The organism is Paraburkholderia sp. BR10937 (assembly GCF_040965695.1).
Classification (GTDB): Bacteria; Pseudomonadota; Gammaproteobacteria; order Burkholderiales; family Burkholderiaceae; genus Paraburkholderia.
In genome coordinates this window covers 1-50,313 of record NZ_JBFRCL010000067.1, presented here as the reverse complement: position 1 = coordinate 50,313, position 50,313 = coordinate 1, and the positions used below count along the sequence as shown (strand labels likewise).

The following is a 50,313-nucleotide window of genomic DNA, read 5'->3' as shown; positions in this document are numbered from 1 at the left end:
ACCAGGGCGCCGACTACAGTTCGATTCTGGTGGGCATCCAGGTGCCCGCGGCCGAAGACGCGGAGTTCCGCCGCTTCCTCGCCACGCTCGGTTATCCGCACTGGGAAGAGACGAGCAACCCGGCGTACCGGTTGTTCCTCGCGTAACGAGCGGCCATCGTGTCCGTTTCGCTTTCCGACAAGCTCGTCGTCGCCATTTCGTCGCGTGCGCTCTTCGATTTCGAGGAGGAAAACCGCGTGTTCGAGGCCGGCGACCTGCAAGCCTACGAGGCGCTCCAGCGCGAGCGCCTGAACGTGCCCGCGCGGCCAGGCGTGGCGTTCGCGCTGATCCGCAAGCTGCTCGCGCTCAACGACGGCGCGCATCACGTGGAAGTCGTGATCCTCTCGCGCAGCGATCCCATCAGTGGTCTGCGCGCGTTCAGCTCGTGCCGCGAGCACGGGCTCGACATTCAGCGCGGCGTGTTCACGCGCGGACGCGAGCCCTGGCATTACCTCAAGCCGCTCAACGCGTCGCTGTTTCTCTCCGCGAATCCGGCTGATGTGAAAAGCGCGCTCGACGCCGGATTCCCCGCCGCACGCGTCTTTCCGGAATCGGCGACAATGGCGGAACGCAACGCGCACGAGATTCGCATTGCGTTCGACGGCGATGCGGTGCTGTTTTCCGACGAAGCCGAGCAGATTTTCCAGAGCAAGGGGCTTTCCGCCTTTGTGAGCCACGAGCGCGACAACCGCGAACTGCCGCTCGCGCAAGGCCCGCTGCAGCCGCTGCTGGCCGCGCTCAACCGTCTGCAGAAGCTCGCCGACGCGAACGCGCAAATGCGCATCCGCACTGCCCTCGTCACCGCGCGATCGGCGCCGGCGCACGAGCGCGCGATCCGTACGCTGATGGCCTGGAACATCGAGATCGACGAAGCGATGTTCCTCGGCGGACTCGACAAAGGCCCGTTCCTGCGCGAGTTCAAACCCGATTTTTTCTTCGACGACCAGATCCGCACTTGCGAATCCGCGCGCTCGGTCACGGCCACCGGGCACGTGGCAAGCGGCGTGACCAATCTCGCAACCGAAGCCAACGCATCATGACTCCCGACCAATCTCCGCTCGGCAAGGCCTCCACCTACACCGAGCAATACGACGCTTCGCTCCTGTTCCCGATCCCGCGCGCGGGCGCGCGCGAGCAGATCGGCATTGGCGCGCAGCTGCCCTTCTTCGGCAGCGATATCTGGAACGCCTACGAGCTTTCGTGGCTCAACGCGCGCGGCAAGCCGCAGATCGCGATTGCCACGTTCTTCATTCCCGCCGACTCGCCGAACATCATCGAATCGAAGTCGTTCAAGCTCTATCTGGGCTCGTTCGCGCAAACGCCGTTCGAATCCGCCGAGGTGGTGCGCGACACGATCAGGCGCGATGTGACGGCGGCTTGCGGCGCATCGGTATCGGTGCGGCTCGAGCAGCCTGGCGCGTTCGGCAAGATCCCGTTCGAGGAATTCGACGGACTCTCGCTCGATCGCCTCGATCTCGACACGGAGATCTATCATCCAGAGCCGACGCTGCTGAAGGCGGCCTTCGACGAAGCCCCGGTAGAAGAAACGCTGATCTCGAACCTGCTCAAGTCGAACTGCCCGGTGACGGGCCAGCCCGACTGGGGCAGCGTGCAGATCCACTACGTCGGGCCGCAGATCGATCAGGCGGGCCTGTTGCGCTACATCATCTCGTACCGCAATCACACGGGCTTTCACGAGCAGTGCGCCGAGCGCATCTTCATGGACATCCTGCGCGAATGCAAACCGGACCGGCTCGCCGTCTACGCGCGCTACACGCGGCGCGGCGGCCTCGACATCAATCCGTTTCGCACCAACTTCAACATGCCGATGCCGGATAACGCGCGGCTCGCGCGCCAGTGAGCGCAAGAAACGCAGGCAATCAAAAGCAAAACGCGCCGCAAAAAACGGCGCGTTTTTCATTGGCGTGGCGATTCGACTGCGCGTCAATGCGGCAGCTCGGCCGCCCCCATGCGCCGCGCAATCACGGCGGAGCGCTGCGCGAGATACGCCGAGTTGCGATGCTCGTCGAAGTACTTGGGACGCGGCAGCATCACCGCGAGCCGCGCCGACTGCCACGGCGTGAGCTTCGCGGCGCTCGTGCGGTAGTAGTAGCGCGCGGCGGCTTGCGCGCCGTACACGGCGTTGCCCCACTCCACTGAATTCAGATAGATCTCGAAGATGCGCTCCTTGTCGAGCAGCGTCTGCAGCATCCACGTGATGATGAACTCCTGGCCCTTGCGGATGTAGCTCTGCTCGCGCGAGAGGAACAGGTTGCGCGCGAGCTGCTGCGTGATGGTCGAGCCGCCGCGCACGATATGGCCGCGCTGCTTGTTCCTTTCCCACGCCTGGAGGATGGCGTCGGTTTCGTAGCCGTTGTTGTTGACGAAGTTCGCGTCCTCGGACGCGATGATCGCGCGCTTCAGGTTGCGCGAGATCTGCTCGTACGGCACCCATTCGTGCTGGATCGAGAGACCGGGGCGCTCGGCGGAAAGACGCGCGGCGTCGGTGCGCATGTACGCCGTGGTTTGCGGATCGACGAAGTTCCACAGCGCGATTTGCGCGAAGTAGAAGAGTTGCGTGGCGATCCACGCCATCGCGAACACCGAGACGACCCAGGTCAGCCAGCGCAGCATGCCAGGACGTTTGCGCGACTGCGCGCGCCGCCCGCTGCCGCTCGCGACCGCCGCGGCCTGCGCACCGATGGCTTGCCTGCGCATGGCGTCGTCTCCGTTTCGTGCGAGAGGTGCGGGGCGTTACGCGGCCTGCGCGGCGAGCTGCGCGCGCAATGCCGTCAGCACCGGCGCGCCCTCGGGCCGCACACCGCGCCACACGAAGAACGACTCGGCGGCCTGCTCGACCAGCATGCCAAGGCCGTCGGCCGCGCGCGCGCCGAGTGCCTGCGCGTGGCGCATGAACACGGTGGGCTGCGCGCCGTACATCATGTCGTAGGCGAGCGTACCGGTGCCGAACGCGCGCTCGTCGCACTCGGGCAAGGCCGCATCGAGGCTGCCCGCCGTCGCGTTCACGATCACGTCGTAGGGCTTGGGATCGAGTGCATGAGGGCCACCGCCGTTGAGCATGCAGCCGAACTCGCCCGCCGCGCCTGCGAACTGCTCGATGAGCGCGTGCGCCTTGGGCGCCGTGCGGTTCACGATGGTGATCTCGCGCGGCCGGCGCTCGAGCATCGGCAGCACGACGCCGCGCGCTGCGCCGCCCGCGCCGAGCAGCAGCACGCGCGCCCCTTCGAGCGCAACCCCGAGGTTCACCTCGATGTCGCGCACGAGGCCGAAGCCGTCGGTGTTGTCGCCGAAGATGCCGTTTGCGTCGAAGCGCAGCGTGTTCACCGCGCCCGCCGCCGCCGCACGCGGCGAGAGCTTGTGTGCAAGCGCATGCGCTTCCAGCTTGAACGGCACGGTCACGTTCAGGCCGCGGCCGCCCGCCGCGTGAAAGGCCTGCACATGTTCGACGAAACCGTCGAGCGGCGCGAGCAGCCGGTCGTATTCGACGCGCTCGCCCGTTTGCAGCGCGAACTGCGCGTGGATGTATGGCGACTTGCTGTGCGCCACCGGGTTGCCGACGACGGCGTAGCGGTCGGCGCTCACAACCGGCTTCGACTCGCTGGCACTCATTCGCGCGGCTCCGTGGCGTGCTGTTCGCTCGATTGCTCTTCTGCGGCGGGCGCATCGCTTGCCGCCTCGCCTTCGGCGTCGCCTGCTTCCGCGACGGCTTCCGCTTCGCTTTGCGCGGACTCGTCGGCGGCCTCGATCAGCTCTTCGTCTTCGCCCGTATCCTCTTCGGCCTGCTCGCCGCTCGTCACGACAGGCGCGTCGAGCACGCGCAGCATCCGCACCGAAGCCTCGATGGTCAGCTCGTCGATCGACAGCACTTCCATCATCAGACGCGTGCCGCGCGCGTGCACGCCGAGTGCGGGCACGTGCATGAGCAGCGGCACTTCCTCGAAGCGCACCAGGTCGTCCTTCACCACGCTCGCCGGGAATTCGCGGCGCGGCTCGCGCCCCGCTTCGCCGCGCATTTCCTGCTGCAGCCAGCGCAGGCACCAGAAGTACTCCATGCGGCGCTGATGGTCGGCGTAGGCGGTGTAAGTCTCGTCGAAGCCCTGCACGACGGCGAACAGATCGGCGTCCTTGGGCTTGAACGGCGCGACGAGCTTGGCGGCCACGCCGTGCTCCACGCAGGCGAGCAGCTGCCACTGGTTCACGAGGTCCACGTAGCGGCGCAGCGGCGAAGTGCTCCACGCATACTGCGCGACGCCGAGGCCTTCGTGCGGCGCGGCGTTGGTCTGCATGCGCGTGCGCTTGGGACCGGTCGGCGCGCCGAACGCGCGCTGCGAGCGATAGATGCCCGGCACGCCATGATCGTGCAAGAACGCGCCCCACGTGGAGTTTGCGAGAATCGCCAGCTCCGCGACGATCAGGTCGAGCGGCGAGCCGCGGCGGCGCGGCGAGATGGTGACATGCTCGCCTTCCACGTAGAAGTTGAAGTCGGTGTTGCGCTGGACCTCGCGGCGCAGGCCGTAACCGGCGCGCGCCTGCTGGCGCTTCTCGAACAGCGCCTGCGCGAACGGCCACAGCACGGCGATGTCGTCCTTGTGCGGATACTCGCCCGTTCCCGCTGCGAGCGTCTCTTCGGTGACGACTTCGTCGAGCGTGTTGTGACGCAGATTGTTCTTCACGAACACGCGCTCGGCGCGCGTTTCGGTCGCGACGATCTCCTGTGTCTCGCGGTTCACGATGCAGTAGAGCGACAGCGCCGGACGCAGACCGCCTTCCTTGAGCGTGAACGCGTCGACGAAATCGTCGGGCAGCATCGTGATCTTGTCGCCGGGCATGTAGACCGTCGAAAGACGCGTGCGCGCGATCGTATCCGCCGTGTCGCCGCGCTGGATGCCGAGCGCGGGCGCCGCAATGTGAATACCGATGCGCACGCGGCCGTCGGCCAGATGCTCGATCGAGAAGGCGTCGTCGATTTCGGTCGTGGTGACGTCGTCGATCGAAAACGCCTGCACGTGCTCGGCGGCGTCGGGCAGATCCTCGGGCAGCGTGCCCACTTCGACGGGCGGAAAACCCGTGCCGTGCGGGAAGAAGTCCGCGAGGAAGCGTGCCTCGTGCAGCGCGCGCGGCGAAGCGATGCCGCCGTTCTCGAGCATGAGGCGCGGCATCGAAATGCCACGCGCGGCGGCTGCCGCTTCGAGCGCCTTGTATTCGATCGAGTTCTTGTCCGGCTTCGTAAGGAGCCCGAGCGCCTTGCCCTTGAACGCCTCGGGCAGTCCGCCCGCCTTCAGCTCCTCTTCGTAGCCGGCCTGCACCAGCGCCTGCTGACGCTTGCGCTCGAGCGAGGCAAGCGCCATCTTGAGCTGCTCTTCGGGCGCGCGCTGATACTGGCCGCGCCCCTTGCGGCGAAAGTACACGGGCGAGCCGTGCAGGCGCAGCACGAGCGCGGCGCGCTCGACCGGGCCGTAGGTTTCGCCGAAGTACTCGCTCGCGAGCGCCGTGTAGGCGAATTCCTCGGCGGGCGCGCACTCCCACAGGAAGTCGAGATCGATCTCCTGGGCGGCGGCGTCCGCCTGCTCCAGCAGTTCGCTCGCAGCCGGCTTCTCGAACTCGATCAGCACGTCTTTCGCGCGCACCTTGGCGCGCCGCCCGCCGGGCAGCTCGACCTGGAACGCATCGCCCTGGCGCGACAGCACGCTGCCGGCCTTGAAACTGCCCGATTCCTCAAAGAAAACGTTCACTCAATACTCTCGTTCAGACTTGCTTCGACCGCCGGCGCGGCGCGCGGGCGGTGCTGTATACATATAGGCGTTCGCACGCATCAGGCGGCATCGCAGAAACGGATCACTTCGTCGACGTAATCTGCGAATTCGCTGATGCCATGATCGCTGCCTTCGATCAGGTGTGTGGGCACACCCGGATAGTGCGCGAGCATCTCGCGGTAATCGAGCACTTCGTCACCGGTCGCGGCGACCAGATAGTAGCGCGCGGGTTGCGTCACCTTCGTCACGGCCAGCGCGCGCAACTCTTCCAGGTGACGCGGTTCGACGACGATGCTGCCGCCGCCGTGCCAGAGCGGCTGCTCGCCGAGATACTTCGACAGATCGCGGTCAGGCACCACGGCGGGGTTCAGCAGCGCGGCGCGCCAGTCGTGCTTTTCCGCGAGATGCGTGGCGAAGTAACCGCCGAGCGAACTGCCGATGAGCGTGACGCGCTCGCCCGGCTTCCATTGCGCGCCGATCTCCTGCTCGGCGAGCGCAATGGCGTCGCGCGGCGAAACCGGCAGCGTCGGGCACAGCCACTCGCCGCTGCGTCCCAGTTCGGCCATGCGCGCTGCCAGGAGGCGCGCCTTGAACGACTGGGGCGACGAGCGAAAGCCGTGCAGATAGACGATCACGCCGCGCTCCGTGCCGAGAGCGCATCGAGCAACTTTTGATGCACGCCGCCGAAGCCGCCGTTGCTCATCACGAGCACCTGGTCGCCGGGGCGTGCGGCTGCGACGACCGCCTTCACGAGCGCGTCGAGATCGTGGAAGGCGCGGGCCTTCTCGCCGAGCGGCGCGAGCGCTCCGGCGAGATCCCAGCCGAGCGCGTCCTTGCCGCTCGCTGCGCCGTAGCCGAACACGAGGTCGGCGTCGGCGAGACTGGCGGGCAGTTGCGCCTTCATCACGCCCAGCTTCATCGTGTTCGAGCGCGGCTCGAGCACGGCGAGGATGCGCGTGTTTTCGTGGCCCACGCGAGTGCGCAGGCCGGCGATCGTCGTTTCGATGGCCGTGGGATGGTGCGCGAAGTCGTCGTAGACGGTCACGCCGTCGACGCTGCCGCGCGCTTCCATGCGGCGCTTCACGTTGCGGAACGCGGCGAGCGAGGCGGCGGCCTGCGCGGGCGGCACGCCCACGCTGCGCGCGGCGGCAATCGCCGCGAGCGCGTTCAGGCGGTTGTGTTCGCCCTGGATCTGCCAGTCCACCACGCCTGCACGTTCACTTTTGTGATAGACGGCGAAGCGCTCGTCCACGGCCACGCCGTCTTCCGCCGGCAGCGCCTGCCAGCCGCCATCCACGCCGAAGCGCTCCACGTCGCTCCATACGCCGCGCGTGAGCACGCGTTCGAGCGCGTCCGAGCGGCCGTTCGTGACGATGCGGCCCACGCCCGGAATCGTGCGCACGAGGTGATGGAACTGCGTTTCGATCGCCGCGAGATCGGGGAAGATGTCGGCGTGATCGAATTCGAGGTTGTTGAGCAGCGCCGTGCGCGGACGGTAATGAACGAACTTCGAGCGCTTGTCGAAGAACGCCGTGTCGTACTCGTCGGCTTCGATCACGAAGAAGCTCGAATCGGTCAGGCGCGCCGACACGCCGAAATTCAGCGGCACGCCGCCGATCAGGAAGCCGGGATTGAGGCCCGCGTCTTCGAGCAGCCACGTGAGCATCGAACTCGTGGTGGTCTTGCCGTGCGTGCCCGCCACCGCGAGCACCCACTTGTCGCGCAGCACGTGTTCGCCGAGCCACTGCGGACCCGACGTGTACGGCAAGCCGCGATTGAGGATCTCCTCCATCAGCGGGTTGCCGCGCGTGACCACGTTGCCGATCACGTAGAGATCGGGCTTGAGTTCGGTCTGGCTCGCGTCGTAACCCTCGATGAGGCGGATGCCCTGCGCTTCGAGCTGGGTGCTCATCGGCGGGTACACGCCGGCGTCGCAGCCGGTCACCGTGTGGCCCGCGCTGCGCGCGAGCACCGCGAGTCCGCCCATGAACGTGCCGCAGATGCCGAGGATATGGATGTGCATAAGCCTGTCGCGCCGCGCGGGCGTCGTGAACGCGTTGATCGGTTTGATCGGGTTGAAAAGGACGGAGAAGCTGGAACGACGGCAGCCCTGCGCCGCCGCAGCAAAGAACGGGTATTGTACCCGAGGCCCTGAGCCCTATTGGCTCGACCTCGGCCCCTGCAGCGACGGAAAATCCCTGGGCACCCCGGCAGCCGCTGCGGCGCAGTGGCCGCCTGCAGGAGCCCAGGGCGATCTCTAGTATGATTGAAGGATGGTTCGCAGATCACATTTCGATCCCCAGCGCGTGCGCGAGGAAATCGCCATCGCGGCAGCAAGGATGATCGCCGAGGACGGCCTCGACTATGCCACCGCCAAACGCAAGGCAGCCCGGCAGGTGGTCGGGGAAACGCGTATCGAAGGCACCTGGCTGCCCGACAACGATCAGATCGAGGAAGAGATCCGCGAATATCAGGCCCTCTTTCAGAGCGACAGCCAGCCGGTGGTGCTCCGCCGCCTGCGCGAGATCGCGCTCGAATGGATGCAGCGGCTCGAGGCGTTCAATCCGTTCCTGACCGGCGCGGTGCTCAACGGCACAGCGGGCGAGCACTCCGACATCCATCTGCAGATTTTTTGTGACAACGCGAAGGATGTCGCGATCTGGCTCCTGAACGCGAACGTGCAGTACGACGTGTCGGAAACGCGCCATTTCGCGGCGCGCGGCTTTGTGGAGACACTCAGCTTCATGTGGCGTCCGTCACGCGCGGGGGAGCCGGTGGGCATACACGTTGCGCTCTACAATACGGACGACTTGCGCGGCGCCGTGCGCGCCGACGCGCGTGGCAGGCTGCCGCGCGCCAACGCGCAGGCCCTCCAGGCGCTGATCGACGAGAGCGGCGCCACTTCTTCCACAACCTGATAACGGCAGCGATGAATACGAAGCGGATTCTGGCCGGCGTGGCAGTGGCGGCAATCGCCGCAGGCGGCGGCATACTGGCTGGGCACTGGGCAACGAGCGGCAGCGCCGGCGTGGCCGACGCGGCCTCGGTAAGCGCGGCGCCGGCGAGCGGCAAGCAGAATGCGGTCGGCCAGCTCTGGTCGGCGGCGGTCACGAACCCGGACGGCAAGCCGCAATCGCTTGCCATCTACAAGGGCCGACCGATCGTGGTCAACTTCTGGGCCTCCTGGTGCGGTCCGTGTGTCGAGGAAATGCCGGAGCTTTCCGCGCTCCAGCGCGAGTACGCGAAGAAGGGGATTCAATTCGTCGGCGTCGGCGTGGATTCGGCCGCGAACATCAAGACGTTCCTCAAGAAGGTGCCCGTCGATTACCCGATCTACATCGCCGGCTTCGGCGGCGCGGACGTCGCGCGCGCATTCGGCAACAACGCGGGCGGCTTACCTTACACGGTGGTAATCGACGCGAACGGCGCCGTTCGTGCGACAAAATTAGGGCAAATCAAGCCGGACGAGCTTCGGCGCACGCTGGACGCGCTTTGACGCAGCGGAATGTTTGACGCAATCTTAAGCGCCATAACGTAGCTTTTGCCGTGAGAATCCTGTCATTTGACTGAAGATCGGCCCAGACCCTCGCCGCAAGGCGTAGTCAGGGCCATATCCCTTTATCGGAAAACTAGACAAATTTCTCTAATCGGCGCTAAAGTTCGCGCAATTCCACGGAAAAAGAAGCGACCATGACGCGACTGCTGGTTCTGCACGGCCCCAACCTCAATCTTCTCGGCACCCGGGAACCGGAGGTGTATGGGCGCGTGACGCTGCCGCAGATCGATCAGGCGCTCTCGGACCGTGCCGCGGACGCCGGCGTCGAGCTCGCGACCTTCCAGAGCAATCACGAAGGCGCGCTGGTCGACCGCATCCAGTCGGCCCGCACCGAGCAGACCGACTTCGTCCTGATCAACCCGGCCGCGTACACGCATACGAGCGTGGCGATCCGGGATGCGCTGGCAGGCGTCGGCATCCCGTTCGTCGAGATTCACCTGTCGAACGTGCATCGCCGCGAGTCCTTCCGGCACCATTCGTATTTTTCCGACCAGGCCGAAGGCGTGATTTGCGGCCTCGGCTGGAAGGGTTATCTCTACGCGCTCGAATACGCGCTCGACCGGCTCGCTGCCCGGTCGGCGGCCTGATTCCCGCGCCGGATGACCGTCAATACCTGAACAACAACCCGTGCCGGGACGCGCGCGCCCCGGCACTTCACGTATTCAAAGTAAAAGGGGCTGCACCATGGATCTACGTAAGCTGAAGACTCTGATCGACCTCGTCTCCGAATCGGGCATCTCGGAGCTCGAAGTGACCGAGGGTGAAGGCAAGGTGCGCATCGTCAAGAACGCGCCGCCCGTTTACGTGCAGCCGGGTCCCGCGCAATACGCGGCGCCGGCCATGGGTGCTCCGCTCGCAGCGCCCGCCCATGTCGGCGAAGCCGCCGCTGCGGCTCCCGCCGCGCCCGCCGTGCCGCAAGGCCACGTCGTGACCTCGCCGATGGTGGGCACGTTCTACCGCGCGCCGTCGCCGGGCGCCGACCCGTTCGTCCAGGTTGGCGACACGGTCAAGGAAGGCCAGACGCTTTGCATCATCGAAGCGATGAAACTGCTCAACGAGATCGAGTCGGACACGGCCGGCGTGGTCAAGGAAATCCTCGTCGAGAACGGCCAGGCAGTCGAATACGGCCAGCCGCTCTACGTGATCGCCTAAGCTTTTCTGCGCGCGGCGGCGGCCTTCCTTTTTGGCCGCGCCGCGGTTGTCGCGTTTGGCGCCCCATGACGGCGACGCACGCGACCGATCCTCTGCGTTTTACATGGGATCGCAGTAACCGCTAAAGCGCTAACTCCGATCGACAGGCGTACGCACATACGACTTGCGACGCCCATTGATGAGTCGAATACCCACCATGTTTGAAAAAATCCTCATTGCCAATCGTGGCGAAATCGCGCTCCGCATCCAGCGCGCGTGCCGCGAGCTTGGCGTCAAGACGGTCGTCGTCTACTCGGAAGCCGACAAGGAAGCCAAGTACGTGAAGCTCGCCGACGAGGCGGTCTGTATCGGCCCGGCGCCTTCGAACCTCTCCTACCTGAACATGCCGGCGCTCATCAGCGCGGCCGAAGTCACCGACGCAGAAGCGATCCACCCCGGTTACGGCTTCCTCTCCGAGAACGCCGATTTCGCCGAGCGTGTGGAGCAGTCGGGCTTCACGTTCATCGGCCCGCGCCCGGAAACGATCCGCATGATGGGCGACAAGGTCACGGCGAAGCAGACCATGATCAAGACTGGCGTGCCCTGCGTGCCGGGCTCGGAAGGCGCACTGCCCGACGATCCGAAGGAAATCGTGAAGATCGCGCGCGCGATCGGCTACCCCGTCATCATCAAGGCGGCGGGCGGTGGCGGCGGGCGCGGCATGCGCGTCGTGCACACGGAAGCGGCGCTCGTGAACGCGGTCAACATGACCCGCGAGGAAGCCGGCCGTGCGTTCGGCAACCCGCAGGTCTACATGGAGAAGTATCTCGAGAACCCGCGTCACATCGAGATCCAGATTCTCTCGGACTCGTTCAAGAACGCCGTGTGGCTCGGCGAGCGCGACTGCTCCATGCAGCGCCGCCACCAGAAGGTGATCGAGGAAGCGCCGGCGCCGGGCATCGCGCGCCGCCTGCTCGATCGCATCGGCGATCGTTGCGCCGACGCGTGCAAGAAGATGGGCTACCTCGGCGCGGGCACGTTCGAGTTCCTGTATGAAAACGGCGAGTTCTACTTCATCGAAATGAACACGCGCGTGCAGGTCGAGCACCCGGTCACCGAGCTGATCACGGGCATCGACATCGTGCAGGAGCAGATCCGCATCGCCGCGGGCGAGAAGCTCTCGTTCCGCCAGCGCGACATCCAGTTGAAGGGCCACGCGATCGAGTGCCGTATCAACGCGGAAGATCCGTTCAAGTTCACGCCGTCGCCGGGCCGGCTCACGTCGTGGCACATGCCGGGCGGTCCTGGCGTGCGCGTCGACTCGCATGCCTACAATGGCTATTTCGTGCCGCCGAACTATGATTCGATGATCGGCAAGCTGATCACCTACGGCGCCACGCGCGAGCAGGCCATTCAGCGCATGCGCATCGCGCTCTCGGAAATGGTGGTCGAAGGCATCCAGACCAACATCCCGCTGCACCGCGAACTGATGCTCGACGCGAAGTTCGTCGAGGGCGGCACGAGCATTCACTACCTCGAAAGCCGTCTGGCCGAACGTCAGGCAGTGAAGAAGGACGAAGCGTAATTCATGAGCTACCGGGAACTGATCGTCGAGCTCGAACGTGACCGCGCGGAAGAACTTTCCGACGCGTTGATCGAGCTTGGCGCCCTCTCGGTGTCGGTGGAAGACGCCGACGCCGACACGCCCGACGAGCAGCCGCTCTTCGGCGAGCCGGGCCTCACACCCGAGCGCACCGCGTGGCAGCATTCGCGCGTGATTGCGCTGATCGGCGCCGATCAGGATCCCGCCGTGCTGCTCATGGCCGCTTCGAACGAGCTGGGTCTCACGCAAACGCCGAAGTTCTCGCTGCGCGAAGTCGAGGAGCAGGACTGGGTGCGTCTGACGCAATCGCAGTTCGACCCGATCCAGATCGGCGAGCGCATCTGGGTCGTGCCGTCGTGGCACGATGCCCCGGACCCGAACGCGCTCGTGCTCGAACTCGACCCGGGCCTCGCGTTCGGCACGGGCAGCCATCCCACCACGCGTTTGTGCATGGAATGGCTCGAACAGCACGTGCAGCCCGGCAATTCGCTGCTCGACTACGGCTGCGGCTCGGGCATCCTCGCGATCCTCGCGAAGAAGTGCGGAGCGAATCCGGTGATCGGCATCGACATCGACCCGCAGGCGGTCGACTCGGCGCGCCACAACAGCGAGCGCAATCGCGCGGAGGTCACCTACGGCCTGCCCGACGATTGCCCCGCCGGCGAGTTCGACATCGTCGTCGCCAACATTCTGTCGAATCCGCTCAAGCTGATGGCCTCGATGCTCTCCTCGCGCGTAAAGCCGGGCGGACGCATCGCACTTTCGGGCATCCTCGCGCGCCAGGCCGAGGAAGTCGCGCAGGTGTACGCGCAGTGGATCGACATCTCGGTCTGGCGCGAACACGAAGGCTGGGTCTGCCTCGCGGGCACGCGGCGCGCGTAATCCCTGTGCGTTCCGATCGGGCTCGCACGAGCCTGATCGCGCCCCAAGCGGCAAGACCGAAGTCGTAGACTGCGGTGGATTGCCAGTAGAATGCGGGTATCACCAATCCTCCGGTCTACCCAGATCCTCGGCCCACATGCTTCTGGCAACGCGCTGCCCCTTCTGTGAAACCGTATTCCGCATCCAGCCCACGCAGCTTGCCGTGCGGCGAGGCCTCGTGCGTTGCGGACATTGCCAGGAAGCGTTCGACGCCTCGGGCAGTTTGTACGAGATGCCCGAAGGTGGCGACTTCACGCGCGCGGTGCCCGTTGCTGCCGAAATCGCGGCCAGCCTGACCTCGCCGCCATCGGAGCCCGCTTCACGCTTTGCTGCGCAGCCCGCTGCCGGACTCGCTTCACAGTTCGCATCGCAGTCACAGTCCACTTCACAGCAGCCCGATGTTCAGCCTGATCAGCCCGCCGCAGCGCCATCGCAAGAGCCGCCCCCCACGCTGGGCGCCACACCCAATTTCACGAATCGCACGTGGGACCCGTGGGCACCGCCGCAGGACAGCCAGCGCGATCCGGGCCTGAAATACGACGCCGACAAACTGCCAGGGGCAAGCGTTGCCCGTGGCGCCTCGCCAGGGGTTGTGCCCGGAGCCGAGTCGCGCGTCGCCTTCGACGACGAACCGACGCGCGGGCGCTCACCGCGACAAGATGCGCCGCACGCGCCGGCGGCACCCGCAGCAGCACCGGTACCGCCGCCCCAGCAGCCCGCAGCCGCCGAACCCTTCCCGCCCGCCGCGCGCTGGACGCGCAGCGAGCCGAACCTGGGCACGGGCGGCCCGACCGAGCCGACCTTTTCGGCCAACGAAGCATCGACCGCGGCTCGCATGAACGACCCGGAGCCCGCACTCGGCCCCCGCACCCGCGAAGCCGCACCGGAGCCCGCGTTCAGCGCGCTCTCGCCCAACGACGGCGCCTCACCGTTCGCCGTCACCCGCGAAGCGCCCGCCCGCCCGCGCGGCTCGCGCGGCCTCGTCTGGCGCATTCTCGGCACGCTCATCGCCATCCTGCTGCTCGCGCTGCTCGTCGTGCAGCTCGCGTGGTGGCAGCGCGAAACGGTCATGGTCTACTGGCCCGACTCGCAGTCGCTCTATCAGCAGGCGTGCGAGCAGCTCGGCTGCCGCGTGCTGCCGCCGCGCGACATCGACGGCCTGCTGGTCGAGCCGTCCGATCTGCGCCAGGTCGACAACGAGCCGCATCACCTCGAACTGAAAGTGCCGCTGCGCAACCGCTTCAACGTGGCGCTCGCGTACCCCGCGATCGAGCTGTCGCTGCTCGACCGGCAGAACAACATCGTCGTGCGGCGCGTGCTGTGGCCGCAGGACTACGTCACGCCCGGCACGTCCATCGAAGCCGGTCTGCCCGCACGCACCACGCAGACCATGATCGTGCGGCTCGACACGGGCGACGTGGTGGCGTCGAACTTCCGCATCGAGATTTTCTACCCCTGATTTCCGTCTGTGCGCGGGTGCACTGGCGTGCCCCGCGCGTTTCCCGGCGTCCCGCGTCGCGCGGGTGCGCCATTCACCACAACATGCATTCCCGGAGAGCACATCATGAGTCAAGTCACGCTAGGCGGTAACCCGATCGACGTCGCCGGCACCTTCCCGAGCGTCGGCCAGAAGGCCCCGGCGTTCTCGCTCGTCGGCAAGGATCTGAAGCCTGTCTCGCTCGCCGATTTCGCCGGCAAGCGCAAGGTGCTGAACATCGTGCCGAGCCTCGACACGCCGACCTGCGCCACCTCCACGCGCAAGTTCAACGAAGCCGCCGCCGGCCTGAACAACACGGCTGTCGTCGTGATCTCGGGCGACCTGCCGTTCGCCGCTGCGCGCTTCTGCACGACCGAAGGCATCGCCAACGTCGTCACCGCCTCGACCTTCCGCGGCCATGAATTCGCGCAAGCCTATGGCGTGGACGTGACGAGCGGCCCGCTCACCGGCCTGACCGCGCGCGCCGTCGTCGTGCTCGACGAAAACGACAACGTCCTGCACGCCGAGCGCGTCGGCGAAATCAAGAACGAACCGAACTACGACGCCGCACTCGCCGCGCTGAAGTAATCCGGCGGCGGCGCACACTCGCTCAGAGCCTGCTTGCTGATGCCAATGCGCAGGCCGGTGCGCCGCCCCTTCCCCTACCACGCCCTACAGGAATTTCCGCCTTGGCTACGCTGATCTGCGGCTCTCTCGCCTACGACAACATCATGACCTTCGAGGGTCGCTTTCGGGAGCACATCCTGCCCGAGCAGGTGCACATCCTGAACGTGAGCTTTCTGGTGCCGACGATGCGCCGCGAGTTCGGCGGCTGTGCCGGCAACATCGCGTACGCGCTGCATCTGCTCGGCGGCGACGCCCGCATCATGGCGACGCTCGGAGCCGCCGACGCACGCCCGTACCTCGAACGCCTCGACACGCTCGGCCTCTCGAAGGCGCACGTGCGCGTGCTGGAAGATACGTGGTCCGCGCAGGCGATGATCACGACCGACCTCGAGAACAACCAGATCACCGCGTTCCACCCGGGCGCGATGATGCAATCGCATTTGAACCGCGCCGACGAAGCGCCCGGCATCAAGCTCGGCATCGTCGCCCCGGACGGTTTTGACGGCATGGTCCAGCACGTCGAGCAGTTCGCGAAGGCCGGCGTCCCGTTTATCTTTGATCCGGGCCAGGGTCTGCCGCTCTTCGACGGCGCCTCTTTGCGCCGCGCGATTGAACTTGCGACCTACGTAGCGGTCAACGACTACGAAGCCAATCTTGTCAGCCATCGCACCGGCTGGTCGTACGACGAAATCGCCAGCCATGTCGACGCGCTGATCATCACGCGCGGCGAGCACGGCTCGCAGATCTACCACAGCGGCAAGATCGAGGAAATTCCTCCGGTCAAGGCCGCTCAGGTGCTCGATCCGACCGGCTGCGGCGACGCTTTCCGCGGCGGCCTGCTCTACGGCATCGAGAACGGCCTCGACTGGGCAACCACGGGGCGTCTCGCGAGCCTGATGGGCGCGCTCAAGATCGAGCATCTCGGTCCGCAAAACTATGCGCCCACGCGAGCGCAGATCAACGAACGGTTCAAGGAGGCATTCGGCTACGAACTGCCGAACTGAACGCGGGAGCCGCACACGAACGGCGCCCATTGGAGCTACGGGAATGAAAATAACAAGTCGTCTGATTGTTGCAGCCGTGCTCGCGGGGTCGCTCGCGATGTCGGGCTGCGCCTATAACAGCAGTTCCGCCGATGTCTACACGGCCTCGCAGGCGCAGCGCGAGCAATCGGTGCGCATGGCCACGGTCGAAAGCGTGCGCGCGGTAAAGATCAGCTCGAACAACGGCCAGCCTAGCGGCCTTGGCGCGATCGGTGGCGGGGCGCTCGGCGCGGTGGCCGGCAGCCAGATCGGCGGCGGCACGGGCTCGATCGTCACCGGCATCATCGGCGGCATTGCGGGCGCCGTGGCCGGCAACGCGGTCGAGAACGGGGTCGCCATGCGCGACGGCCTCGAGATCACGGTGCGCCTCGACAACGGCGACTACCGCGCCATCACGCAATCCGCGACCGGCGAAGTCTTCAACGCGGGCGACCGCGTGCGGCTGCTCTCGAGCGGCGGCGTGACGCGCGTCACGCACTAACGGTTTCCCCTGTACCGCAGCGGCGCCTCGCGCCGGATGCGGAACCTCAGGCGCATGTGCTCCCCTGTGCATGCGCCTTTTTTCACGCCCGCGCGCGGCATGAGCGTGACCTCGGCCCAACTATTACGAACTCCAGACGAAAAAAATCCCGCCGCGGACAACCCAGCGACGGGATCGGGATCGAGCCTGGCGCTCTATGCCGCCCGGCCCGGCCAACGAAGCGCGCGTACGACGTACCCTGCGCGCTTCGTCTCGGACTGCTTACGGACGGCTGCCGGTCGGGAACGGCCATGCTGCGGCCGGATTCAGGGCAGTCTTGACCGTTGCTGCGGGCGCGGACGGTTGCGCAGCAGGGGCAGCAGGTGCGGCAGCGGCCTTCGCAGGCGCCTTCTTGGCAGCCTTCTTGGCGGCAGCCTTCTTCGCAGGCGCAGCCTTCTTGGCGGCGGCTTTCTTCGCCGGCGCCTTCTTGGCTGCAACCTTCTTCGCAGCAACCTTCTTGGCCGCGGCCTTCTTCGCCGGCGCTGCCTTCTTCGCAGCATCCTTCTTCACGGCGACTTTCTTGGCTGCAACCTTCTTCGCTGCGGCCTTCTTCGCCGGCGCTGCCTTCTTCGCAGCAACCTTCTTCACGGCGACTTTCTTGGCTGCAACCTTCTTCGCTGCGGCCTTCTTCGCCGGTGCTGCCTTCTTCGCAGCAACCTTCTTCACGGCGACTTTCTTGGCTGCGACCTTCTTGACCGCGACCTTCTTCGCTGCGGCCTTCTTCGCCGGAGCTGCCTTCTTCGCTGCAACCTTCTTCACTGCGGCCTTCTTAGCCGCCGGTTTCTTCTTGGCAGTAGCCATTTTTTTCTCCTTCAGGTTCAGATGAGAGTCAGTTCAAACTACACCCTTCGTCAAAACCCGCTTCCCGCGAACGCTTCTCACGGCGCACGCTGCGAAGCGGGCTATTCATCGGCGTACGCTGATCCCGCGCGCTTACGCTAATGAATGCGGTAAGGCGCGCCGTGCCACGAGGCACAGCGCGCCAGGTCATTCCGGCGTCGGCTACCGACACCGGGCAACGTTCGTTGAAAGCGGCGGCCTCACGACACGCGAAGCCTGCGCGCTTTTCCGGGGGGAAGTTTGCCCATCCCTCTGAAGGGTTCGCAAAGTGCCTGTCACGTCGGTGAGCCAACCTGGCTCCGGGCATGCTTTGCATCAGGCGTTCCTGCTCCTAATCATCATGCCGGCCGAGGCGCCTGCACGGCGCCTCGCGGCAACCCCAAAAGACTTGCACCGCAGTGCGCCCGGGTTATTCCCAGGACAGCGCACCGCCCGTCTGATATTCGATCACGCGCGTCTCGAAGAAGTTGCGTTCCTTCTTCAAGTCGATCATCTCGCTCATCCACGGGAACGGATTCTCTTCGTTCGGGAACAGCTGATCGAGACCGATCTGCTGGCAACGGCGGTTGCAGATGAAGCGCAGATAGCTCTTGAACATCGATGCGTTCAGACCGAGCACGCCGCGAGGCATGGTGTCCTCGGCGTAGCGGTACTCGAGGTCGACCGCATGCTTGAACAGATCGGTGATCTCCGCACGGAACGCCGGGGTCCACAGGTGCGGGTTTTCAAGCTTGATCTGGTTGATGAGGTCGATGCCGAAGTTGCAGTGCATCGACTCGTCACGCAGGATGTACTGGTATTGCTCCGCGGCGCCGGTCATCTTGTTCTGGCGGCCAAGCGCGAGAATTTGCGTGAAGCCGACATAGAAGAACAGGCCTTCCATGATGCAGGCGAACACGATGAGCGACTTGAGCAGGCTCTGGTCGGCTTCGAGCGTGCCGGTCTTGAACGACGGATCAGTCAGCGTCTGGATGAACGGGATCAGGAACTCGTCCTTGTCGCGGATCGACTTGACCTCGTGGTACGCGTTGAAGATCTCGCTCTCGTCCAGACCCAGCGACTCGACGATGTACTGGTAGGCGTGCGTGTGGATCGCCTCTTCGAACGCCTGGCGCAGCAGGAACTGGCGGCATTCGGGCGCCGTGATGTGCCGGTAGGTGCCGAGCACGATGTTGTTCGCGGCGAGCGAGTCGGCGGTCACGAAGAAGCCGAGGTTGCGCTTGACGATGCGGCGCTCGTCCTCGGTCAGACCGTTCGGGTCCTTCCACAGGGCGATGTCGCGGGACATGTTGATTTCCTGCGGCATCCAGTGGTTCGCACAGCCCGCCAGGTATTTTTCCCAAGCCCACTTGTACTTGAACGGGACCAGCTGATTCACGTCGGTCTGGCCGTTGATGATGCGCTTGTCGGCGACATTCACGCGCGCTTCGGTCGAGACCGGCGCTTGCGGCGGCGGTGCGACGGCGAAGTCGCTGGCGAAGATGTTGGTCGCCGTGGAAGCCTGTAGAGCGGAACGCAGACCAAACTGCACCTCGGCAGCCTGGACAGCCTGACCCGCGGGGTTGCGCATTGCGTTTTGCTGCGCACCGCTCGACGGAGTTACGGCCGTGATCTCGTCATCCCAGTTGAGCATAAATGTCACCATCAATTTAGATCGGTTTGTACCATCTTTTCGTGAGCGATAAAAGGGTTCGCACACGAAAAATCCTGTTTTCGATTCGCGTTGCGACCTCGATACAACACTTTGTTATCGCATCGTGTCGATTGCATCGCGTGAGCACTGGGTAGAGAGCACTGATTCGTCGTGCTCACTTCGCATGTGCGAGGTGCTGCGAAGGTCTTCGCGACATCGAGAGCGTGTGTGAAAGACGGTGTTCGCCGCGCGCTTTTCGCTCGCGCTGCGAGTGCGTTTTCACTCGCCGCTCACTGCCTGCCGCGCGCGGCGCTGGAAGCTCGCGCGGCCTTGAGTCTTGTCCCTGCGAGAAACTCCAGGGATTCCTTCCTGTTGCCTCTTTCGCGTACTGCAACGCGCGTGGTGCGAGTTGCCGGGAGAGTCGGCGCGCATTGCGCGCGCCTCGTTCGCTGTTACATCTCGCTACGACTGCTTCGACTACTGTTTACTACGGATGCTTCGGTCCTCGCATGATGCGAGCGGCGTTGCACCGCACGCATCATGCGTAGCCAGCTTTACTGGCAAGCCTCGCACTCTTCGAAGCCGGGGTCGCCCGGGCGCATCATGCACACCGGACCATCGGCTTCCGGCGCCGCTTCAACCGCGGCTTGCGGTGCGGCCTGCATCGTGGTCGACCCTGCTGCACCGCCGAATGCGCCGCCCGTTGCACCGCCGAACGCGCCGCCTGCATTGCCGCCGCCTTCGCCGCCCGTCGGCACGGCGTTGAGCGCGCCGTGCGCAACCGTCGACTTCTCGACGTGCGTCGCCCCCATCGTGCGCAGGTAGTACGTGGTCTTCAGACCGCGCACCCATGCGAGCTTGTAGATCTCGTCGAGCTTCTTGCCCGATGCGCCCGCCATGAAGATGTTCAGCGACTGCGCCTGATCGATCCATTTCTGACGACGCGATGCGGCTTCGACGAGCCACGTCGGGTCGACTTCGAACGCCGTTGCATACACAGCGCGTAGATCGGCCGGCACGCGGTCGATGCGCGAGAGCATGCCGTCGAAGTACTTCAGGTCGGCGACCATGACTTCGTCCCACAGGCCGCGCGCCTTCAGGTCGCGCACCAGGTAGTCGTTCACCACCGTGAATTCGCCCGAGAGGTTCGACTTCACGTAGAGGTTCTGGAACGTCGGCTCGATGCAAGGCGAAACGCCGATGATGTTCGAGATGGTCGCGGTCGGGGCGATCGCGATGCAGTTCGAATTGCGCATGCCGTGCGTCGCGATGCGCTCGCGCAGCGACGTCCAGTCCATCGACTCGCTCGAGTCGACTTCGACGTAGCCGCCGCGTGCTTCGGCGAGCAGCTTGAGCGTGTCCTGCGGGAGGATGCCGCGATCCCACAGCGAGCCGCGGTAGGTCGAGTAGCGGCCGCGCTCGGCTGCCAGCTCCGTCGACGCCCAGTACGCGTAGTAGCAGACGGCTTCCATCGAGCGGTCGGCGAACTCCACGGCTTCCTGCGAAGCAAACGGCGTGCGCAGAACGTGCAGGCAGTCCTGGAAGCCCATGATGCCCATGCCCACCGGACGGTGCTTCAGGTTCGAGTTGCGCGCCTTCGACACCGCGTAGTAGTTGATGTCGATGACGTTGTCGAGCATGCGCATCGCCACGCTGATGGTGCGCTTGAGCTTGTCGTGGTCGAGCGCGAAGGTGCCGTCGGCCTGCTCCACCATGTGCGCGACCAGGTTCACCGAGCCCAGGTTACACACGGCGATTTCGCTGTCGCTGGTGTTCAGCGTGATTTCCGTGCACAGGTTCGACGAGTGGACGACGCCCACGTGCTGCTGCGGCGAACGGATGTTGCACGGATCCTTGAACGTGATCCACGGGTGACCCGTTTCGAACAGCATGCCGAGCATCTTGCGCCACAGCTGCGCGGCCGGCAGCTTCTTGAACAGCTTGATCTCGCCGCGCGCGACCTTCTCTTCGTAAGCCGTGTAAGCCTGTTCGAACTCGGCGCCGAACTTGTCGTGCAGATCCGGGCAGGTCGAGGGCGAGAACAGCGTCCAGTCGCCGCCTTCCATCACGCGCTTCATGAACAGGTCGGGAATCCAGTTCGCCGTGTTCATGTCGTGGGTGCGGCGACGGTCGTCGCCCGTGTTCTTGCGCAGCTCGAGGAATTCTTCGATGTCGAGGTGCCACGATTCCAGGTAGGCGCACACCGCGCCCTTGCGCTTGCCGCCCTGGTTCACGGCGACCGCCGTGTCGTTCACGACCTTCAGGAACGGCACGACGCCTTGCGACTTGCCGTTGGTGCCCTTGATGTGCGAACCGAGCGCGCGCACGCGCGTCCAGTCGTTGCCCAGACCGCCGGCGAACTTCGAGAGCAGCGCGTTGTCCTTGAGCGCTTCGTAGATGCCGTCGAGGTCGTCGGCCACCGTCGTGAGGTAGCACGACGAGAGCTGCGAGCGGTGCGTGCCCGAGTTGAACAGCGTGGGCGTGGACGACATGAAGTCGAACGACGAGAGCACGTTGTAGAACTCGATCGCGCGCGCTTCGCGGTCGATCTCGTTGAGCGAGAGGCCCATCGCGACGCGCATGAAGAATGCCTGGGGCATTTCGATGCGCGTGCCGCCGACATGCAGGAAGTAGCGGTCGTACAGCGTCTGCAGGCCGAGGTAGCCGAACTGCAGGTCGCGGCCCGCGTCGAGCGCGTTGCCCAGACGCTTGAGGTCGAACTGCTGGAGCTTGTCGTCGAGCAGGCCCGCTTCCACGCCGCGCTTGATGAACTGCGGGAAGTAGTCGGCGTAACGCACGGCCATTTCGGCTTGCGTCACTTCCTCTTCGAGAATTTCGCGACGGATCGTATGCAGCAGGATGCGCGAGGTCACCTGGCTGTACGCCGGGTCCTTTTCGATCATCGTGCGCGCAGCGAGGATGGCCGAGTCGTAGACCTGGCTCATCGGCACGCCGTCGTACAGATTCTTGACCGTTTCCGCGACGATCGGCTCTGCGTTGACCGCGTCGCCGAGACCGTCGCACGACGAGTCGATCAGCGCGCGCAGCGCCTGCATGTCGAGCGGGCGCGTCACGCCGTTGTCCGTGACGTTGATGCCGGGCGCTGCGCTCGCCGCCGTTTCCGGCGCGTTGGCGCGCTCCTGGTTGCGCTTCTCGCGATACAGCACGTAGGCGCGCGCGACGTTGTGCTCGCCGCCTCGCATCAGCGCGAGTTCGACCTGATCCTGGATGTCTTCGATGTGGAACGTGCCGCCGTTCGGACGGCTGCGCACGAGTGCGCGCACGACGTTCTGCGTGAGCTGTTCGACGAGTTCGCGAATGCGCGCCGAAGCCGCGCCCTGGCCGCCGTTCACGGCGAGGAAGGCCTTCGTCATCGCGATCGCGACTTTCGAAGGTTCGAACGACACCACGCTACCGTTGCGGCGAATCACCTTGTGGTCGGCGAACTGCTGCGCGCTCGTCTGGCCGTCTTGCGGTTGGCCACCCAGCGTGTGCGCGGCGGGCGCGCCTTCATACCGGGTCGAGACGTTATCGGTCGTTTGCATGTGCAAAGCTCCTGGGTCCTGGAAAGGTGCGAAGAGAGTTCGCGGATTAAGACGGACGCCGACGTCGTGCCCCCGTGTGCACGCTCGATCGGGCAGAGAAAAAAGTCCAGCCTGGCGAGGCTGCCGGATGCGACAAGGCAGATGAATCACGGACTGCTTCGGTCTTCATCGTGGATGTCGCGATCATTGGCTGTACCTTCTCTCTCGACTACAGCCGGTGCGCCGGTTCTCTCGGCCGACGGCACCGTACAAAGTTTCTGTTTTTTCTATGCTGGTAACGCGCGCGGCGCCTTGCGAGTGAAGCGGGGCGCCGCGGTACAACACAACATATGGTGTGAAGCCTTGTTTCGGGTACCAAGTATAGTGGAAGAAACAGTACGATCAAATGGCTTTTTTTGCTGGTCCCATCTTGACAAGGCCACAAGCCAAGCAGCGCGGGGCCTGGCGGCGAATGCCCCTGTGAGTGGTCTGCGAGGTGCGCGCGAAGACCCTGCGTTTGCGCGCGAGCGGTGCTTATTTCTTGTGCAGCCGGAGAGGGCTCAGCAGGCGATCGAGCGTGTCACGACGACGCGTTCGGCGCGCCGTGCCCCTGGATATAGGGGAAGCTGGCATCGGCGAGCTGCGTATCGTGTTTGAGGCGCGCCCAGTCGAAGTGCGGGCCGGGATCGGTCTTGCGTCCAGGCGCGATGTCCGAATGGCCCGCCAGCGCCTCGATCGGATAGTGCGCGACGAGCGCCCTCACGAGCGCGGCGAGCGTGGCGTACTGCGGCGCCTCGAAGGCCGTCGTGTCGCTGCCCTCCAGCTCGATGCCGATGGCGAAATCGTTGCAGCGCTCGCGCCCGAAGAAGCTCGACGCGCCCGCGTGCCACGCGCGCTCGTCGCACGAGACGAACTGCTCGAGCGCGCCATCACGATGAATGACGAAGTGCGCCGAGACGCGCACGCCGCGCAGGTTGGCGTCGAAGTACGGATGCGCGTCGCAGTCGAGGCGGTTGAGAAAGAGATCGGCGATCTCGGGGCCGCCGAAGACGTTGGGCGGCAGGCTGATGTTGTGGACGACGATGAGCGTCGGCACGGCGCCTTGCGGGCGGGCCTCGAAGTTGGGCGAAGGCAGGCGGCGCGCGCCGGACACCCAGCCCTGCGTATCGACTGCGTACGCGCGCGATCCTGGCGATGCAGCAGCGCTCATCGTGCGGGGCGATCCTGGGCCGTGGTGCGCGCGTCGTACGCGCGCGCGTGCTCCGAACTGCAGAACGAGCGCGTGCCGATATTCACCGATTCACTGCGCGGCGCATGCACACCGCACTCGGCGCAGCGCACCATCGGCTCGGGCAGCGCGGCCTTGCCGTTCGCGCTCGCGCCGCCATTGCCGCTGCGCGCGGCGCCCTGCCCCGGCTGCGCGCCCTGCCCCGGTTGCGCACCGGCACGCGTTTGCGTCTGCGCACGGCGCAGCGCCTTGACGAACCACTGTCCGACCACGAACAGCAGGACGAGGAGAAGAATCTGTCTCATCGGAACACGCGACTCATACGACTCAAACCACGGGGCGGTGCAGCAGCACCTCGAAGACGAAACGGCTGCCCACATAAGCGAGCAGCAAGGCGATGAACGATGCGATTACCCAGCGCAGCGCAGCGCGGCCGCGCCAGCCGGAAATCTTGCGCGCGGTGAGCAGCGCGCCGAACATCAGCCACGAAAGGATCGCGAAGACGGTCTTGTGATCGAGCGAAAGCGGCCGGTCGATCAACTGCTCGCTGAACACGATGCCCGAGACGAGCGTGGCCGTGAGCAGCACGAAGCCCGCGCCGATCAGGCGGAACAGCAGCTTTTCCATGGTGAGGAGCGGCGGCAGCGTCTCGATCCAGTTCGAGAGCCAGCCGCCGCCGCGATTGCTCGCGTTGCGCTGGAAGCCGGCGCCCTTCAGGGCATGCAGCCGGCGCTCGACGGCGAGCATCAGCACCGCATGCAACGCGGCGATCGCAAAGAGCCCGTAGGCAATGTTCGCGATGACGAAGTGCAGCTTGAACATCGGCGCGGCCGCATAGGGCAGCACGCGCACGCCGCCGAACACGAACGGCAGAATCGACGCGACGGCCGCCAACGGCAGCAGCAACAGGCGCAGGCCGTCGAGCGCAAAGAAAAAGCTCTCGATCCAGTAGATGCCCGCGCCGAGCCAGAACATGGCCGACAACGCGAAGGCGAAGCCGAACACCATTTCGTTGGCGGGGAAGATCGTCATGTGCAGGAGCACGCCGTGCGCGGCGAGCGCGACGAAGAGCAGCGCACGCGAAAGCGGGCCGAAGGTCCGCGCGCGCAGGGCGTCGCCGCCCGCGCCGAGCGTCACCGGAACGGGCGGCACGCTGCCGAGCAGCGGCGCGGTGCCCGCGCGGCGCAGCGCACGCCAGTCGGCGGCGCACAATCCGCCGTACAGGAGCACGGTGAGGGCATACAGTACAATATCCATGTTCGAAGTTTACTATAGGCCCCCTGGCCGCGCGCTCACCTAACGAATCGGCGACGAAACGCGGCGCATTCCCGTTTTGCGCGCGCGGGCCGGGCCGCACTGCTCACCGCCTCCCCATGCTCGACAATCTCACTCAACGGATGGCGCGCGTCGTCAAGACGCTGCGCGGCGAAGCCCGGCTGACCGAAGCCAATACGCAGGAAATGCTGCGCGAGGTGCGTCTCGCCCTGCTCGAAGCGGACGTGGCGCTGCCCGTCGTGCGCGAATTCATCGCCAAGGTGAAGGAGAAGGCGCTCGGCGAGGAAGTGATCTCCAGCCTCTCGCCGGGCCAGGCGCTCGTCGGCGTGGTGCAGCGCGAGCTGACCGCCGTGATCGGCGGCGACTACGAAGGCCGCGCCGCCGAACTCGATCTCGCCGTCACGCCGCCTGCCGTCATCCTCATGGCGGGCCTGCAGGGCGCCGGTAAAACCACCACCACCGGCAAGCTCGCCAAGCTCCTGCGCGAGAAGTACAAGAAGAAGGTCCTCACCGTTTCGTGCGACGTCTACCGCCCTGCCGCTATCGCGCAGTTGAAGACGGTGACGGAACAGGTCGGCGCCGACTTCTTCCCCTCGCAGCCGGACCAGAAGCCGGTCGAGATCGCCGCCGCGGCGGTCGACTGGGCGAGGCGCCACTATCACGACGTGCTGCTCGTCGACACGGCCGGCCGCCTCGGTATCGACGAGGCGATGATGAACGAGATCACCGCGCTGCACGCCTCGCTCAAGCCCGCCGAAACGCTCTTCGTGGTCGACGCCATGCTCGGCCAGGACGCGGTCAACACCGCGAAGGCGTTCAACGACGCCCTGCCGCTCACCGGCGTCGTGCTCACCAAGCTCGACGGCGACTCGCGCGGCGGCGCGGCACTCTCCGTGCGTCACATCACGGGCAAGCCGATCAAGTTCGTCGGCGTCGCGGAAAAGCTCGACGGCCTCGAGGTGTTCCACCCGGACCGCATGGCGAACCGTATTCTCGGCATGGGCGACATTCTCGCGCTCGTCGAGGAAGCGCAGCGCGGCGTGGACGTCCAGGCCGCGCAAAAGCTCGCCGACAAGGTCAAGAAAGGCGGCGACTTCGACCTCAACGACTTCCGCGCGCAACTCTCGCAGATGAAGAGCATGGGCGGCCTGTCGTCGCTCATGGACAAGCTGCCCGCGCAGTTCCAGCAGGCTGCCTCGGGCGCCAACATGGGCCAGGCCGAGAAGCAGATGCGCCGCATGGAAGGCATCATCAACTCGATGACGCCCGCCGAGCGCGCCAAGCCCGAGCTCATCAAGGCCACGCGCAAGCGCCGCATTGCGGCGGGCGCGGGCGTGCAGGTTCAGGAAGTCAACCGCATGCTCAACCAGTACGAGCAGATGCGCACCATGATGAAGAAGCTCAAGGGCGGCAATCTGCAGAAGATGATGCGCGGCATGAAGGGCATGATGCCCGGCATGCGCTGATCCTGCGGGCCGCGCGCGCGGCGCACATCGCGCGCACGGCGGCCCCACTCGACGCGGCGCGCGACGGACCAAATGCGCGGGTTTATGCTGTAGCGCGCGCCGTCGTTATTTTCCACACTTCATTAGCTACAGCTACCTTCCCGCCAGAGTCATGAATCGCGAAGAAGCCCTGCACATTTTCCGCCACTCCGAAGAGATCGTTTCGGAGGGCGACGTCAATGCGTCGATCGGCCGGATGGCCGAAGCCATCCGCGCCGAGATCAGCGAGGACTTCCCGCTCGTGCTGTCGGTGATGGGCGGCGCCGCCGTTTTCACCGGCATGCTGCTGCCGCACCTCGACTTCCCGCTCGAGTTCGACTACATCCACCTCACGCGCTACCGCAACGCGATCAAGGGCAGCGCCGAGATGCAGTGGCGCGTGGCGCCGCGCGAGTCGGTGAAGGACCGTGTGGTGCTCGTGCTCGACGACATCCTCGACGAAGGCGAGACCATGGCCGCGATTCGCGACCGCATCATCGACATGGGCGCGAAGCGTTTCCTGTCGGCCGTGCTGTGCGAGAAGACGCTCACGAAGGCCAAGCCGCTGCATCCCGACTACTGCGGTTTTTCGGTGCCGGATCGCTACGTGTTCGGCTGCGGCATGGACGCCAGGGGTTACTGGCGCAATCTGCCGACCATCCGCGCGCTGACCGAAGGCGCGTGAAGCGCGCGTCGAAGGTCCGACGCCCATGAAAAAAGCAGCCCGCGGGCTGCTTTTTTGTTGCCTGCGACACGCGCTGCACGCGGCATCAGAGGTGATGCACGAAGGTGGCGATCCCCGCGAGGATCATCTCCACCGATATCGCCACGAGCACGAGGCCCATCAGCCGCTCGAAGGCCGTCACCACGCGCTCGCCGAGCCACTGCTGGATGCGCTCCGCCATCACCAGCACGACCGCGCAGATCACCATCGTCACGACGAGCGCGGCCACCCATTCATAGAGTTTGCCGGGCGCCTGCGAGGTGAGCAGCATGACCGTGGCGAGCGCCGAGGGCCCCGCCAGCGCGGGAATGGCGAGCGGCACGATGAGCGGCTCGCCGCCCTTGTCGCCGCTGCCGAACGGGCCGCCGGGATGCGGAAAGATCATGCGCAGCGCGATCAGGAACAGCACGATGCCGCCGCCGATGCGCAGCGAGGTATCGGTGAGCCCCATCATGCGCAGGAAGCTGTTGCCGGCGACCATGAAGATCAGCAGGATCACGAACGCAATCGCGACCTCGCGCAGGATCACGACCGCGCGCCGCTGCTTGGCAACGCCGCGCAGGCAGCTGATGAAGAGCGGAATATTCCCTAGCGGGTCGGTGATGAGGAGCAGCAGGACCGTAGCGGACAGAAAACTGTACTCCACGCTCGCAGCGCTCCTTTAACCGGGATGGATCGTCGTTAAACCGCGAGTGCCGCGCGGATCTTCTGCGCCACCGTCTGCGCGGCCTCATCGGCTGCCAGCAGCGTCGCTTCGGTATCGCGGCGGCCCTGGTACTCGATCTTGCCGTCCTTCAGGCCGCGCTCGCCGATCACGAGACGATGCGGCACGCCGATCAGCTCCCAGTCGGCGAACATCACGCCCGGGCGCTCGCCGCGGTCGTCGAGAATCACGTCCACGCCCGCTTCGAGCAGTTCGTTGTAGACGCGCTCGGCGTGCTCGCGCACGAGCTCGCTGCGGTCCATGCCCATCGGACACACGACGACCTGGAAAGGCGCGATCGACTCAGGCCAGATGATGCCCTTCTCGTCGAAGTTCTGCTCGATGGCTGCACCGAGGATACGCGTGACGCCAATGCCGTAGCAGCCCATTTGCATCGGCGCAGGCTTGCCGTTCTCGGCGAGGAACGTGGCGTTCATCGCTTCCGAGTACTTCGTGCCGAGCTGGAACACGTGGCCCACTTCGATGCCGCGGCAGATATCGATCACACCATTGCCGTCCGGCGAGGGATCGCCCTTCTTCACGTTGCGGATGTCGGCGACGACCGGCTCGGGCAGGTCGCGGCCCCAGTTCACGCCCGTGGTGTGGAAATCGACTTCGTTCGTGCCGACCACGAAATCGCTCATGTTCGCGACCGTGCGATCGGCGATCACCTTGACCGGCTTCTTCGTGCCCAGCGGACCGAGGTAGCCCGGCGGCGTGCCGAACCATTCGACGATTTCCGCTTCGGTCGCGAAGCGGAAGCCGCTCAGGCCTTCGAGCTTGCCGACCTTGATCTCGTTCAGATCGTGATCGCCGCGCAGCATCAGCAGCCAGATCGTGGGCTCGGCGCCTTCGTTGTCCGTCGCGAGGATGATCGACTTGATGGTGCTTTCGAGCGGGATGCCGAGCAGCTCGGCGACGGCCTCGCACTTGGCCGCGCCCGGCGTGGGCGTTTTCGTGAGCACCTGGGTGGGCGCGCCGCGCTGAGCGATGAGCGGCAGCGCTTCGGCGGCTTCGACGTTGGCCGCGAAGTCCGAGCTCGGGCAGTAGGCGATGTCGTCCTCGCCCGTTTCCGCGATCACGTGGAATTCGTGCGAGCCGCTGCCGCCGATCGAGCCGTTGTCGGCCGCGACTGCGCGGAACTGCAGGCCGAGACGCGTAAAGATGCGCACGTAAGCGTCGTACATCTTCTGGTACGAGAGCTTGAGACCTTCGACGTCCTTATCGAACGAGTACGCGTCCTTCATGATGAATTCGCGCCCGCGCATCACGCCGAAACGGGGACGGATTTCGTCGCGGAACTTCGTCTGCACCTGATAGAAGTTCACCGGCAGCTGGCGATAGCTCTTGATCTGGCCGCGCGCGATGTCGGTGACGACCTCTTCGTGCGTCGGGCCCATCACGAAGTCGCTCTGCTTGCGATCCTTGAAGCGCAGCAGTTCCGGCCCGTATTGTTCCCAGCGCCCCGATTCCTGCCACAGCTCGGCCGGCTGCACGGCCGGCATGAGCAGTTCGATGGCGCCGGCGCGGTTCATTTCTTCGCGCACGATCTGCTCGACCTTGCGGATCGAACGCAGGCCAATCGGCAGATAGTTGTAAATGCCGCCAGCGATGCGACGGATCATGCCCGCGCGAACCATCAGCTTGTGGCTGACGATTTCCGCGTCAGCGGGCGCTTCCTTCAGGGTGCCGATAAAGAAACGGGAGGCTTTCATTCAAATTATCCAAAAGCGGCGGCCCGGTGCAGACCGCCCGAAGAAGTGACCAACGGAGGAGTTCACGAACCCGCCATTATGACAACGTGCCGCGTGCCGCGCCGATGACGCGGGCCAGATGCCAGACCGATCGCGCCCCGAGACGGTTTTGCGCGGCCGCGGCCATTCGCTCGACTTTCCGGACGGCGGGTCACGGACGGCGGGTGCGTGAGGGCCGTTATCTGTTTATAATCAAAGCAATTTTAAAGGATTCGAAGGTGGTTGTATGCTGGATCGTGAGGGGTTTCGCCCGAACGTCGGCATCATCCTCTTGAACGCGCGGAACGAGGTGTTTTGGGGCAAGCGGGTTCGCGAACATTCCTGGCAGTTTCCGCAAGGGGGCATCAAGTATGGTGAAACCCCCATGCAGGCAATGTTTCGGGAGTTGCACGAAGAAACCGGTTTGCATCCGGAGCACGTCAAGATCGTCGGTCGCACACGCGACTGGTTGCGTTATGAGGTGCCGGACAAGTTCATCAAGCGCGAAGTGCGCGGCCATTATCGCGGCCAGAAACAGATCTGGTTTCTGCTGCGTATGGTCGGGCGCGACTGCGATATCTGCCTGCGGGCAACGGAGCATCCCGAGTTCGATGCGTGGCGCTGGAATGAATACTGGGTGCCGCTCGAAGCGGTCATCGAGTTCAAGCGCGACGTCTATCAGCTCGCGCTGACCGAGCTCTCGCGCTTCCTGCGCCGGCCCGCGCCGCGTCAGGAGCGTCTGGGCGTGCAGGCTCACGAGGTGCGCTACCCGCGCATCGTGACGTCGGCGCACGCAGACGCGGTGCACGCCGAGCCGTATGAGGCCGCAGCGGAAGGCATGGCCGAACGTACGCCGCGTACGCCGATCGAAAGCGATTGCGCGTCGGCGCAGAGTATCATCGAGGCTGCGCAGGACGAGCAGGATCAAGGGGCTTGAGCCAACGCAAAGAACGCCCGAACCGGCGGGGCCCGGCGCATCACGCGTCGGGCCCCGCCGGTTCGCATTCGCGGCGCAGTTCGTTCGTAACGCGCGCCCGTGCTTCGAGGAAAACCAATTTGAAACGATTTGCTCTTGCTGCGGCATGCGCCGCAGGCGGTGTGCTGCTTGTGTCAGGACTGGCCGCGTGCTCCAGTTCCGGTCCCACGAACAAGGACGACAGCGCGTTCGTCTACCTTCTGGACCGCAAGGGCGAATGGCAGGAAAACAAGCTCGAAGGCCTGCCGCCACTGCCGCAGGCCGGCGCGACGCTGCTGCCGTTCGACGTCTCGAACAACTCGCCGCTCAAGTTCGCGATCGACCCCGCATCGCTCACGGTCGGCACGGATGGCGTCGTGCGCTACACGATCGTCATCACGAGCCCGAGCGGCGCGCGTAACGTGAACTACGAAGGGATTCGCTGCGACACCTACGAGTGGCGCCTCTACGCGAGCCTCGATGCCGATCACAACGGCTGGGACCAGACCGTCGCGAACAACTGGTCGCGTATCGAGAACGGCACGCTCAACGCGTACCAGTCGAGGCTCTATCAGGACTACTTCTGTGCCAACAAGATGCCGATCGCGAAGGCGTCGACCCTTATCGAGAACCTGCGCTACGGCCGCACGCAGTCGACGCTGGTGCGTTAACTGCCTTTGAAGGGCATGGAAGAGCCGCTGCGGCCTTTGGCCACAGCGGCTTTTTTGACTTCTGGTGAGGCGATGCGCGGCTGGCCGGGAACGGCCGTCAAACCAGCACGAGATTGTCGCGGTGGATCAGCTCCGGCTCGAGCATATAGCCGAGGATGCCCTCGATCTCGCCGCTCGGATGACGCTGGATCAGCTTCGTTTCCGCGCTGCTGTAGTTGGTGAGCCCGCGCGCCACTTCCACGCCCGCGCCGTTCAGGCAAGCGATCACCTCGCCGCGCGCGAACGCGCCCTGCACGCCGGTCACGCCGATGGGCAGCAGGCTCTTGCCGTCTGCCGTGAGCTTCTGCACCGCGCCGTCGTCGATCACGACGTGGCCGCGCACCTGCAGGTGGTCGGCCATCCACTGCTTGCGCGCCGCCATGCGCGCCGTACGTGCGATGAGCTGCGTGCCGATCGCCTCGCCCGCGGCCAGACGCACGAGCACCTGCGCTTCGCGCCCGCTCGCGATCACCGTGTTGGCGCCGCTATGCGCGGCGCGCTTGGCCGCGAGGATCTTGGTGAGCATGCCGCCGCGGCCGATGCTCGAGCCCGCGCCGCCCGCCATCGCCTCGAGTTCCGGCTTGCCTGCGTCGGCTTCCTGCACGAGCGTCGCGCCCGGATCCTTGCGCGGATCGGCCGTATAAAGCCCGCTCTGGTCGGTGAGGATGATGAGCGCATCGCCTTCGATCAGGTTCGCAACGAGCGCGCCGAGCGTGTCGTTGTCGCCGAACTTGATTTCGTCGGTGACCACGGTGTCGTTCTCGTTGATGATCGGCACGACGCCGAGGCGCAGCAGCGTGAGCAAGGTGGAACGCGCATTGAGATAGCGTTCGCGGTCAGCCAGGTCGGCATGCGTGAGCAGGATCTGCGCAGTGCGGATGTCGTGCTCGGCAAAGCGGCTCTCGTAGACCTGGGCGAGCCCCATCTGCCCGACTGCGGCGGCAGCCTGAAGCTCGTCGATCTCGCGCGGCCGCTTCGTCCAGCCGAGCCGTTGCATGCCTTCGGCGATCGCGCCCGAACTCACGAGCACGACTTCCTTGCCCTGCGCACGCAGCGCCGCGATCTGCGCGGCCCAGCGGCCGATTGCCGCATGGTCGAGCCCGCGACCGTCGTTGGTGACGAGGCTCGAACCGACTTTCACTACCAGACGCCGCGAATCGGCGATGACGGAACGCATGCTGCGCGGTCTCCCAAATGACTGATGACGCGTGAAGTTTCCCTGGCGCGGCGTGCGCGGCTCGCGCGCCGGCCGGTGCGGCGAATTACTCCTGCGGCTGCTCCGCGTTCCCGCCTTTGCGCTCACGGAAGCGCACGTCCGAGGCGAGGTCTTCGGCTTCGGCAGCACGGCGCGCGTCCGAGTGCGCGGAGACGTAGTCGTACACCGCGTAACACAGGTTTTCGCAGCCCTGCCCCGTGAGCGCGGAAATCTCGAACACGGGACCGTCCCACTCGAAGCGCTTCACGAAGTCCGCAATGCGCGCGGCGCGCTCATCCTCCGGCACCATGTCGAGCTTGTTCAGCACGAGCCAGCGCGGCTTGTCATAGAGCGTCTCGTCGTACTTGCGCAGTTCGCCGACGATCGCCTTCGCTTCGGCAACCGGATCGACGCTTTCGTCGAACGGCGCGAGGTCGACCAGATGCAGCAGCAGGTTCGTGCGCTGCAGATGGCGCAGGAACTGGTGGCCGAGGCCCGCGCCTTCGGCGGCGCCTTCGATCAGGCCCGGAATATCGGCGATCACGAAGCTCTTGCTCGGCCCCACACGCACCACGCCCAGATTCGGCGCGAGCGTCGTGAACGGGTAGTCGGCGATCTTGGGCTTCGCGTTCGACACCGAGGCGATGAACGTGGACTTGCCCGCGTTCGGCATGCCGAGCAGGCCGACGTCGGCCAGCACCTTCAGTTCCAGCTTGAGCATGCGGCGCTCGCCGGGCTTGCCGTCGGTCTTCTGACGCGGCGCGCGGTTCGTGGACGACTTGAAATGCAGGTTGCCGAGGCCACCCGCGCCGCCCTTCGCGACCATCACCTGCTGCTCGTGCTCGGTCAGGTCGGCGATCAGTTCGCCCGTGTCCTGGTCGGTGATGACCGTGCCCACCGGCATACGCAGCGTGATGTCGTCGCCGCCCTTGCCGTAGCAGTCGGAGCCGCGGCCGTTCTCGCCGTTGCGCGCCTGGTGCTTCTTCGTGTAGCGGTAGTCGATGAGGGTGTTGATGTTGCGGTCGCCGACGGCGTAGACGCTGCCGCCGCGCCCGCCGTCACCGCCGTCCGGCCCGCCGAACGGGACGAACTTCTCGCGTCGCATCGACGCGCTGCCATCGCCCCCATCGCCGGCGATGACTTCGATCTTCGCTTCGTCAATGAACTTCATGAGTTACTCCGTCCCGTGGATATCGATATTTTGCCCGCCATGGCCGAAACTGGCCAACAACGCACCGCAAGCCGACGGAAGCCCGTTACGACCCCGAAAGACTGAGGATAAATAAAAAGGCCCCGCAAACTTCGCGGGGCCTTCCTTGCGTCGCGTGCAGCCCGCTCGCGAGCGGTCTAAAGCTCAGGCCGCTGCCGGGACGACGTTGACCGTGTGCTTGTTGGCTGCGCCCTTGGTCGTGAACGAGACATGGCCGTCGACCAGCGCGTAGAGCGTGTGGTCCTTGCCGATGCCGACGTTGTTGCCCGGGTGCATGCGCGTGCCGCGCTGGCGAACGATGATGCCGCCGGCGAGGATGGCCTGGCCGCCGTACACCTTCACACCAAGTCGTTTCGACTCTGAGTCGCGGCCGTTACGTGACGACCCGCCTGCCTTTTTGTGTGCCATTTGTTTGCTCCTTTACCTGCGTGCGCTTACGCGTTGATCGCGTCGATGCGCAGTTCGGTGTAGTTCTGGCGGTGGCCGCCATGCTTCTGGTAGTGCTTCCGGCGACGCATCTTGAAGATGGTCACTTTGGCATGCCGACCTTGCGACACAACGGTGGCCTTGACGGAAGCCCCACTCACCAGCGGCGTACCGAACTTAATCGATTCGCCTTCGCCCACTGCGAGAACCTGGTCGAGCGTGATTTCTGCGTCAATGTCAGCCGGTATCTGTTCTACTTTAAGTTTTTCGCCAACGGCAACCTTGTACTGCTTGCCGCCGGTTTTTATGACCGCGTACATTGAGAACCTCACTCTTCAATAATTTCGGGACACACTGCGCGCCCGAAACCTTAGATTATACATAGAGTTAGCTGCGCGGTCAAAAGGTGTGCACGTCCGTTGCGCGCGTACGCGCGCGGGATTTGGGGCCCGTCAGACGGGCTCCAGGGCTATCCGCGCGGCATAGCGCCAGCATCCATGCGCCCGTCCGGGCCGCGAGAAAATAGAGGGAGCCATCGGCAGGACGGTAGCGGAGCGTCCGGCATGTAGTCGATTCGCCTTATAATCCGCGGCACTACCCCTATTTGCCATCATGTCGTCCACCGCCACCCCATCCCCCAGCGCAGCCACCCTGCTTGCCCCCATTGCCAGTGACATGGAGCAGGTGAATCGTGTCATCCGGCAGAGCCTGGCGTCCGAGGTGATGCTGATCAACCAGATCTCCGAGTACATCATCGGCGCGGGCGGCAAGCGGCTGCGTCCGGCGCTCCTGCTGATGGTGGCCGGCGCGCTCGGCGACCACGGCACGGAGCGCCATGTGCTCGCGGCGGTCGTCGAGTTCATTCACACGGCCACGCTCCTGCACGACGACGTCGTCGACGAATCGGACCTGCGGCGCGGCCGCCAGACGGCCAACGCGCTGTTCGGCAACGCCGCCAGCGTGCTCGTAGGCGATTACCTGTACTCGCGCTCGTTCGAGATGATGGTGGGCGTCGGCAAGATGCGCGTGATGGAAATCCTGTCCGCCGCCACGACGATCATCTCCGAGGGTGAAGTCCTGCAGCTGCTGAACATGCACGACGCCGACGTGGACACCGACCGCTACATGCAGGTGATCCGCTACAAGACCGCCAAGCTTTTCGAAGCCGCGGCACAGCTCGGCGCGGTGCTTTCGGGGGCGGATGCGCGCACCGAGGAAGCCGCGGCCGAATACGGGCGGCGCATCGGCACGGCATTCCAGATCATGGACGACTGGCTCGACTACACGGGCACGCCTGAATCGATGGGCAAGAACGCGGGCGACGACCTGCGCGAAGGCAAGCCCACGCTGCCGCTCATCTGGCTGATCGAGCACGGCACGGCCGCGGAAGCCGCACTTGCACGCGAAGCGATCGAGCAAGGCGGCACGACGCGCTTCGACGAAATCTTCGCGGCAATCACGCGCTCGGGCGCGCTCGAGCACACGCTGCAATGCGCGCGCACCGAGGCTCAGGCCGCCGCCGATGCGATTTCGGCGTTCCCCCCTTCCATTTACAAAGATAGCCTGCTAGAATTATGTTCTTACTCGACGACGCGCCAGTCTTGAAACAGACGAAGCGGGTTGTGGAGTCCAGCAGTAAATTCGGGGTGTAGCTTAGCCTGGTAGAGCGCTACGTTCGGGACGTAGAGGCCGGAGGTTCGAATCCTCTCACCCCGACCAGATTTTCTCTTGAGAAATCAAGGCAGAAGCCGTCCACTAACCTGGACGGCTTTTTTGTTTTCCGGCCGTTCTGCGCCAAATCTGCGCCACCCGCGCCCGTCATACCGGGCCGGCGATGGCTAAAACCGGTCGCAACACGTGGTTTCTTTTTCCCCAAAGGACACCACACATGGCCAGCATCGACAACCGCTCCCGCTTCAACGTCCGCGTGCAGAACCGCGCCGACCTCGACCGCAGCTTCCCCTACAACCAGACCAAGAAGGTCGAACAGTACGTCGCTGACCTCAGGGGTCAGGGGTTCAAGCCCCGCATCGAGCGGGCGGACGACACCTACTTCGTCCGCATCCGTCAGAAAGGCTACCCGGAGCTGCAACGCACGGTCGGCTCGCTCGAGGAAGCCGAAGCGCTGGTCAACCGGATTGCGTGCCAACGCAACGACGGCCTGGTCATCGACTATGCGACCGCCCACAAGATGACCTTCGCCGACTGCATCGTGCGCTTCATCCGCGAGGAATGTCCCCGCCACAAGGGGTTCGAGATGGAAACCTACAAGCTCAATGCGATGCTGGAGGACGCCGGCCGCCCGCGTGTGGACCTGGCGCCGGTCCTCGACGCGAACCTCGCCATCTATCCGCATCTCCGCAACGTGAAGCTGCGCACGCCGACCGGTATCAAGGTCCGCAGGGGGTCAAGTGCGCTCGCCTGGATTAACCTGCCGTTCGCCCAGGTGAAGACGACCGATATCGAGGACTACATCCGCGAGCGGCTGGAGGACGCCAAGCCGGCCACCGTCGACCGCGAGCTTGACCTCATCTCCGCCATCTGCCGCGTCGCCATCAAGACCTGGGACCTGCATGTCGCCAAGAATGCGATGGAGGGTGTACGCCGCCCCCGCTATTTCAACGAACGCGACCGGCGCCTGAAGACCGGCGACGAAGCGCGGTTGCTCGCCGCCGCCCGTGAGGAAGACCGCCTGCGCTCGATTGACCGCCGAATCGAGGAGCTGATGGTCACCGCGCGGACGGAAGCGGGCGACCTGCCGACGGTCTACCAGAAGAAGGCGCACCTCAAGGTGGCGCTCGCAGCCTGCCGCATGGAGGCCGAACGCGATTTCACGCACGTGGCCGAGCTTGAGACTTTCGTCCAGTTCCAGCTGATGACGGCAGCACGGCGGGGAGAAGCGCTCAATCTCATCTGGTCCAACGTCGACCTCGACGCGCAGACGGCGCTGCTGCCCGAAACCAAGAACGGCCGCTCACGCACGCTGTCGTTGCGCGCCGAGCTCATCGCGATGCTCAAGGCGCTGCCGCGTCACGGCGACTACGTGTTCACGCTCAGTGTGGATGACCTGGAAAATGCCTGGACGCGCATCTGCGCGAGGGCAGGCATCACGGAGCTGCACATCCACGACCTGCGCCACGAAGCGATTTCGCGCGTCGCCGAAACCGGCCAGTTCACGCTTATCGACCTGCAGGCGTTCAGCGGTCATCGCGACGTGCGCATGCTGCTGCGTTATGCGCACCTGTGCGCGAGCCGGCTCGCCACCAAGCTCGACGACGCGTTCCGCGAGGCGCCAGTGCACAAGGGCCGCCGGCGGGTGGTCGCGGGCAGGATTTCCCTTGCGGAGCTGGCGAACGCCCCGGCGGATGAGCTGCCGACCGAGCCTGCGGCCGACGCGCCCGCCCCCGATGACGTGCCGCCGGCACCGGCCAGCAATATCATTCCGCTGCGCCGCCGCGCCGCGTGAGCGGCTCAACGTTCCCTCTTTCCGGCCGACCTACACTGCAACGCTTTCGCTTCGAAGATTTTGTGAACAGGGATGGCCGCCGCGTGCTCGATGAGGCGGGCCGGCAGGGCATTGACGGCGTCACGAACCTCGGGTCCTCGACGGAGGTGCGCTGCGGCCTCATCCTGCAGGCGCTGGTCGGGCACGCGCCGTATCTCGCCGATTTCCAGCTCGATGACACCCTGGGGTGGGTCCGCCAGCTTCGCGACGGCGTGCCAAACGGCCAACCGGGAAGCTGTTCCGCTTCCCGATAACGTCGCCCGCCCCCCCGAGGGCGGGCGCGTGAGCGAACCCGCCCGCTCTCTCCAGTGACCCATTATTAGGGCCAGATAGTTTGGGGGAGTTTCCGCGCGGAAACTTGAAGCCAACTCCGTCATCCCCCGGAACAGTTTCCGCGCGGAAACTGCTCGGGGCGTCCTCGCGACGGGGCGGCACCCGCGCCGCGTTGCGCGCCCCTGGAAAATGGTCCTCGCATCGAGGCGTTTAATCTTCCCGAAAAACGCGCCGGTCGATTTTCGGATATATCCGCATATTTCATAAAATATCGGATTAATAAAATCCGAACACATCTACGCCAAGAGGCATACCGAAATAAATCAGCCCAGCCTCTTGCGGGTATGCATTTTCCCTGTATTATTCCGCCGTCCGAGCCGGAATCCCGAAAATCATGGAAAAATGCAAATCACCGTCTTTTGAAATTACTGCCGCGTGTTTTCCCGCAACCCAACGCCCCCGTGTATCCCAGTTGGGATTTCGTGTTCGCGTCCATCTCCCGGATGCCCCGTGCCCTACTCCTATGGCGGTGTGCTCTCGCTATTGAAAGATGGCAACTGGGATTGCCACGCCTGGCAAATCAGCCGAGGGGTAGATGGCGACGACCCGGCGCCCGAAATGGATTTTCTTGCGTTGCCGGAGAATATGATGACCGCACTCTACGATACCCTTATCGCAACACTCGATTCGCCCATCCGCCCCGACAATGCCATCGTCATGAGCAATGATGAATTCAATAAGTCGTTTTATATTTACTAACCTGGGCATCCTCACCGACCAATGAAGACAACAACACCATCCACAGTGAAATCAAACCAACGAGAATCACACTAATTTAGTCACGGCACTTAAATTGATTAATCTCTTCAATCACGATAGTCATGAATAACGTCATGAACCGGTCCATGCCGGCCATCGAATCGCGATTGCGCGCAGACGCCGTCGACGCCCGCCTGCTCGCGGGAATCCGCCACCATGCCGCCCGGCGTGATGCGGCCACCTCCTATGTCGTGTCAGTTGCGCTGCTCCTCGGAGACCCCGCCGGCGACGATGATGAACGGTGCGTGGTCATTGCGCTGCCCCACACCGATGCGAACGATATCGACGTGTCCGATGAGCGACCCGGCGCGATGGTGCAGGCGACGCCGGTAGGCGGCAGCGCCGCCGTCCTTGTGCTGGCGGGCAATCGGGTCGCGCTCGCCGAACGCGCGGTCATTGAAGCGAGGCCTCTCCTTCGCGGGCGGCTCGTCGTTGTGTGGGCGTTCAGAAACGAAACGGTTGTGCGCGTGTACGGCTACGACGGCGAGGTCGAGGAGGCCCTGTGGCTCGCATCGTTGACGGCCCAGAGTCACGAGCGGCCGGATGGCGAAGAGGCCGCCGTCGATGACTTGCTCATCCGCGTAGCTGAGACCTTTAACCTCGCCCTGCCCGCTAGCGAGGCGGCACTGCGTAGACAGACGAAGCACCTGGCGCGGTCTGAATCTGAAAGAGCAGTTGACGCTGAACGAAGCGCGAACGGCTGCAATTGTGAACCACCTTCTGGTATTGAACACTCGCCTCGCGTATGAGCCGGGCGACCGTGACGGTGTCGCCCAGCGCTCTCACGGCCGCCGCCACCAGTACAGGGTCAACTGACACGGTCGTGCTCATGCCGTCCCCGGTCTTCACGCGAAAGAGTTTGTAGGTGTAGCAGGTTTTCTGATTGACCTGTCGCATTCGCGTCTCCATCCGATATCGGGCGTCCGCCAACGTGGCGGCGACATTGTTGTCATGTCCTGCTTCATCCCTGCGACCGGCATTCGCATCGTGCGTCTGGGCACACCAGGGAAGCCGTGCGCGCGCCCATCGCGCTCCATCAGAGGCGCTCCAACCTACCGCAGCCCCTTAAATCCGGGCTTGTAGATATTACGGAGCGTGTCGGCATTCTGGCTGAGCAGCCTGGCTTTCTTGGCATTGAAATCGTATTCCGACGACACCTTCTGGGAATTCGCATTGAGATTGGTCAGGTGATATTTTGTGTTATGCAGTTTTCCAACCGACTCAATCACTACATCTCCGGTCTTGGTTGTAAAAATAGGAATATCAAGCTCGTAAAGAATGTCGCGGATTTCCTGACACGGATGAGAGTATTGGTTGTCGTAATTTGAAGTGCAAATCGCAACGGTCGGCCGCACCTCCTCCAGAAACTTCTGGGTGGTGATTTTGCTGGGCGCGCCATGGTGCGGTAAAACCAGTATATCCACTTCACGACAGAAAATGCGGCAGGCGCGAAGATAGGCACCTATCGTACTGTCCTCAATGTCTCCGAGGCTCGCCACATTGAACGAACCGGTCCGGAAAAGCTTCACTGTAGAATTATTGTTTGAATTATTCTCATAAATCTTCTTTGGATGATAGAGGATATTCTGATACCCAAGGTTCTGACTTTTATCGAGAGAATTGATATAGTCAGGGTCAACCCGGATAGCCGATACGGACTGCCTGGTCGTCAACGCGTTACGCCGGTAATCCCGAATAAGCTTCAAGCTTTCCCGTGCACTGTCGGTGTGCGGCTCATAGCCAGGATATTCAATCTTGGCCGGTTTCAAATGTTGGAGAATCCATTCCAGGTCACCGGGATTGCAATGGTCAATGTCCCAGCTCGTGATATGAAGCACGTCGATTGTCTGTTTTCCGCAGATTGCCAGCTCGTGCGTCAGCGTCTTGTGACTATAGGCCTCCGTCCGTCGAGCCTCGATAAGCGTGAAGTGCCCGTCAGCGAAGTACGAGTAGGAAGAGCCTGCCTCTCCGAGCTGGTATGCACGGAAACGGGTCTTGACAGATTTAAGTCCGACCGAATCTCGCACCCGGTCCACAAAAGGATTAACGCTCACGAAGCCCCCCATCAAATTGCGTTAGTTCAATGATGCCGACGCCTTTTCGGAAAACAGGATTTCATTCCACTCGGCCGTCTCAAATCCGTGTCGGGCAATCAAGTCAAATACTTCCGGCTTAACTTTTTTCAGGTCGGTCGCCCACCCTGCCGCCCCCTTCACCTGCAAATCGGATAACCAGGCCTCGGTAGGCGCTGCTTGCCGGTCCCCGCCGCCCAGTCTCGAAAGTGATTCCTCCGGGTTCGAGCCGATTTGGTAATAACGTCCGAGCGTCGGACTATCGATGATGGCATTGACATACGGCCGCACCCTCAAGGCCCGGGACTGGTCCATCGATATTTCGAGGATGCGTGCAACGCGCGCTGGATTCCATTGCGCCTGAAGCGAGCGACGACGAAACGGTGCACCGGCGTCGGACACCACAAGGAAGTCGATTCCGGATTTCAGCGTCCGTGTCCCGGTGTCAAAGAGCGGCTCCATCCCGAGGTTGTCATAGACCCCGCCATCGATGATGTGCAGGGTCCGATGTGCGGGAGCAACAGGTGTCTCATCCTGCTCGGAGCCACCCCAGTCCGGCCGCCTGAACCATTGAAACTGCGTTGCGTCGAGGCGAAGTGGTCCGATGAGAAGCGGGTAGGCAGCCGATGCCGCCATCGCCGCTGCAAGCGGAAATGCGCTGGCCGATGCGTAGCCGGTCAGGTAGTCGCCGCAGCGCCCCCGCTTGAAGCGAAACCGGCGCCCCGTTTCGGCCGTCGTCCCATTGATGGACCAGTCGCACGCCGAATCCAGGGCGTCTACGGTGATGTCGACGCCCCACGTCCGGTTGATTGCATCGGCGAGTACATTGGCCCGCGAGAAGAGGTACCGCCAGTTTGCCGGCCGGCCCAGCAGAAGACGTCGCGCTTCGCGTTCCAGGCAAACCGTGGTCAGCAATTCGCGCAGATGCGGAAGCACATGGGTGAGGTACCGATGCGAAGTCGGCCACTTCCAGCCGTTGAACCGGTAAACCAGCCCGGTAAACAGACTTCCACCGGACACCGATGAGATGGCAACAACCTGCTCGAGCAATGCGCTTTGCGCGAGCCACTGCAGCACGCCCGCGTGAAATATCATCGCCCTCACCCCGCCGCCCGAGAGCGCCAGCCCAATTCGCTTGACCATGCCTTTACGTCCGTAGATGAATCGGCGGTACCTATCGCGCACCGCACCCACCATACCATATCTTGTGTTAATTGTGACGCAAAACACAACATCATGTTTGACCTTGAGGTGCGGCATCGCCTGAAAGGTTCCCGATGACTTTTGCGGAGCCGACGACCCGCGCTGAAAATATATAGGCGGCACCGTGCGCCCCGGAAAGGAAGCTCCATCCCTGCTGTGCATCAACAAATCAGACGGCGCCCGTTCGCTGCCGCGCAAGCCACGGCCTCCGCGAAGCACGTGGTGCACACCTCGTTCAGCGGCGCGGACCGCGCAGCCGGCACGCATCGGCGGCCGTTTGCGCCGCATACGCGTGATACGATTTCGCGCGGGGTTAGCGGTGGATACAAAAAATGGCATCAGCCGCATCGAAACGGATACGTAACAGAAGTTTCGAAATGCGGGTGCTTGCGCGCCGGTAGGTGTCTGTCCGTCCCCAGCAAGCACAGATAACAGTAAAGAACAGCGCGGAGAGCGGACCTTCGTATGCCCTTCCTTCCCTACTACGACCACATCGACCCCGGTCAGGGCGGCTCGTCAATGGTGATACCGGAGTGGCCCAGGCCCGTGCTGGACCGCCCGCACGTGTTCATGTGTCCGGTATGCCGCGAGAGCTTCCCTTCATACGAGGACCGCTTCCAGCACCGGTTCGAGGCGCATCCCTACCAGCGCCCGCTGCTTGTCCTTGGGGCACATGAGGTCAATACGCCCCGGTTTGTCGTCACCACGGCGCTCAGCCCCGAGCAGATAAGACCCGTGAATGCCGCGACCTGTCGCCTGGACGGCAAGACAGTGACGGCAAGGATGCTGGCACAGCGTCTTGCAGAAGCCCGGTCGGGATTCTTTAAAGTGGAGTTGACCGGTGCCGAAGGGAAAATCACGGTCAGCTACGAAATTTCAATCGAAATCGCGTCAGATTCGCACGCGTCGCTGGTCGAGCAGGAGTTCGCTCGCCTGTACTCGCCCGGGGTCGTCTCGGTCGCCAGCATCAGCGCGTTTATCCGCGCGGCGTCGGACGCTCGCACGGCGCGCCGCTATGTCGATGGCCTGGCCGCCTACCTGTATGGCATCCTCGCCAAGGACCAGCGGGGCGAAACCACACTTTCGCAGGAGCAGGGCCGCGCACGCCTGAACGAGGCAGGTCAGACGTTATCGGAAATTGACCGCCCCCTCGCCGCTGTCGTGGCAGGCATTGTCAGTTTCCAGTCGAACGCCTTTTCGCGGAACGAGCGCCTCGCTCCGGTTCCGCGTCTGCGAAGTGCCATGCGCTGGTTTGACTCGGTCAGGACAAACGCTCGCATGGTGGCCGTAGACCGGGCGGACAGCCCGACTACACCAAACGCCCGCGTGCTGCTTGACAGTGCGACAGACGAAATACTGGCCTGGATGGATATGCCGCCCGACCGCCTGAGCGGCCACGCCAAACAGATTGCCAAGCGCAGCCAGCAGGACGACTGGCTTCCCGAAGACCGCATCAAGGCGAAGGTGCTCCTGGCCGCTATCCATGAATCAGAGGGCGATGCCGCGCAAGCGGGCAAGGTCGCCCGGGAGTTCCGCCACGACCCGGTTTTCAGCCGGCTGGCCGAACGCCTTATATCCAGTGAGAAAGAGTCACCAGCATGAACAAGTCCTACCCAAATCAAGAGGGTACCCGAGACCCGAATCACGGCCATCCAGGCAGTCCTGGCGGAGGCACGCCGTCTCCCGGCATCGCAGGTGAGTCCACCCGGGCGGACGATACAACTGTCGAACAGCCCGACCACCGGCCCGTCGAAAATCCGGACGGCGACGCCGTTCGGGCGGTCGCCGAAGGGACCCACAAGGAGTCCGTGCATGCGTCACAGGCTTCGGCTGGCGCGGAGGCAAGCACGTCAGTGAACCGTCGTGAGGAACAACTGGCCGTCCAGAGCTTCGGGAGTTTGGGCCCGCGCGACGCGGGCGGCGCCAATGAAGCCGCAACCGTGGAAACGTCAACCTCCGCCAGCAAGAGTGACAGGCGCGTCGAGCCACAGAACCTGGCGGAGTTCATCGACGCGTTTGTCGCCGGCAAGGCAAAGAGCCTCTCAAGCGCGACAGCCAGGCGCCTGATGGGCGCATCCGCCATCGAGCCAGCAGTCCGGGGGCAATTGTTGCGGCGGGCCCAGGAAACCGACCCGACTCTGGAAAAGACGCGAAAGCTCATGCTGCTCGGCAGGGAAAACCGCGCATACAGGACGTTGAGCCAGTTGCTGATGGAGTTCTGCGTCGAATGCGTCGTGCTCAATCCTGCGGTCCGGGCCACGGGGATGAAGACCATGCTGTTCCCGGGGTTCGAAGACGAAAGCAGCCTGGAGGATGCTTGGCGCCTGCTCCAATCGCTGAGTGTTCCAGAGCAACTCCCGCCGGACATCCAACAGTCCGGGACCTCCCCTGAACATGACGACCCTGCCCGCTCCGCCGTCACCACGGATGACCGTGCCAGTGGTGGACGGGAGCCCAAAGGCGGCAAGGAGAGAACGCCGGGAGCGAAGGCGGCGGCCAGCCGCAGCCGACGGAATGCCCTGCTCTGCTCCGCCATCTGGCGCATGCACCACGGTCAGACGAGCTTCGCCGAAATGATGCGCTCCCTTCGCGCAACGGTCTTTGCCCTTCGCGAGCGACCACAGTCGCTGGAGTCCGAGCTGTTCGAGGCGATAGCCACGCTTCCTGAGAAGGAAGACGAACGCCTGGCGTACGTTCTGGAATGGTCGGCCCGCCAGCAGGCGGAAGGGCTGAACAGGCTGGCAGACGCGGTCCGGCAAGCGGAAGCATTGCAGTCCCAGGTGACGGCTGCCGAGGAACAGTTAAGGGGAATGACTGAGCGCGCGGCAATGCTCGAGCGCCAGCTGGAGGCGGAGCGTACCGCGCGCGCCGCAGCCGACAAGGCCGTCGGCGTGGCCCAGACGCACGGGCAGGCGGACCTTGAGGAAGTCAGGGCAATGTCCCTGCGAGCCATCCGGGACGCGATTGCGCAGCTGGACGTCGTGTCGGCCGCCCTCAAGCGGGAATTCCCGAAAGTTGACAGCGCCCGTGACAAGGTGGATTCGGTAATGGACGCGCTGAAGAGCGCCAACAAGAAACTGGAGGAGGCCTGATGGGGATTGTGGGTTTTGATTTCGGCACGACGAACAGCGTCATGTCCATCATATCGGGGGACCGCTGTATCCCGATTTTGGACGAGGGTTTCCCTCACCCTTCGGTCGTGTCATATCGGGGCGGCGAGATTGTGGTCGGGCGCGAGGCGAAGAAGCAGCTGGCCAGCGCGACCACCGGTGTCGTCGGCAACACCGTGAAATCGCCGAAGACGATGCTCGGACAAAGTAGCGTCATGATTGACGGAAACCGCCATAGCCCGAAGGTTGTGGTGCGCGACGTCGTCTCGCACGTCATGGCGCACGCGCGCGCTGACCGGATTGCCAAACGCAGCGGCGAAGACTTCTCCCGCGCGGTCGTCACCATTCCCGTTGACATGAACGGTGCGCGGCGGCGCGAACTGCGCGAAGCATGCCGGATGGCCGGATTGAGCATCTACCAGTTCGTTCACGAGCCGCTGGCAGCGCTCTATGGTCATCTGCGCGGGCTCCCGGATTTCGCAGCGGAATTCAACCGCTTGAACCGGGAACTGGTCCTAGTGTTCGACTGGGGCGGCGGAACGCTCGACCTGACGCTGTGTCGGGTCACGGACGGCATGCTGGTCCAGGTCGTGAACGACGGCTGCAGTGACGTCGGTGGCGACGTCATTGACGATATGCTCGTCAACGAAATTGAGCGACGGGCACTGGCCAGGCGCGGCATCACCAGCGAGATGCGCCGGCAGGTCGGTGCCGTCGCACGACTGAGGGAGGAGGCCGAGCGGGCCAAGATTGCGCTCTCCTCCAAGGACGTCTATTCCGTACTCGTCCTGGACTATTTCCACTCGGAAGCTGGCGACGTCGACCTTGAGTACCGTCTTACCCGCGAGGAACTGGAAGATATCGTTTCGCCCAAGGTCTCTCATGCGATTTCGCGCATCGAAGCGATGTTGCGTGAGGCACGCGTCGAGCCGTCAAGCATTGAAATGTGCCTGGCAACGGGGGGCATGGTGAACATGCCCTTGATTCAGGAACGCCTGCACGAAATCTTCGGGGCACGCCGCGTCCGAATCTCCGAGCGCGGCAATACGATTATTTCCGAGGGCGCGGCCTGGATTGCCCACGACCGTGCCCGCCTGATGCTCGCCAAGAATGTCGAAGTGGTGGTATCGAGGTCCGCGCACTTTCCCGTCATCCGGGCTGGCACACTCATGCCTCGCGAGGGCGAGGTTCAGCAACTGCCTGAACCGCTTACCCTGTACTGCTGTGACCCGACAGACGGCATCGCCAAATTCCAGCTGGCTGCGCCGAGGCGAACCGGGCGCAATGTGCAGGCCACCGACGAGCGAAGTCTGCTTGGTCTGCTGGCGGTCGACGTGGACACGAGCAAGCCCCCGCTGCTCGAACGCCTGCTGCTGGACGTCGCGATTGATGAGAATCTGGTCCTCTCTGCAACCGCCAGTTCAACGATTGCCGGAAAATCGGATTCCCTCGAGTTGCACAACCTCGAATTCGGCCTTCATGTTGGTTCAGAGCCAGGCGCTGACGGGACACAGAAGCTCGATGAGGACGAGCCTGCAGCAAGCAGCAAGCACGAAATCGGTGCAGTTCAGGTCCGCTCAAACATCGCCACGCGTGCTAACGACCTCAGGTCTGTGCCGGGCGAAATACTTTATAAAACAAATCCCCACTATTTTGATTTGAGGAATTCGCCACCGCGCGAGCAGGACTTCGAGAAAACCATCTACCAGCCCTGTTCCGCCTGTCGCAAGGTGTACTGCGAATGCGCAGCTCTTCGTGCCCGGGCAACAGCGGAAACGCTCCCCCCCAGGCAAGGAAAGGCCTAGACATCCATTCCTGCCAGAGCATTGCGCAAGCAATCGGACCACCACAGTGGCGCTGCCAGCCGCAGCGTCACAACGAGTTGCTGCTCTATCTGCACTGGCAAATTGGCGATAGGGTGCACCTCTGGCCGTTTTACGGATGGAATATTCCGCCGGGTTGTTGCGCAATCGTCGAGGCGTATCCGTCAATGGTGCAACATGTTCGCCGCGCAGAAGGGGGGACCAGCAACCAGCACGACGCGTCCACCGTTGCGGCGTGGCTTCGCCGTGCTGCCCAGAAGGGTCAGTCGCAGGTCGTAGTCCATCTCGCCTGAATCATGCGAACCAGCTGGTCGCCCAGTTCAAGGGCCGGTTTCCCGGAGCGGGCTATGATTAACACACTTTGAGCAGCGTAAGCACTTTGCCCCGAGGTGGTCCAACGCGCGGCGACCTGGCATAGCGCATCCCCCCCTCTCTTGCCGATGAGCGCCCATGAACAACAAGAACGCTTGCATTTTCAGAATCAAACGTTCTCCCTATGGCAATGACATTGCCAGTCAAACGGATGGGGAAGAGTGCAGTCGGGACGTATCTGGATATTTGCCAGGGCTTCGCCACCCAAGAACCGCTTCCTGGGCGTGGTCCAGCACGCCGCCTGCGTGCCATAGTGCGGTGCCCGGCACCGCTTGGTGTGGCTGGCTGGGAACGGAAAAGTCCCACCAGCCACACTTTACCTTGTTAAGGCTATCTTTCTAGAGAAAGATAGAACAGCCCCTCTCGACAGGCCGCTAATCCTTACCAGACAAGGGATTCCCGCATTCGTCGCGTTCACGTGATGCCGCGATATCGTGCGCTTGATGCCGGGGGCATCATATGAACGCTCCCGGGCCACGTATTTCTCGATGGCTCGCGTCGTTCCAATGTTCTGGAATCCAGGGCACGACGTATTCCCGCCATGCACGGCCGGCGCGGAGCCCCGCTATGCAGGCCACACCGTTTGCCCACCGAGGTTATCGTTTCGATAGAACAACCCCTCTATAGATAGTAGAGCTTATTATATCTGGTAGAACAACCCCTCTCGACAAGCCGCCAAGCCTTACCCGACAAGGAGTTCCCGCTTTGGCCGCGTTCATGTGATGCCGGGATTCTGTGCGCTTGATGCCGGCGAATCTTACGAACGACCAAATTCAATTAAAGGGATTCATTCGCTCACGCAACTGGACCAAGGTCAACGCGACAGCATCGGACAGCTCGTCATCGTCACGAACGCTGGACGCGTCGCCCGACACGACCTGTGCCGGCGACCGACGACCTTCTCGTGCCAGGATGCCAAAACGCATCTGGATGCCGCCCGATGCGGCGAGGTCTCCTGTTTGCCACGAAACGACAGTCTCCTAAAGGTAAAGCAGGTGTGAGGCGAACAATGGCAAGTACTGGGAATCCGTTGCCTGCCATTGGCGGCCGCAGTCTGCGTTTACCCCCGAATCGGGGCGTTTAAGTCGCGTGAATACACGTAGAGCCACGTGCTGGCAACCGGACATGGAGACGGCGTTTTCGGCCCCTCATGCTCCGGAGAACCTAGCTTTTTGGAGCGTATTCATGTCGAATTTGCTGGACCTACACGAACTAGCGGAACTGCTCGGACGCAGCCCGGAGACGATTAAGAAAGATTTGAGGCGCAACCCCATGGCGGTACCACCAAGGGTAAATATCCCCGGCACACGCCTGCTGCGCTGGCGCCGGGCCGATGTCGAGGCGTGGCTTGCCGGATTCGTGGTCGGAGGTGGCCAATGAGCCCCCTCGCCGCCCTGAAACTCAATATCCGACACATCCTGACGACTCCGCCACCTGCGTTGGACCACGTCCTGCCGGGGTTGCTGGCGGGTACCGTGGGCGCACTGATTGCCCCGGGTGGCGTGGGCAAAACCATGCTACTGACGCAAATCGGCTGTGCGATTGCTGCCGGGCTGCCGATTCTTGGCGGAGCCCTCACGGGTTCCAATCCTGCGCCCGGCAAGGTGGTGCTGTTGCTCGCCGAAGAGCCCGCAGGCGTCGTACATCACCGGCTGCATGGTGTCGCCGAACAGCTGAAGCAGTCCATGGCGTTGCCGAGCCACGAGAAGCTGCAAGACCTCCTCGCGCATTTGGAGGGCAACCTGGACATCTATCCGCTGAGCGGGCATGGGTCGTTGGTCCACTTCGGCGACGGCAAGGAGGAATACGGTCACCTGGTTGCGCTGTGCAAAGGTGCGCGCCTCGTCGTTTTTGACCCTCTGCGACGCTTTCACGACGGCGACGAGAACGATACGGCGACGATGACTGCCATCGTCAACAAGTTCGAACGGCTCGCGCATGATACCGGCGCCGCAGTCCTTATCGCCCACCACGCCAACCGCATGTCCATGACAACCGGCGGCGGGGAGCATGCCTACGCTTCCCGAGGCTGTACAGCTCTGACGGATGGAGTACGCTGGCAGGCAAACCTTTCCCCCGTGTCGGAGTTGTTAGCCAGCGAGTTCCGCATCCCCAAATCCGAACTCCGTCAGTATGTGCGGCTGGACACCCCCAAAACCAACTACGTTGGTTCTTTCGAGACGGTTGTGCTGCGCAAAGCTCAGCACTCTGGCGCCATGACGCTCTGGCCGCCCGCAGGTACACCGAAGCAGTCGTCGGCACCACGAGCGGCACGCACGTCGGGGACAAAGTGATGACGCTGCGTGTACAGGACAAGCGCATCGTGCGGTACGACCCGATGCTGCCGAGTACGGGACTGTTCGGCTCCGTAGGCAATGGCAAGCGGCCAAAGCTGGATGTCAAATGTGCTTTCGGCGGTGTCGTTTGGCGTCTGCGCGGCCCCGACCACCTTGGAATTCCCGAGCAGACGCTGCTGCTCGTACTGCTGGAATTGGCAGAAGAACAGTACGGCCAGGCTCAGCAAAAAATTGCCGACTGGGCCCTCATTGAAACGGAGCTCTATCGCGAACCCGACGCGCAGCCTCTTACCGCATTTCACCGGGAACATCCGCCTGCTCTCGCGACGCTGAGTGTCAGCTACGCAGAGCTGGCGCAACGCTGCGGACGAACGGCTGAGGGTAAGCGGCTCAGCTGGGCCGTTTGTCTAGGCGCGTGCGCGTGAGGCATGATGGTGAACTGGAGCCACCGGTCAGGTAGCGGGATTCGGCGGACTGGTAGGCGTGTGCAGCTTGTCAGCCACACGCC

47 protein-coding genes, 1 tRNA gene and 1 pseudogene are annotated in these 50,313 nt (G+C 64.0%); 29 read left to right on the top strand and 20 right to left on the bottom strand.

Translation table 11 applies throughout. The annotated features are described in order from the left end of the window. From AB4Y44_RS36065 to queF, 3 genes are all read left to right on the top strand, one after another. On the top strand, positions 1-146 hold a 146-nt coding region (locus tag AB4Y44_RS36065), incomplete at its 5' end, for a hypothetical protein (RefSeq protein ID WP_342924486.1). 12 nt (positions 147-158) lie between these two features. Then, positions 159-1,079: a 5'-nucleotidase gene (locus AB4Y44_RS36060; protein ID WP_368702193.1), complete on the top strand. Its 921-nt coding sequence runs from the start codon at positions 159-161 to the stop codon at positions 1,077-1,079. Then, positions 1,076-1,900, top strand: coding sequence for an NADPH-dependent 7-cyano-7-deazaguanine reductase QueF (queF, locus tag AB4Y44_RS36055; RefSeq protein ID WP_342924483.1), 825 nt, complete (start codon positions 1,076-1,078; stop codon positions 1,898-1,900). The genes AB4Y44_RS36060 and queF overlap by 4 nt, the downstream gene beginning before the upstream one ends. Positions 1,901-1,983: 83 nt before the next feature. Here queF and mtgA read toward each other — a convergent pair whose 3' ends face one another. From mtgA to mpl, 5 genes are all read right to left on the bottom strand, one after another. After that, positions 1,984-2,673: a monofunctional biosynthetic peptidoglycan transglycosylase gene (gene mtgA / locus AB4Y44_RS36050; protein WP_368702194.1), complete on the bottom strand. Its 690-nt coding sequence runs from the start codon at positions 2,671-2,673 to the stop codon at positions 1,984-1,986. A 120-nt stretch (positions 2,674-2,793) separates the two neighbouring features. Continuing rightward, positions 2,794-3,669, bottom strand: coding sequence for a shikimate dehydrogenase (gene aroE, locus AB4Y44_RS36045; RefSeq protein ID WP_368702192.1), 876 nt, complete (start codon positions 3,667-3,669; stop codon positions 2,794-2,796). Further along, the gene (locus AB4Y44_RS36040; protein WP_368702191.1) at positions 3,666-5,792 is read right to left on the bottom strand and encodes an RNB domain-containing ribonuclease; all 2,127 of its coding nucleotides are present in this window, start codon (positions 5,790-5,792) and stop codon (positions 3,666-3,668) included. Before AB4Y44_RS36040 ends, aroE begins: the two co-directional genes overlap by 4 nt. A gap of 80 nt (positions 5,793-5,872) precedes the next feature. After that, positions 5,873-6,448: a YqiA/YcfP family alpha/beta fold hydrolase gene (locus tag AB4Y44_RS36035; protein WP_368702190.1), complete on the bottom strand. Its 576-nt coding sequence runs from the start codon at positions 6,446-6,448 to the stop codon at positions 5,873-5,875. After that, positions 6,445-7,836, bottom strand: a complete 1,392-nt coding sequence (gene mpl, locus AB4Y44_RS36030; RefSeq protein ID WP_368702189.1) for a UDP-N-acetylmuramate:L-alanyl-gamma-D-glutamyl-meso-diaminopimelate ligase — start codon at positions 7,834-7,836, stop codon at positions 6,445-6,447. The genes AB4Y44_RS36035 and mpl overlap by 4 nt, the downstream gene beginning before the upstream one ends. Before the next feature lie 250 nt (positions 7,837-8,086). Here mpl and AB4Y44_RS36025 point away from each other — a divergent pair, with 250 nt between their 5' ends. From AB4Y44_RS36025 to AB4Y44_RS35980, 10 genes are all read left to right on the top strand, one after another. Continuing rightward, entirely contained in the window at positions 8,087-8,731 is a 645-nt protein-coding gene (locus AB4Y44_RS36025) for a UDP-N-acetylmuramate--alanine ligase (RefSeq protein ID WP_342924478.1), read from the top strand. Positions 8,732-8,742: 11 nt separating this feature from the next. After that, positions 8,743-9,309: a TlpA family protein disulfide reductase gene (locus tag AB4Y44_RS36020; protein ID WP_368702188.1), complete on the top strand. Its 567-nt coding sequence runs from the start codon at positions 8,743-8,745 to the stop codon at positions 9,307-9,309. A gap of 194 nt (positions 9,310-9,503) precedes the next feature. Further along, complete coding sequence (gene aroQ / locus AB4Y44_RS36015) at positions 9,504-9,956, top strand: type II 3-dehydroquinate dehydratase (RefSeq protein ID WP_368702187.1); 453 nt, start codon at positions 9,504-9,506, stop codon at positions 9,954-9,956. Positions 9,957-10,053: 97 nt separating this feature from the next. Beyond that, a complete protein-coding gene (gene accB, locus AB4Y44_RS36010) occupies positions 10,054-10,521 on the top strand; it encodes an acetyl-CoA carboxylase biotin carboxyl carrier protein (protein WP_342924476.1) in 468 nt (155 codons plus the stop codon). A 196-nt stretch (positions 10,522-10,717) separates the two neighbouring features. After that, a complete protein-coding gene (gene accC, locus AB4Y44_RS36005; RefSeq protein WP_042270391.1) occupies positions 10,718-12,085 on the top strand; it encodes an acetyl-CoA carboxylase biotin carboxylase subunit in 1,368 nt (455 codons plus the stop codon). A 3-nt stretch (positions 12,086-12,088) separates the two neighbouring features. Next, positions 12,089-12,985, top strand: coding sequence for a 50S ribosomal protein L11 methyltransferase (prmA, locus tag AB4Y44_RS36000; protein ID WP_342924475.1), 897 nt, complete (start codon positions 12,089-12,091; stop codon positions 12,983-12,985). A gap of 136 nt (positions 12,986-13,121) precedes the next feature. Further along, positions 13,122-14,483 carry a DUF3426 domain-containing protein gene (locus AB4Y44_RS35995; protein ID WP_368702186.1) on the top strand — a complete coding sequence of 454 codons (1,362 nt, stop codon included), beginning with the start codon at positions 13,122-13,124 and terminating at the stop codon, positions 14,481-14,483. A 105-nt stretch (positions 14,484-14,588) separates the two neighbouring features. Further along, complete coding sequence (gene tpx / locus AB4Y44_RS35990) at positions 14,589-15,089, top strand: thiol peroxidase (protein WP_133182953.1); 501 nt, start codon at positions 14,589-14,591, stop codon at positions 15,087-15,089. 101 nt (positions 15,090-15,190) lie between these two features. Continuing rightward, positions 15,191-16,132: a carbohydrate kinase family protein gene (locus tag AB4Y44_RS35985; RefSeq protein ID WP_342924473.1), complete on the top strand. Its 942-nt coding sequence runs from the start codon at positions 15,191-15,193 to the stop codon at positions 16,130-16,132. A 43-nt stretch (positions 16,133-16,175) separates the two neighbouring features. Further along, positions 16,176-16,652 carry a glycine zipper 2TM domain-containing protein gene (locus tag AB4Y44_RS35980; RefSeq protein WP_368702185.1) on the top strand — a complete coding sequence of 159 codons (477 nt, stop codon included), beginning with the start codon at positions 16,176-16,178 and terminating at the stop codon, positions 16,650-16,652. A 261-nt stretch (positions 16,653-16,913) separates the two neighbouring features. On the opposite strand, the gene AB4Y44_RS35975 is transcribed toward AB4Y44_RS35980, so the two are convergent. The 7 genes from AB4Y44_RS35975 to AB4Y44_RS35945 all read right to left on the bottom strand — a co-directional run bounded on the left by AB4Y44_RS35975 (position 16,914) and on the right by AB4Y44_RS35945 (position 25,173). Continuing rightward, positions 16,914-17,492 (bottom strand): histone H1-like DNA-binding protein, encoded by a 579-nt coding sequence (locus AB4Y44_RS35975; RefSeq protein WP_368702184.1) that lies wholly within the window; start codon positions 17,490-17,492, stop codon positions 16,914-16,916. Positions 17,493-17,520: 28 nt separating this feature from the next. Further along, entirely contained in the window at positions 17,521-17,847 is a 327-nt protein-coding gene (locus AB4Y44_RS35970; protein ID WP_083245612.1) for a hypothetical protein, read from the bottom strand. Between the two features lie 93 nt (positions 17,848-17,940). Further along, positions 17,941-19,164: a ribonucleotide-diphosphate reductase subunit beta gene (locus tag AB4Y44_RS35965; RefSeq protein ID WP_368702183.1), complete on the bottom strand. Its 1,224-nt coding sequence runs from the start codon at positions 19,162-19,164 to the stop codon at positions 17,941-17,943. A 554-nt stretch (positions 19,165-19,718) separates the two neighbouring features. Further along, positions 19,719-22,709 (bottom strand): ribonucleoside-diphosphate reductase subunit alpha, encoded by a 2,991-nt coding sequence (locus AB4Y44_RS35960; protein WP_342924470.1) that lies wholly within the window; start codon positions 22,707-22,709, stop codon positions 19,719-19,721. 559 nt (positions 22,710-23,268) lie between these two features. Next, a complete protein-coding gene (ampD, locus tag AB4Y44_RS35955; RefSeq protein WP_368702182.1) occupies positions 23,269-23,898 on the bottom strand; it encodes a 1,6-anhydro-N-acetylmuramyl-L-alanine amidase AmpD in 630 nt (209 codons plus the stop codon). Beyond that, positions 23,895-24,221 (bottom strand): PP0621 family protein, encoded by a 327-nt coding sequence (locus tag AB4Y44_RS35950; RefSeq protein ID WP_342924468.1) that lies wholly within the window; start codon positions 24,219-24,221, stop codon positions 23,895-23,897. The genes ampD and AB4Y44_RS35950 overlap by 4 nt, the downstream gene beginning before the upstream one ends. Before the next feature lie 22 nt (positions 24,222-24,243). Further along, positions 24,244-25,173: a cytochrome c biogenesis protein CcsA gene (locus tag AB4Y44_RS35945; protein WP_342924467.1), complete on the bottom strand. Its 930-nt coding sequence runs from the start codon at positions 25,171-25,173 to the stop codon at positions 24,244-24,246. A gap of 116 nt (positions 25,174-25,289) precedes the next feature. On the opposite strand from AB4Y44_RS35945, the gene ffh reads away from it, so the two are divergent. Next, on the top strand, positions 25,290-26,657 hold the full coding sequence (ffh, locus tag AB4Y44_RS35940; protein ID WP_368702181.1) for a signal recognition particle protein: 1,368 nt from the start codon (positions 25,290-25,292) through the stop codon (positions 26,655-26,657). Between the two features lie 151 nt (positions 26,658-26,808). Continuing rightward, positions 26,809-27,360, top strand: a complete 552-nt coding sequence (locus tag AB4Y44_RS35935; protein WP_368702180.1) for a hypoxanthine-guanine phosphoribosyltransferase — start codon at positions 26,809-26,811, stop codon at positions 27,358-27,360. A gap of 85 nt (positions 27,361-27,445) precedes the next feature. On the opposite strand, the gene AB4Y44_RS35930 is transcribed toward AB4Y44_RS35935, so the two are convergent. Continuing rightward, a complete protein-coding gene (locus tag AB4Y44_RS35930; RefSeq protein ID WP_342924464.1) occupies positions 27,446-28,045 on the bottom strand; it encodes a MarC family protein in 600 nt (199 codons plus the stop codon). A 35-nt stretch (positions 28,046-28,080) separates the two neighbouring features. After that, on the bottom strand, positions 28,081-29,817 hold the full coding sequence (locus AB4Y44_RS35925) for a proline--tRNA ligase (RefSeq protein WP_368702179.1): 1,737 nt from the start codon (positions 29,815-29,817) through the stop codon (positions 28,081-28,083). A gap of 265 nt (positions 29,818-30,082) precedes the next feature. On the opposite strand from AB4Y44_RS35925, the pseudogene AB4Y44_RS35920 reads away from it, so the two are divergent. Beyond that, positions 30,083-30,631: pseudogene (locus AB4Y44_RS35920) on the top strand (RNA pyrophosphohydrolase); the annotation flags it as partial. Between the two features lie 260 nt (positions 30,632-30,891). Continuing rightward, entirely contained in the window at positions 30,892-31,461 is a 570-nt protein-coding gene (locus AB4Y44_RS35915; RefSeq protein ID WP_342924462.1) for a CNP1-like family protein, read from the top strand. A 97-nt stretch (positions 31,462-31,558) separates the two neighbouring features. Here the strand turns inward: AB4Y44_RS35915 and proB are convergent, their stop codons facing one another. From proB to rplU, 4 genes are all read right to left on the bottom strand, one after another. Beyond that, the gene (gene proB, locus AB4Y44_RS35910) at positions 31,559-32,677 is read right to left on the bottom strand and encodes a glutamate 5-kinase (protein WP_342924461.1); all 1,119 of its coding nucleotides are present in this window, start codon (positions 32,675-32,677) and stop codon (positions 31,559-31,561) included. An 85-nt stretch (positions 32,678-32,762) separates the two neighbouring features. Further along, on the bottom strand, positions 32,763-33,866 hold the full coding sequence (gene cgtA / locus AB4Y44_RS35905) for an Obg family GTPase CgtA (RefSeq protein ID WP_368702178.1): 1,104 nt from the start codon (positions 33,864-33,866) through the stop codon (positions 32,763-32,765). A gap of 183 nt (positions 33,867-34,049) precedes the next feature. Continuing rightward, entirely contained in the window at positions 34,050-34,313 is a 264-nt protein-coding gene (gene rpmA, locus AB4Y44_RS35900; protein WP_042270345.1) for a 50S ribosomal protein L27, read from the bottom strand. Positions 34,314-34,339: 26 nt separating this feature from the next. Further along, positions 34,340-34,651: a 50S ribosomal protein L21 gene (gene rplU / locus AB4Y44_RS35895; protein WP_007180329.1), complete on the bottom strand. Its 312-nt coding sequence runs from the start codon at positions 34,649-34,651 to the stop codon at positions 34,340-34,342. Positions 34,652-34,943: 292 nt separating this feature from the next. On the opposite strand from rplU, the gene AB4Y44_RS35890 reads away from it, so the two are divergent. From AB4Y44_RS35890 to AB4Y44_RS35865, 6 genes are all read left to right on the top strand, one after another. Beyond that, positions 34,944-35,936 (top strand): polyprenyl synthetase family protein, encoded by a 993-nt coding sequence (locus AB4Y44_RS35890; RefSeq protein ID WP_069268503.1) that lies wholly within the window; start codon positions 34,944-34,946, stop codon positions 35,934-35,936. Positions 35,937-35,973: 37 nt separating this feature from the next. Further along, positions 35,974-36,050: transfer RNA gene (locus tag AB4Y44_RS35885), tRNA-Pro, on the top strand. A 169-nt stretch (positions 36,051-36,219) separates the two neighbouring features. Further along, complete coding sequence (locus AB4Y44_RS35880) at positions 36,220-37,797, top strand: tyrosine-type recombinase/integrase (RefSeq protein WP_368702177.1); 1,578 nt, start codon at positions 36,220-36,222, stop codon at positions 37,795-37,797. After that, positions 37,794-38,090, top strand: coding sequence for a hypothetical protein (locus AB4Y44_RS35875; RefSeq protein WP_368702176.1), 297 nt, complete (start codon positions 37,794-37,796; stop codon positions 38,088-38,090). Before AB4Y44_RS35880 ends, AB4Y44_RS35875 begins: the two co-directional genes overlap by 4 nt. 529 nt (positions 38,091-38,619) lie before the next feature. Further along, positions 38,620-38,868, top strand: coding sequence for a hypothetical protein (locus AB4Y44_RS35870; protein ID WP_368702175.1), 249 nt, complete (start codon positions 38,620-38,622; stop codon positions 38,866-38,868). A 122-nt stretch (positions 38,869-38,990) separates the two neighbouring features. Continuing rightward, entirely contained in the window at positions 38,991-39,677 is a 687-nt protein-coding gene (locus AB4Y44_RS35865; RefSeq protein WP_368702174.1) for a hypothetical protein, read from the top strand. A 303-nt stretch (positions 39,678-39,980) separates the two neighbouring features. Here the strand turns inward: AB4Y44_RS35865 and AB4Y44_RS35860 are convergent, their stop codons facing one another. Together AB4Y44_RS35860 and AB4Y44_RS35855 are read right to left on the bottom strand one after the other, a co-directional pair. Further along, positions 39,981-40,982: a ComEC/Rec2 family competence protein gene (locus tag AB4Y44_RS35860; RefSeq protein WP_368702173.1), complete on the bottom strand. Its 1,002-nt coding sequence runs from the start codon at positions 40,980-40,982 to the stop codon at positions 39,981-39,983. 21 nt (positions 40,983-41,003) lie between these two features. Then, complete coding sequence (locus tag AB4Y44_RS35855) at positions 41,004-42,143, bottom strand: patatin-like phospholipase family protein (RefSeq protein WP_368702172.1); 1,140 nt, start codon at positions 42,141-42,143, stop codon at positions 41,004-41,006. Between the two features lie 525 nt (positions 42,144-42,668). Between AB4Y44_RS35855 and AB4Y44_RS35850 the strand changes: the two genes are divergently transcribed. The 6 genes from AB4Y44_RS35850 (at position 42,669) to AB4Y44_RS35825 (ending at position 50,230) form a co-directional block, all read left to right on the top strand. Next, positions 42,669-43,805 carry a hypothetical protein gene (locus AB4Y44_RS35850; RefSeq protein WP_368702171.1) on the top strand — a complete coding sequence of 379 codons (1,137 nt, stop codon included), beginning with the start codon at positions 42,669-42,671 and terminating at the stop codon, positions 43,803-43,805. After that, positions 43,802-45,295 (top strand): hypothetical protein, encoded by a 1,494-nt coding sequence (locus tag AB4Y44_RS35845; RefSeq protein ID WP_368702170.1) that lies wholly within the window; start codon positions 43,802-43,804, stop codon positions 45,293-45,295. The genes AB4Y44_RS35850 and AB4Y44_RS35845 overlap by 4 nt, the downstream gene beginning before the upstream one ends. Then, a complete protein-coding gene (locus tag AB4Y44_RS35840; RefSeq protein ID WP_368702169.1) occupies positions 45,295-47,118 on the top strand; it encodes an Hsp70 family protein in 1,824 nt (607 codons plus the stop codon). The genes AB4Y44_RS35845 and AB4Y44_RS35840 overlap by 1 nt, the downstream gene beginning before the upstream one ends. Before the next feature lie 1,575 nt (positions 47,119-48,693). Beyond that, positions 48,694-48,888 carry a helix-turn-helix transcriptional regulator gene (locus tag AB4Y44_RS35835; RefSeq protein WP_368702168.1) on the top strand — a complete coding sequence of 65 codons (195 nt, stop codon included), beginning with the start codon at positions 48,694-48,696 and terminating at the stop codon, positions 48,886-48,888. Continuing rightward, entirely contained in the window at positions 48,885-49,802 is a 918-nt protein-coding gene (locus tag AB4Y44_RS35830) for a helicase RepA family protein (protein ID WP_368702167.1), read from the top strand. The genes AB4Y44_RS35835 and AB4Y44_RS35830 overlap by 4 nt, the downstream gene beginning before the upstream one ends. Continuing rightward, complete coding sequence (locus AB4Y44_RS35825; RefSeq protein WP_368702166.1) at positions 49,802-50,230, top strand: hypothetical protein; 429 nt, start codon at positions 49,802-49,804, stop codon at positions 50,228-50,230. The genes AB4Y44_RS35830 and AB4Y44_RS35825 overlap by 1 nt, the downstream gene beginning before the upstream one ends. Positions 50,231-50,313 lie beyond the last annotated feature (83 nt).

Excerpts from the sequence above, each read along its gene's own strand:
- queF (WP_342924483.1), top strand. The coding sequence starts at position 1,076 with ATGACTCCCGACCAATCTCCGCTCGGCAAGGCCTCCACCTACACCGAG.
- mtgA (WP_368702194.1), bottom strand. The coding sequence starts at position 2,673 with ATGCTGCGCTGGCTGACCTGGGTCGTCTCGGTGTTCGCGATGGCGTGG.
- aroE (WP_368702192.1), bottom strand. The coding sequence starts at position 3,669 with ATGAGTGCCAGCGAGTCGAAGCCGGTTGTGAGCGCCGACCGCTACGCC.
- mpl (WP_368702189.1), bottom strand. The coding sequence starts at position 7,836 with ATGCACATCCATATCCTCGGCATCTGCGGCACGTTCATGGGCGGACTC.
- AB4Y44_RS36025 (WP_342924478.1), top strand. The coding sequence starts at position 8,087 with ATGGTTCGCAGATCACATTTCGATCCCCAGCGCGTGCGCGAGGAAATC.
- AB4Y44_RS36020 (WP_368702188.1), top strand. The coding sequence starts at position 8,743 with ATGAATACGAAGCGGATTCTGGCCGGCGTGGCAGTGGCGGCAATCGCC.
- aroQ (WP_368702187.1), top strand. The coding sequence starts at position 9,504 with ATGACGCGACTGCTGGTTCTGCACGGCCCCAACCTCAATCTTCTCGGC.
- accB (WP_342924476.1), top strand. The coding sequence starts at position 10,054 with ATGGATCTACGTAAGCTGAAGACTCTGATCGACCTCGTCTCCGAATCG.
- accC (WP_042270391.1), top strand. The coding sequence starts at position 10,718 with ATGTTTGAAAAAATCCTCATTGCCAATCGTGGCGAAATCGCGCTCCGC.
- prmA (WP_342924475.1), top strand. The coding sequence starts at position 12,089 with ATGAGCTACCGGGAACTGATCGTCGAGCTCGAACGTGACCGCGCGGAA.
- AB4Y44_RS35995 (WP_368702186.1), top strand. The coding sequence starts at position 13,122 with ATGCTTCTGGCAACGCGCTGCCCCTTCTGTGAAACCGTATTCCGCATC.
- tpx (WP_133182953.1), top strand. The coding sequence starts at position 14,589 with ATGAGTCAAGTCACGCTAGGCGGTAACCCGATCGACGTCGCCGGCACC.
- AB4Y44_RS35980 (WP_368702185.1), top strand. The coding sequence starts at position 16,176 with ATGAAAATAACAAGTCGTCTGATTGTTGCAGCCGTGCTCGCGGGGTCG.
- AB4Y44_RS35975 (WP_368702184.1), bottom strand. The coding sequence starts at position 17,492 with ATGGCTACTGCCAAGAAGAAACCGGCGGCTAAGAAGGCCGCAGTGAAG.
- AB4Y44_RS35970 (WP_083245612.1), bottom strand. The coding sequence starts at position 17,847 with ATGCAAAGCATGCCCGGAGCCAGGTTGGCTCACCGACGTGACAGGCAC.
- AB4Y44_RS35965 (WP_368702183.1), bottom strand. The coding sequence starts at position 19,164 with ATGCTCAACTGGGATGACGAGATCACGGCCGTAACTCCGTCGAGCGGT.
- AB4Y44_RS35960 (WP_342924470.1), bottom strand. The coding sequence starts at position 22,709 with ATGCAAACGACCGATAACGTCTCGACCCGGTATGAAGGCGCGCCCGCC.
- ampD (WP_368702182.1), bottom strand. The coding sequence starts at position 23,898 with ATGAGCGCTGCTGCATCGCCAGGATCGCGCGCGTACGCAGTCGATACG.
- AB4Y44_RS35950 (WP_342924468.1), bottom strand. The coding sequence starts at position 24,221 with ATGAGACAGATTCTTCTCCTCGTCCTGCTGTTCGTGGTCGGACAGTGG.
- AB4Y44_RS35945 (WP_342924467.1), bottom strand. The coding sequence starts at position 25,173 with ATGGATATTGTACTGTATGCCCTCACCGTGCTCCTGTACGGCGGATTG.
- ffh (WP_368702181.1), top strand. The coding sequence starts at position 25,290 with ATGCTCGACAATCTCACTCAACGGATGGCGCGCGTCGTCAAGACGCTG.
- AB4Y44_RS35935 (WP_368702180.1), top strand. The coding sequence starts at position 26,809 with ATGAATCGCGAAGAAGCCCTGCACATTTTCCGCCACTCCGAAGAGATC.
- AB4Y44_RS35925 (WP_368702179.1), bottom strand. The coding sequence starts at position 29,817 with ATGAAAGCCTCCCGTTTCTTTATCGGCACCCTGAAGGAAGCGCCCGCT.
- proB (WP_342924461.1), bottom strand. The coding sequence starts at position 32,677 with ATGCGTTCCGTCATCGCCGATTCGCGGCGTCTGGTAGTGAAAGTCGGT.
- cgtA (WP_368702178.1), bottom strand. The coding sequence starts at position 33,866 with ATGAAGTTCATTGACGAAGCGAAGATCGAAGTCATCGCCGGCGATGGG.
- rpmA (WP_042270345.1), bottom strand. The coding sequence starts at position 34,313 with ATGGCACACAAAAAGGCAGGCGGGTCGTCACGTAACGGCCGCGACTCA.
- rplU (WP_007180329.1), bottom strand. The coding sequence starts at position 34,651 with ATGTACGCGGTCATAAAAACCGGCGGCAAGCAGTACAAGGTTGCCGTT.
- AB4Y44_RS35890 (WP_069268503.1), top strand. The coding sequence starts at position 34,944 with ATGTCGTCCACCGCCACCCCATCCCCCAGCGCAGCCACCCTGCTTGCC.
- AB4Y44_RS35880 (WP_368702177.1), top strand. The coding sequence starts at position 36,220 with ATGGCCAGCATCGACAACCGCTCCCGCTTCAACGTCCGCGTGCAGAAC.
- AB4Y44_RS35865 (WP_368702174.1), top strand. The coding sequence starts at position 38,991 with ATGAATAACGTCATGAACCGGTCCATGCCGGCCATCGAATCGCGATTG.
- AB4Y44_RS35855 (WP_368702172.1), bottom strand. The coding sequence starts at position 42,143 with ATGGTCAAGCGAATTGGGCTGGCGCTCTCGGGCGGCGGGGTGAGGGCG.
- AB4Y44_RS35850 (WP_368702171.1), top strand. The coding sequence starts at position 42,669 with ATGCCCTTCCTTCCCTACTACGACCACATCGACCCCGGTCAGGGCGGC.
- AB4Y44_RS35845 (WP_368702170.1), top strand. The coding sequence starts at position 43,802 with ATGAACAAGTCCTACCCAAATCAAGAGGGTACCCGAGACCCGAATCAC.
- AB4Y44_RS35840 (WP_368702169.1), top strand. The coding sequence starts at position 45,295 with ATGGGGATTGTGGGTTTTGATTTCGGCACGACGAACAGCGTCATGTCC.
- AB4Y44_RS35835 (WP_368702168.1), top strand. The coding sequence starts at position 48,694 with ATGTCGAATTTGCTGGACCTACACGAACTAGCGGAACTGCTCGGACGC.
- AB4Y44_RS35830 (WP_368702167.1), top strand. The coding sequence starts at position 48,885 with ATGAGCCCCCTCGCCGCCCTGAAACTCAATATCCGACACATCCTGACG.
- AB4Y44_RS35825 (WP_368702166.1), top strand. The coding sequence starts at position 49,802 with ATGACGCTGCGTGTACAGGACAAGCGCATCGTGCGGTACGACCCGATG.